Source organism: Nocardia ninae NBRC 108245 (assembly GCF_007990755.1).
GTDB classification, from domain to species: domain Bacteria; phylum Actinomycetota; class Actinomycetes; order Mycobacteriales; family Mycobacteriaceae; genus Nocardia; species Nocardia ninae.
Window position 1 is genome coordinate 1 of record NZ_BJXA01000069.1, and the last position, 50,857, is coordinate 50,857.

Sequence of the window (50,857 nt, forward strand, 5' to 3'; positions counted from 1 at the left end):
GGCGGCCAGCGGTCGGCGCTCGGCGCTCGGTGGCCGGCGCTCGGTGGCCGGCCTCGGCGCTCGGCCCTCGGCGGTCGGAGTTGGATGACCGCAGCCGGCGTCGGGAGTCGGGGCCACGACCAAGGCCGGGGATCGAAGGGGCAGGGCAAAGTTCGCGGGCGGAGGTCAGGGTGGGCCAGAGCCGAGGCATCGCCGAGTGCCGACTGGGAATCTCACGGCGGACGGGTTAGCGGCGTCTTCCTCATGTGAGCCTGCAACTCAGATTGTCCGGACATCACGCTTCGCGCTCGGCTGAGCTCCCCTGGCGGGTGGCCGAGGCGACGCGCGGCGACAGTCGTCCATCCCCGAGGTTGCGGAATCTGGCTCCACCCGATGGAGCTCCCCCACCGCACACCGATGCCGAGTTGGCGCGGCTGCTGGTGATGGTGCGGCAAGGCCTGCGCAACGGTACGACCGTCAGCATTGGGCACAGTCGCGACGCCAACTCGGCCGCTGCGGCGAATGCGTTCGCCGCAGCGTGGCGCGAGCGCGGCTGCCACGTGTCAGCCGTCGTCGACTGGCCGGAGGATGCCGCTTCCTGGCTGCGGCAGGCGCGACGGCTCACCGCGGGGACACCCGACGCTTGGGTGATCGCGGCGGAAGTCGCGGGTTTCGTTCAATTGAGCAGACGGCTCATGCACTCCACGGACTGGACCGCGCGACGCACGTTCGCGTTCGGGTCGCTGGCCGATCCGAGGTGTGGTGCGCTGGCGGGCGTCGGGGTCTTCGAGGGACTGCGCGGCGCTACCCGCGACGGGAAAAGCTGGGAGGTCTGCGGCGACGGGGTCGTGCTCGGTGCCGACTGACCTACTCGGTTTGGTCGTCGATTGTCGCGACGGAGGCGTTCTTCTTGACCGACTCGATGCCGTTCTTGGCTGCGGCCTTGCTCTCGTAGGCCTGGCTCGCGGCGATGACCTCACCATTGGGCGCTTTCAGGCGCCAGCGGGTCTTCGAGGCCTTGTCCGTGTACAACTCGAATTTGGCGGCCATGGTTGCTCTTCTTTCGCTCGACCGGATTAGTCCTGTCATTCGAAGGAGTAACCGTCCAGCTTTTTCTCAATCCTCGCAGCCAGCCGGTTCTGATAGCCGACAGTTTGCCAATGCCAGAGCAGGCCGGCTCACTCACGCGAGATCAGGTGGTCGCCACTTCCTTCCCGAGCGGTTCCGCCGCATGGGTCGCGCCGATCCAGTGCAGCAGGTCGTGGATGGTGTCGTCGGCGAGGCGGTAGCGAACGATGCGGCCGTGTTTGGCGGCGGCGACCCAACCCTGTTGGCGGAGAAGGCGTAATGCGTGCGAGACAGCAGTGCCGGACATGCCGACCGCGGCGGCCAGGTCGCTGACGCTGATGTCGGGGGCGTGGTGCAGGCACAGCAGCAGCCGGAGCCGGTTGGCGTCGGACAAGAGCTCGAAACGGTTCGCCCAGCGCTCGATGCCTGCGATAGCCAAACCCGATGCGGCGCGGTCGGCGTGATCGGGATCCAGCGGAATGCTCACTGCCACACGTCTACTCTGCCGTTCCTGGTCGAGTACGACCAGCGCTTGTGAACATCGGAACATCTGTTCAGCTGATCAGGTATCGCGGGTATCGTCTCGACAAGTGAGCAGCACAACCCAGGCCATGCACATGAGCGACGGCATCGTCGACGCGCCGACCTCGTTGATCTTCGCGGTGATCGCGGTCGCGGGCCTGGGCTTCGCGGCGTGGCGGGCTCGCGTCGAGCTGGACGAGCGGGCCGCACCGATGGCCGGTCTGGTGGCGGCGTTCATCTTCGCGGTGCAGATGGTGAACTTCCCGATCCTGCCGGGAGTGAGCGGGCATCTGCTCGGCGGCGCGCTCGCCGCAATTCTGGTCGGGCCCTACGTCGGGGCGCTGTGCGTGGCGATTGTTCTTGTCGTGCAGGCGCTTCTGTTCGCCGATGGCGGGCTGACCGCGCTGGGCACGAACATCACGAACATGGCGTTGATCGGGGTCGCTGTCGGTTACACGGTCGCCCGCCTCGTGCTGCCGGTGCTGGCTCGGCGGCGCGCTGACGCTGGGATCGGGATTGTCGGATTCGTCGCGGCGTTTGTCGGGACCGTCGGCGCGGCTTCGGGTTTCGTCGTCGAGTACCTGATCGGCGGTGCGGCGGGCTCGACCGTCGGTGCGGTCACCGGATACATGCTGATCACTCACGCGCTGATCGGCGTCGGGGAGGGCATCATCACCGCGATCACGCTCGTCGCCGTGGTCAACGCTCGACCCGATCTCGTTTACCTGTTGCGGGTCGGCGGCCAACGCCGCACCGCCGCAACACCATTGCGGCCTAAGCTCTCGATGACCGGGTTCCTGTTGGCGTTCGCCGCGGTGGCCGTGCTCGTCGCGGGTCTGCTGTCCTACGTGGCGAGTTCGCAGCCGGATGGGTTGGACGCGACCACGCAGCGCGGCTGCACCGTGGTCCAGGTGGACGGCACCGAAGAGCTGCAGGGCGACTGCATCGCCAAGAACGCGCAAGACCACCATTTCGCGAACTCACCACTGGCCGACTACACGATCGACGGCAACGACAAACTGACCGGTGTCGCAGGCATTCTCGGGGTGGCTGCGGCTTTCGCGGTGCTGTTCGCAGTGGTGAACCTGATCCGGGCGGGACGACGGAAAGACACGGCCGTGGCGACCGAGTCGGGGTCGACGTAGGTGACGGTCGCCAGTCACCGCCTGTATCTGCCGGGAAGTTCACCGGCGCACCGGGTACCGGCCGAAGTAAAGATCGTCTGCGCGGTGCTCGCCGTCTTCGCCGTCGTGGCGACCCCGCGAGAACTGTTCTGGCCCTTCGGCTGTTACGCGCTCGGCTTGGTCGCGCTCTGGCGCTGGGCGGATATCCCGTTGCGCTGGATCGCGCCGCGGCTGCTGATCGAACTGCCCTTCGTAGTGCTAGCGGTCCTGCTGCCGTTCGCGGCGGGTGCGCCGAGGACGACGTTTCTCGGGCTGTCACTGTCGACCACTGGGCTGTATGCCGCGTGGGGCCTTGTCGCGAAAGGGACCATCGGCGTGGGAGTTTCGCTCACCTTGGCCGCTACGACGAATGTGCGCGAATTGCCGGCCGGCCTGACCAGACTGCGCGTGCCCGGCATGATCGTCACCATCGTCGTGTTGATGCTCCGGTACGTCGACCTACTGCTCGAGGAAGCCGGTCGGATGCGTTTGGCGCGGATTTCGCGCGGCGACGACCCGCGAACCCTGCGCCAAGCAGGTGCGACCGCACGCGGTGCGGGCACCTTGTTCCTGCGTTCCTACGAACGTGGGGAACGCGTCCATCTGGCGATGCTGTCGCGCGGGTTCACCGGTGCCGTACCGGATTTCGGCACCAAGCCCGCTACGCCGAGGCAATGGGTGCTCGGCTGCCTGCCCGCCGCCGTGGCGGTCTGGATCTGCCTGACAGCCTGGGTTGTCCAGTGACCGACTCCACCACCGTGATGGCCTGCGCAAACCTGGCACCATGGGGTGTCCGATGACCGACATGACGATGTCCGCTGCCGCTGCGGCCTGCGCCTGCCCGACAGCGCGGGTTATCCGATTCGACTCGACTCCCGCGGTCGCGATGCTCTGCACCCATCAGACCGCCTGGGTGCTCCGATGACCGAATCGGCAACGCCCGCAGTACGTCTGGTCGACCTGACGTTCGCCTATCCCGACGGCACCGGCGCCCTGCACGGCGTGAACCTCGACATCGCCCCCGGCGAACGGGTCGCCGTCCTGGGCCCCAACGGTGCCGGGAAATCCACCCTGATGCTGCACCTGAACGGCGTGCTCACCCCGGCATCCGGCGAGGTGCGGATCGGCGGAATCCTATTGGACCGCAGCACCGTTCGCGCCATCCGCCAACGCGTCGGCCTGGTCTTCCAGGACCCCGATGACCAGCTGTTCATGCCGACCGTCGAACAAGATGTCGCCTTCGGACCCGCCAATTTCGGTATCCGCGGCGCGCAGCTCACCGAAAACGTTCGAGACGCCCTCGCCGCAGTGGGCATGTCGGATCGAGCCGAGCGCTCCCCTACCCAACTCTCGGTCGGCGAGCGCCGCCGCGCCGCCTTGGCCACCGTATTGGCCTGCCGGCCAGAAGTACTCGTCTTGGATGAACCCGCCGCCAACCTCGACCCCGTAGCGCGACGCGAGCTGGCGGACGTACTGACCACCCTGCCGACCACCATCCTGATGGTCACCCACGATCTCCCCTATGCCCAGCGCATCTGCGATCGCGTGGTGATCCTCGACGCAGGACGCATAGTCGCCGACGGTCCCACCGACGAAATCCTCGATGACGCAGCGCTTCTGACCGAACATCGCCTCAGCTGAGCCGCTCGAGCGGACCATGACCCGGACCGTTGGAGTCCTGCACCGGCACCTTGTCTGGACAGATCCTTGCGGTAATCTTTGGCCTGGCCGACGGGGCGGCCTCCGCACATAACGTCGGAAGATGGCTTCAGCTGATGACGAATCGGGACGCACTGGGCGGGAAATATCATTTCGCCGCCCTGGCCGAGGACACCGCGATCGACCTGGCGCTGGCGCTGCTCACATACGGCTTCGCATACGTGGGTGTGTCGCCCCGGCAGCGAGAGTGGATGGTCACCGTCTTCGATGAGGGACCCTACTCAGCCGACGAGCTGGGCGAGCGCACGATGACAGCGGTCCGCAAAGCCGCTGCCGCGATCGCGCGCGAGAACGGCGCTCGATCGGCCGGAGCGTTGATCGAGTACGTCGAGGACGTAGGCGAAGGTATCGCAGACGCCGACCTACTGTTCCGCAATCCCGGTGTGCGCCCGCCGATCCCGTTGCTCCAACCGCTTCCCGATCCTCCGCCGGACGCCCACTGGGAGCTGCCTGCCGACGTGGTCCCGTCGGCCGACGCGTTACTGCCCACCGACGAACTGGGCAGTCTCGGCGACATCGACTGGCCGATCGTGTCGCACGACGACCTGGACGACATCCCAGGCGACGTCCCTGCGCTCTTCGCCGCGCTGCGACGGGAAGACGCGGACTGGGAGTGGCTGCTCGCCGAGCTGTGCTACGTCCATCTACTGCCGCACGGAACCTGTTATCCGGCGACGCCGATCGGGATGCGGCACCTCGCCAGGCTCGCGGCGCCCGGCACACTGCCCGCCCGGCGCAGGGTGCAACTGTACGAACAGATCGTCCGCGGCGCGGGCACGATGATGCGACAGGTCATCGAGCAGGCTTTTCGCGCGCAAAATCCCGAGTTCCACCCCGCCGTAGCCGAACTCGGCCGGCGAATACACCTTGCGATCGATTGCGAAGCGCCGTGGCTATTGGCACGCTGGGATGCCGAACCCCCAGCCGCTCGATACCTGCTGGCAGTACTGGCGGCCCTCTACCCGCATCACGGACGCCACCTCCGCGACCACATCGGGACAATGGCGGCCGACTTCCCTGGGACAAGGCAAAGTGCTTACCTGCTCCTCGCCGAAGCGGTCCTGCGCGACGACGAGGAACGAACGGCAGCCCTGGTCGCCGAGATCTCGGCATGGGCCCGGCTCGAACTCGATGACATCGGCCTCACCCCGCAGCAGACAGCCGCCTTCATCCTCACCGACTGCCGCAGATAGATCCTCGACCGCTCCGAGCGGCGACCGGCGCCGACGAGCTCAGGCGCCGCGACCGGTGCGCTGCTGGAGCTCATCGATCAGCTCCGACGCCTGCGCTTTGGTCAACCCCTCCGGCACTTCCTCGCCCGCCTCCTGGGCCAGGGTCTGCAGGTAGGACTGCTGAGGTCCGGTCATCGGCTCGTCACCGGTGGTCCACTGCTCGGGATCCTTCTCCGGATTCGGCTGCACCATCATCGCTCCTCACACTCGACAGAACGCATGTTCGACCCCTACATACCCGGATCGTCGTCCCTCAACCACCGCAGCCGTCCGGCGGTCACCGTGGTGCAACCGAATGGAGATCTCCGGATCAGGACAGCTTCAGCGACCGTCCGATGATTTCCTTCATGATCTCGGTGGTGCCGCCGTAGATCGTCTGCACGCGAGCGTCCATGTACGCCTTGGCGATCGGGTATTCCTTCATGTAGCCGTAGCCGCCGTGCAACTGCAGGCAGCGGTCGATGAGCTCGACCTGCTCCTCGGTGCTCCACCACTTGGCCATGGCAGCGTCCTCGACCGAGAGCTTGCCGTTGTTGAGGTCCTCGATGAAACGGTCGACCAGCACGCGGACCGCGGTGGTCTTGGTGGCCAGTTCGGCGAGGACGAAGCGGGTGTTCTGGAAGGTGCCGATGGGCTTGCCGAACGCCTTGCGGTCGCGCACGTACTGGATGGTCATGTCCAGGCACGCTTCCATGGCGGCGGCGGCCATCACGGCGATGGAGAGGCGCTCCTGCGGGAGGTTCTGCATCAGGTGGATGAAGCCGGCACCTTCCTGACCGAGCAGGTTGGCGGCGGGCACCCGAACGTCGGTGAAGCTCAGTTCGGCGGTGTCCTGCGCCTTGAGGCCGAGCTTGTCCAGGTTGCGGCCGCGCTCGAAGCCGGGCATGTCGCGCTCGACGACGAGCAGACTGAAGCCCATCGCGCCCTTCTCGGGGTCGGTCTGCGCGACCACGATGACGATGTCTGCGTTGATGCCGTTGGTGATGAAGGTCTTGGCGCCGTTGAGCACCCAGTCGTCACCGTCGCGGACCGCGCGGGTCTTGATGCCCTGCAGGTCGGAGCCGGTGCCCGGCTCGGTCATCGCGATGGCGGTGATGATCTCGCCCGAACAGAAGCCGGGCAGCCAGCGCTGCTTCTGCTCCTCGTTGGCCAGTTCCAGCAGGTACGGCGCGATCACATCGTTGTGCAGGGCGAAGCCGAGACCGGAGTACTGGCCGCGGACCGACTCCTCGGCCACGATCGCGTTGTAGCGGAAGTCCTTGACCCCGCCGCCGCCGTACTCCTCAGGCATGGCCATGCCGAGGAAGCCCTGCTTGCCCGCCTCGAGCCAGACCGCGCGGTCGACGATCCCCTGCTCTTCCCACTCAGCGTGGTTCGGCGCGACATGCTGATCGAGAAACTTGCGGAACGACTCCCGGAACAAATCGTGCTCGGGTTCGAACAGTGTGCGCTCCACACCAACCTCCTAGGGACAACACCCGGCCGGTCCACACCGACCCGTCGTTGCCTAATACGGTACCCGGAACGAGAATCGCAGTTCACTTCTGGGGCAGAATCCTGAAGTGACCAGGCGTGAAGTCACGGCGCGCGGAAGAAGACCGAGATTCTCGACAAACCACGGCGGGCGCGGCAGTGTCCGCAACCACACAGTTCCGACGCGGTGTTCACCCGCTGTCCAACTCTTGGTGAACGTCACCATGCGACGGTGGGGCCATGGCGGCGACCCTCATCGCGACGGCTCCGACCGGTTCCGTTGCCTCATCCTCGAGTCCGACAGCCCTGCCCCCGGCCCGACCGGTGGAGCGTCTCGGGTTGGCGGTGCTGCTGCTCGGAACCGCGCTCGCGTACCTGTGGCACATCACCGTGAACGGTATGGGCAACAACTTCTACGCCGGTGCGACCTGGGCCGGCTCGCGGAACTGGAAGGCGCTGCTGTTCGGCTCGCTCGATCCGAGCAACTTCATCACCGTCGACAAGCCGCCGGTGTCGCAGTGGGTGATGGGGTTGTCCGGGCAGCTGTTCGGGTTCAGCAGTGCGAGCATGCTCGTTCCGCAGGCGTTGATGGCGGTTGCCGCGGTCTGGTTGTCGTATGCGGCGGTGGCGCGGGCGACCGGCAGCCGCGGCGCCGGGCTGCTCGCCGGAGTGGTGCTCGCGGCAACGCCGGTGGTGGCGTTGATGTTTCGGTTCAACAATCCGGATGCGGTGCTGGTCTTGCTGATGACGGCGGGCGGCTACTGCACGATCAGGGCACTGGAGCGGGCGAACGGGCGGTGGCTGATGCTGGCCGGTGTCGCGCTCGGGTTCGCGTTCTTGACGAAGTTGCTCGAAGGGTTGATGGTGCTGCCCGCGCTGGGGATCGCGTACCTCGTGGTCGCGCCTACTTCGCTGCGGAATCGATTGTGGCACTTGGTCGGTGCCAGTGCGGCGTTGATTGTTTCCGCCGGTTGGTATGTGCTGCTGACCATTCTGTGGCCTGCCTCGTCGCGGCCCTATCTTGCGGGGTCGACGGACAACACGTTCATGGATGCGGTGCTCGGCTACAACGGATTCGGGCGCTTCCTGGGTGACACTCCGGCGTCGGGTCAGATCGCGTTGCCGACCGGTTATCAAACACCGCCGGGGCTGTTGCAGAGCTTCAATGATTTCGGATCGCCCGGAGTCGGCCGACTGTTCCTGGGCGAGAGCGGTTTCGAGATCTCATGGCTGGTTCCTGCGGCTCTACTGGCGTTCGTGGTGGTGCTGGTTGCGCGGTGGAGCGCGCCGCGTACTGATCAGATACGTGGTGCCGCACTGGTTTTCGGGCTGTGGCTGATCACCATGGGTGGCGCCTTCAGTGCGATGAAGGCTATCGAGCACTCGTATTACACGTTGACGCTCGCGCCCGCCGTGGCCGGGTTGGTGGCGGTCGGGGTGCACGAGCTGTGGCGACGGCGCGATGAGCTTTTCGGCAGGCTCGGTGCCGCCGCGCTGGTGCTGACCATGGGATTGTGGTCTTTTGTTGTGCTGCAACGGAATTCGGATTGGCTGCCGTGGTTGCGCTGGACCGTCGCGGGGACGGCGGTGGTCGCGGCGCTCGGGCTGCTGGTGACGGCGATTCCGGCGACGGCCGGCCGGCGAACCGCTCGGGCCAGAGCGACCGCGCTGTTGGTTATCGTCGGCGTGTTCGCCGGGCTCGGTGGATCGACGGCCTATGCGGCGGCCACCCTGCCGCAGGCACATGTCGGTCGCAGTCCCGTCGTCGGACCGGCCAAACCCGTCGAGACCGGGATCGAGGCGCTCATCCATCGGCAGACGCAGAACTTCGCCGACGGAGGCGCGTTCACCAACCCGCAGCTCGTCACCATGCTGATGAGCACCACGACGAAATGGTCGGCCGCGGTCGATCGCGGTTCGATCGCCGCCGCGCTGGAATTGGCCAGCCGCACCCCGGTGATCGCTATCGGCGGGTTCGCGGCAGAGGACCCGGTACCAACGCTAGAGGAGTTCCAGCAGATCGTGGCCGACCATCAATTGACCTACTACCTGGTGCAGGAAATGCAGCTGCCCGCGTCCTGGAAAGTCGGCGGCCAGCCCGGCGCCGCCACACCGTCCGCGCCCGAAAAGCCTTGGCAGGTGACCGGAAAGCCGGAGATCGCAACCTGGGTGAGCCACCACTACACCGCCACGCACATCGGCAATATCGCGATCTACGACCTGACGCCGCATCCGAATTAGACGATCAGCGCTGGATCCAGTCCCGCATGCGGCCGAACAGGGTGCGGCCGGAGTCGCGTTCGCGTTCGGTGAAGAGGAATTTCAGCTCCTCCTCCAGGGACTTGCGGACTACGTCGCGCAATTCCTCTGCAGCCGTGCCGATGTCGTCGGCGTCGCGCCAGGGAGCCGGGTCTATCGGGGTGCCCGCGGAGAAGTAGAAGCGTTCGGGGCGTGGCAGGACGGTCGGGCCGAGGCCGCGCAGCAGCGGGGGTGTCAGTTCGGGGTTGATGCCGAGGGCTTCGACGGTCCAGCGCAGCGGGCGCAGCAGCGGGTGGTCGCCGTCGATCACGATGTCGTAGGCGTCGTCGACGCCGATCATCGCGATCGGCACGATCGGCGCGCCCGCTTCGATCGCCATCCGCGCGAAGCCGGTGCGGCCCTCCCATTTGAGGAGGTACTTCTCGTTCTTGCGGCGCACCGCTTCCCGTCCGCCACCGGGGAAGACGATGACGGCCTCGCCGCGCTTCAGCAGCACGAGGCAGTTGCCGCGGGTGCCGCGGACCGCGCCGTAGCGGTGCAGGAAGTGACGCACGCCCGGGACCGCGATCAGCACGTGTTCGGCGAGCCCGCGGATCAGGCGACCGCGGCGGCGCAGCACCTCGGGCAACAGCAGCGGTGCGTCGATGCCACCCATCAGGTTGTGATTGCCGACCGGCAGCACGGGCCCCTCGGTAGGGATGTTGTCGAGTCCGTAGAACCGCGGACTGGTCCACGCCCGCAACGGCGAGAGCAACGCCTCGATTACCCGCAGATCGCTGTCGCTCAGCGAAACCGCCAGTGGAGCCCCGTCACTGAGCGCAGGCTTCTCCAGCACCGACGCCCCGGACGCGCCCTCCACGGAACCAACCGAACCCGAACGGTCGTGCGACATACATCCCTCCTGATGTCGCCCCGAACGATACCGTAACGAATTCCACTGTGCCGCATCATATGTGAGAGCCAACACAGTCCACCCGGTCTGCTATGAGCTTCGGCGCACCCTCCCCCGGCGACAAAACCACCACCAGCCTGCCACGCAGCACCCATCCCCCAACCCAAGAGTTTGCTGTCAATTCGTGCGCAACCACACAACGGTGCCAGACGCGCATGGCTCGAATGCGCCAACCACCCTGTGTGCGCATGCCAGTCGTCCCGCCGACACTCACAGCGTCCCAGCCTCGACCAGCGCCCACCGTTTCTTCTGCCGCAAAAGAAACCGCCAGCAGCCCCCGCTCATCTCCGCTCCGACCGCCTTCGACGGCACGCGAGTGCTCCTGCAAGCCAGCCGTCAGCAGACCAAGGGTCACAGACAGGATCATGATGGCGCCAACCGCGAATGGGAACGCCATAAGGTCCCGCACAGTCATGGCCACCCCGTCGAACGGGACACGACGGCGACGAAACGCGAGTGAGCGTGCCATCACGTCCCGCGCGCCGATTAGCAACCCGCTCAACGGGACATGACGGCAGCAAAAGCGAGGAAGCACGCCAGAGTGTCCCGCTCGACGATCGGCTGCTCACCAAACGGCCCATGCCGGCGGCGGAACGCGAGTAGGCGCGCCATGACGTCCCGCTCACTGGTGGTCGGCCCGTCGAGCGGGACCCGGCGGCGCAAACGCGAGGAAGCACGCCAGAGTGTCCCGCTCGATGATCGGCAGCCCTCCGAACGGGACATGCCGGACGGCAGCCCTACTGAGGCGCTCAGCAGCGTCCCGTCTCGCTGCCCGAGTCTTTAGACGTGGAACAGACAGCCAGCACATGGCTACTCGCCCCTTGCTGGCTGTCGAGCCGCGGTCTCACCAACGGGACGTGACGCGGCAACCTCGAGTAGGCACGCCATGGCGTCCCGCTCGACGATCGGCAGCTCACCGAACGGCACATGACGGCGGCGAAACGCGAGTAGGCGCGCACTGATGTCCCGCTCGGTGGTCAGCAGCCCGCCGGATGGGACATGACGGCGGCGAAACACGGGTGGTCGCGGCCTGGTGTACCGGGCGGTGACGATCGTTGCAGCTGTCGCCTCAGTGCGGAGCGGACGTGGCCCTGCGGGCGCTACTCGTCTCGTCGGCTGGCACACCAGCTGTCCCACCGAGCGGGACATGGCAGCGGCGAAAGCGAGTGGGCACGCCAGGGTGGCCTGTCCGACGACGATCCCGATGCGGGCTGATCGCCGTGCGCGGAGCAATGATCTGCGCCGCACATGGCTGCTCGCCTCTTGCTGGCTGTCGCGCCGACGCGCGGTCCCGCGAACGGACATGATGGCACCAGAACACGAGTGGGCGCGCCGTGAGGTCCCCGTCGGGGATGGTCGGCCGCCGAACGGGACGTAAAGGCGGCGAACGCGAGTAAGCGCACCACCCATGTCCCGCTCGGTGATCAGCAGCCCGCCGAATGGGACGTGATGGCGGCCGTGAAAGCTACCGGGCTGATCGCCATGTGTGGAGCAACGGTCTGCGCCACACATGGCTGCTGCCTGCTGGCGGCCGCACCGTCCAGACCTGGGGACTACTCCCCGACGTGCCCGTTGGATTCCGGGTCGACCGCGCCACCGGCGTGGGCGAACTCGGACAGGGCCGCAGCCAGTGAGTGGGGGACGCGGGCGTGGACTCGGGTGCCACCTTCCTCGTGGGTGGAGTCGAGGATGCGGCCGTCGGCGTGGATGCGGGCGAGGAGGTCGCCGCGGCTGTAGGGGACGAGGACACTGACTTCGACGTCGAGGCCGCCGAGCACTTCGGCCAGGCGGTCGCGGAGGGTGTCGATACCGAGGCCGGTGTGTGCGGAGACGAAGGCGGCGTCGGGCAGCTGGCCGCGCAGGCGAGTGAGCGCCATCGGGTCCAGTGCGTCGATCTTGTTGACCACCAGCAACTCCGGCGGGGCGGGGGTGCCCTGCTCCTTGATCACCTCGGTGATCACCTCGCGGACCGCCTTGATCTGTTCGGCGGGCAGCGCGTCGGAACCGTCGACGACGTGCAGCAGCAGATCGGCGCCGGTCACCTCCTCCAGCGTCGACCGGAACGCCTCGACCAGCTGGGTCGGCAGGTGCCGGACGAAACCGACGGTGTCGGTGAACACGACTTCGCGGCCGTCGTCGAGATCGGCGCGACGGGTGGTCGGGTCCAAGGTCGCGAATAGCGCGTCCTGCACCAGCAGCCCGGCGCCGGTGAGCGCGTTCATCAGGCTGGACTTGCCCGCGTTGGTGTAGCCGACGATCGCCACCGACGGGATGCCGCTGGAATTGCGGCGAGCCCGCATGGTGTCGCGCGCGGTCTTCATCTCACGGATCTCGCGGCGCAGCTTGGCCATCCGCTCGCGGATGCGCCGACGATCGGTCTCGATCTTCGTCTCACCGGGACCACGCAGGCCCACACCGCCGCCGTTGCCGCCGGCCCGACCACCGGCCTGCCGGGACATGGACTCACCCCAGCCGCGCAGTCGCGGCAGCATGTATTCCATCTGCGCCAGCGCGACCTGCGCCTTGCCCTCGCGGGAGGTGGCGTGCTGGGCGAAAATGTCCAGGATCAGCGCGGTCCGGTCGATGACCTTGACCTTGACGACCTTCTCCAAAGCGGTCAGCTGCGCGGGCGTCAGTTCACCGTCACAGATCACGGTGTCGGCGCCGGTTTCCAGCACCACGGCGCGCAACTCTTCGGCCTTGCCGGAGCCGATGTAGGTGGCCGGGTCCGGCTTGTCCCTGCGCTGGATCAGCCCTTCGAGCACCTCGGACCCGGCGGTCTCGGCGAGCGCGGCCAGTTCGGTCATGCTCGCGTCGGCCTGCGCGGCGCTGCCCGCGGTCCACACACCGACCAGCACGACCCGTTCCAGGCGCAGCTGCCGGTACTCGACCTCGGTGATGTCGGTGAGTTCGGTGGACAGCCCGGCGACTCGGCGCAGCGAACTACGCTCATCGAGCTGCATCTCGCCCACGGTGGGGTCGGCGCTGGTCCATCCGCCGGACCGCTTCATCCGCGCGGCGTGCTCGGCGACCACATCGCCGGTCTCGGCCTCGTCGGCCGGTACGTCGGTCGCGGCATCGTCGAGCTGGATGTCGTCATCGGCCGTCTCGGTGAAGTCGTCGGCCGGAGTGAATTCATAAACTTTAGATTTCGTCATACAAGATCCATGATCCCACGATGCACCGACATGGCGCATTCGGATATTCGGCACAGCGTGTTGGACCGAGCTGACCGGGTCAGAGCTGCTGCCACCAACCCTCGGAGATCGTCCCCGACGCAACCAGCACCGACGGCCCACGCAGCGAAGCACTACCGCCCGCGAACCCGACGGTGACCTCGCCACCGGGGACCCGCACGCGAACCTCCCCCGTATCGGAGGCGATCCGGAATCCCTCGCGAACCAGCGCCGCCGCGGCAGCAGCGACGGTTCCGGTTCCACAGGAACGGGTTTCGCCGACCCCACGCTCATACACCCGCATATCGACCGAACGCTCGGCGTCCAGTGCGGTCAAAATCTCCACGTTGACGCCGTGCGGAAAAAGATCCGGGTCATAACCGGGCGGCACAGTGAGGTCGAGCTTGGCCAACCCATCCGCGGACAGCTCGGGATCAACACAAGCCAGGTGCGGATTCCCGACATCGATACCGACCCCGGGGTACGCCCAGCCCGCAACAGTCGCAGTGGATTCACCGAGTTCCCGAACGGGCCCCATGTCCACCGTGACCTCACCGTCCACCGCAGTGGCGGAATGCACGACAACCGGCCGCCCACCCGCGCGGCTGACGACAACGAATTCCTTGCTGTCCTCCAGCCCCGAAGCCACCAGATAGTGCGCGAACACCCGCACACCGTTCCCGCACATCTCGGCGATCGAACCATCGGCATTGCGGTAGTCCATGAACCAATCCGCCTCGCCCACCCCCGCGGGCAGTTCGTCGATCACACCCGCCGCACGCAACGCACCGGCTCGCGCCACCCGGAGCACACCGTCGGCACCCAACCCGCGCTGACGGTCGCACAGCGCGCTGACCCGCTCGGCGGTCAGCTCCAGGCGAACCTCGAGGTCCGGCAGCAGCACGAAATCGTTCTGGGTGCCGTGCCCCTTGGTGAACTCGATATCCGACACGTGCGTGTTCTCCCTACCTTGTCGTCATTTGGCAAACGTCCGGCGCTGCCGGGAAATTTCGTACAGTGCCACGGCCGCCGCCGAGGGCGCGCCGAGCGAGCTGGCGGTGCCGCCCATCGGAATGTGCACCATGTCGTCGCAGGCGTCCTGCCAGGCGGCGCTCATCCCGGTGGTCTCGTTGCCGACGACGAGGATGGTGGCCTCGGTGAAGTCGTAGTCGTAGGCCGCGCGCGGTCCGTGCTCGTCGGTGCCGACGATCCGGGTCGGGATGCCGCGACGCACCTGCCTGTCCCGGAATTCGAGCACCTGCGCGGCGCCGGCCGCGCGCAGCACCGGCATCGCGAACAGCGAACCGGTGGACGCGCGCACAGCCTGCGGGTCGTACTGGTCGGCGCCGTGCCCGGTGACGATGACCCCGCTGGCACCGAACGCGTCGGCGGACCGGATCAGCGTGCCGAGATTGCCCGGCGAGTTCGGCCGATCGAACACCACGACCACGGGCGCGTCCTCGCCGGGCTCCCCCGGTTCGAAGGTGTCCAGTTCCTGCTGCCGCGACACCGCGACGGCCACCAATTCCGGTATGCCACCGACTTTTTCGCCGAGCTCGGCCATCAACTCCGGCACCAGCCCGACCTGCGGAACGTCGCTGGTGTCCAGTAACTCCCTGGCCCAGCTGGACAGATCAGGGGTGCCGAGGCGGTAGAGCAGCGTCTCCAGCGGCCAGTCGTTGGCGACGGCCTGGGTGATCGGGCGCACGCCCTGCACCAGGAAGCGCCCGTCGCGGTGGCGTTTGGTCCGGTTGTTCAGGTAGGCCTGCCACACCTGGACCGAGGCATTGCGGGTGCTCACACGTCGGGTCACTGCGGAGTCCGTTCTTTCTCGTCGAGCAGGGCGAGCGCGGTCGCCACCAGATCGGGGGCGGCGCCGTCCACCCAGCGCACCCGTGGGTCCCGCCGGAACCACGAGCGCTGCCGTCGAACGTAGCGCCGGGTGCCGATCAGGGTGCGTTCTTGCGCGTGCTTCATGTCGTATTCGTTGTCGAGATACGCCAGGACTTGTGCGTACCCGATGGCGCGCCGGGCGGTGACGCCGTCGCGCAGGCCCTGGTCGATCAGGGCACGTACTTCGTCGACCAGCCCGGCGGCGAACATCAACTCGGTGCGGCGTTCGATCCGCTCGTCCAGCTCGGCGGTCTCCCGGTCCACACCGATGATCACCGTGCCCCAGCGCGGCCTGCCGATCTCCGGTGCGGAGGCGGCGAACGGCTGACCGGTCAGCTCGACGACCTCGAGTGCGCGCACCATGCGGCGGCCGTCGGTGGGCAGAATGGTGGCCGCCGCGGCCGGATCTGCCTGCCGCAACGCCGCGTGCACGGCGGCGACACCACCCTCGGCGAGCACCGCCTCCCAGCGCGCCCGCACGGCCGGGTCGGTGGCCGGGAACTCCCACTTGTCCAGCAGCGCTTGCACATACATCATCGACCCGCCGACGATGACCGGGACGCGACCGCGCGCCATGATCGCGGCCACGTCCGCGCTCGCTGCGGCCTGATAGGCGGCGACGGTCGCGGTTTCGGTCACGTCGAGCACATCGAGCTGGTGATGCGGGATGTCGCGCCGTTCGGCGACGGTGAGTTTCGCGGTGCCGACGTCCATGCCGCGGTAGAGCTGCATCGCGTCGATGTTGACGATCTCGCCGCCGAGCCGTTCGGCGAGGTCGAGGCCGAGGTTCGATTTACCGGTGGCGGTGGGGCCGACCACGGCGATCGGGGTGATGTCGGAGTCGCTCACGCGGACCTCGCCGGTCGCCACAGGCTCACGTGGTATCCGACCCCGAACGGCGCGTCGCTGTACAGCGTCTCGACCATGGGATCAGTCTCGAACAACCCGGCCAGCATCTGATAGGCGGCCCGCCCGGACATCACGAGTTCCGCGCATAATGCCGGATCCAGCGAGCGCAACGCAGCCCGGTCCCCCGCGGCCAACGCGCGATCGAGATCGTCCTGCACGCCGGCCGCCCGCTCGTCGAGATAGCCGGGCGCTTTCAGCGACAACGTCGCGGCACCGTCGGCCACCACGAGCACGCCGTGCTGCCCGGCCGAACCATTCAGTTCCGCCCGCAATTTCGCACCGAGTTCGACGCAGCGGTGCTCCGGGGTATCGGCGGCAACGATTCTCACTTCCGCGCTGACCGCGGGCGCCACCTGCTCCCGCAACCACCCAGCGATCAACACCGGCAGCGGAAGCTGAGCATCCGGTTCGGCCGTAGCGGTTGCGGAAAGCGCGACCGGGACATCCGCCCCGAAGCCGCGAAACGTACCGACTGTTTCCGGACCGAACACCTGGTCGGCGGCCCCGGTGCCGATTACTGTCCAGCGGTCTGACACTCGCGCGAGCGCCGTCGCGGCGTCGAGCACGGCAGCCCGCAGCACCGCCCGCGGATCGCCCGGATGACCGGGAACCGCGCCTGTCACACCGCCGCAGAGCTCGGGCACCAGGATCGGCGGCGACGGGACCAGGGCGGCAATCGGGAACACGGGCTAACCGTAACCGTTGTGCGGGACACCGATACGCACCGCGGGTACCGCCCAGCTTCGAGTGTCTCTGCCGCAAAGCTGGCCGAGATTGCTACTGTTCGAAGAGCTACAACCCAGGTCATCAGGGGTTGCAATCCCCGTGATTCCGCCGAGTGAGGGCATGGGTCGATGGTCACAAGAGCTCGGACCGGGTTCAATGGGATGAGCTAGGGCGTAACCAGGCAGCCGTGACGCGCGGCAGGGACGAGGAGCAATGACCGACAGCAACGGAACCGCGAAAGCCAGCCCCGGCGCGATGCCGCGCTCTTCCGGTGCCCCGAAACCCGGCGGCTCGATCCAACCTCCCAAGCCGCACGCGACGCCGGGCCAGACCCAGCACCCGCATCCCGTGGTGCCCACCGTCTCCGACCCCAGCGCCTGGGGCCGGGTCGACGAGGACGGCACCGCCTGGGTGAAGACCGCCGAGGGCGAACGCCAGGTCGGCTCCTGGCAGGCCGGTGACGCCGCGGAGGGGCTGGCCCACTTCGGCCGCCGCTTCGACGACCTGGCCACCGAGGTCGCCCTGCTGGAGGCGCGCCTGGCCGCGGGCGCGGATGCCCGCAAGACCAAGGCCGCCGCCGTCGCCCTCGCCGAATCGCTGCCGACCGCCGCCGTCATCGGCGATATCGACGGGCTGGCCAAGCGCCTCGCGGCGATCGCCGAACACTCCGAAGAGGCGGCCGCGCACGCCAAAGAGGAGAAGGACCGGGCACGCCACGAGCACACCGAGCGCAAGGAAGCGCTCTGCGCCGAGGCCGAGAAGATCGCCGCCGAATCCACCCAGTGGAAGGCCGCGGGCGACCGGCTGCGCGAGATCCTCGACGAGTGGAAGTCGATCCGCGGCGTGGACCGCAAGGTCGACGACGCGCTGTGGAAGCGATACTCCAAGGCCCGCGAGGCGTTCAACCGCAGGCGCGGTGCGCACTTCGCCGAGCTCGACCGGGAACGCGCGTCCTCGAAGACCCGCAAGGAAGAGCTGTGCGTGCGCGCCGAGGAGCTGTCCGGCTCGACCGACTGGGTCGGCACCGCGGGCATCTTCCGCGACCTGCTCGCCGAGTGGAAGGCCGCAGGCCGGGCCCCGCGCGAGGCCGACGAGGCACTGTGGCGGCGCTTCAAGAGCGCGCAGGACGTGTTCTTCGCCGCCCGCAACGCCGCCGTCACCGAGCGCGACGCCGAGTTCGACCAGAACGCGGCCGCCAAGGAAGAACTGCTGCAGGCCTACGAGCACATCGACCCGGCCAACGGCTTGGAAGCCGCCCGCGCCGCGCTGCGCGAATTGCAGGACAAGTGGGACGCCATCGGCAAGGTGCCGCGCGAACGCATTCAGGAACTGGAAGGCAAGCTGCGCGCCATCGAGAAGCGGGTCCGCGACGCCGTCGACGCGCAGTGGCGCCGCACCGACCCGGAGGCGATGGCCCGCGCGGCCCAATTCCGGGAGCGGGTAGCGCAATTCGAGGAGCAGGCCGCCAAGGCCCAGGCCGCGGGCAAGGCACGCGACGCGGAGAAGGCCCTCGAACAGGCCAAGCAGTGGCGTGAATGGGCCGAGGCCGCGGAAGGCGCGGTCACCAACCTCTAGTTCGACCTACGACAAAGGGTGGGCCGTCGGCATTGCGCTGACAGCCCACCCTTGTCGATGTCCGAACTCGGTTACTCCCCGGTGAGGCGGCGGCGGTCGCGTTCCTCGGCAGCGGCAGAAGCATTGCGGCGCTGCTCTTCAGCGGCCAGCTGCACCGCGGTACGACTCCAGACCACACGAATCCAGTGGAACGTCAACACGATCGCGGCGATGGTGCCGAGGATCAGTCCGATGGCGGGGCCCGCGCCGTGGTAGTTGCCGATGCCGGGCGTCTGCCGGTGCCAGATGGAGAAGACGCCGAACACGCTGGTGATGGCGGTACCCGCGACGGCGATCCAGGCGAGGAACCAGCGGCGGGTCATCAGCGCCAGCATCGAGAAGCCGATGCCGAAGACCACGAGGAACCAGACGAAGATCCGCGACGGCAGCCCGATGTGCTCCAGCTGGGCGGCGTTGGTGCCGAGCAGCACGTCGAAGCCGCGCGCCCCGCCGGCGTGTGGCAGCACCAGCGAAAGCAACAGCACGAACACCGCGCCCGCGACCACCATGGCGCGCACACCGGGGTCGATCTCCCCGGCGATGCGACGTTCCACCGCGTCCAGTTCGTCGCGGAACTGTTCGAAGTTGCTGCTCTCGACCGAGTTCACTGAACCCTCGTTTCGTTCGGCTTGTTCGTGGTTCGCTGCACTGCCCGCGTCCACTGTGCCAGCATCGGGTTCGCGCGCCGCAGCCGACCCACTACCGTCGGTAGTAGGTTTCGTGTTCTTCGACTGCGCGGCCGGGTCCGGGGTGAAGTTCGCGCCCGATCCGTCGTTGTTGTCGCTCGGCTTCTCGCTCACGCCGCCCCTTCGCTGACATTCGGTTCCGCCTCGCACGGTGCGCGACGGTGCCTGGCTCGCTCGCTGTTGTGCGCATCGTGTCCGGCGTGGCTATCGCCAAGCAATCCCACGGTGTCGGTGGGTGACCGGTTCACGACGCCGTGCTCTTTCAGCATGCGCGCCATACGGCCCGCTTGCCCACCGATCCGCCGCACCGGCGCTCGGTTTCGACGTCCGCGCCGCCACATACGTCGCGTTCTACGACCCGCAACCGGTCGAACAGCCCACGGCCGCAACCGGTTCCGGCGCGGGGGCGCCGATGCGGGGCAGTCCGAGGCCGACGCCGATGGGTTCGGTCTTCGGCGTGATGCCGCGTTCGTGCGCGTCACCGGCCGACGTGCGCCGATGCGACTTGATCGGCGCGTCGGCGATCAGGTGATGCGGTGCCGCCTCGGTGATGTCGACGGTCACGATGTCGCCGGGCCGGATCGACTCGGGAGTACCGCCGGGCCGGAAATGCACCAGCCTGCCGTCGCGGGCACGCCCGCTCATCCGTGCGGTGGCGGCGTTCTTCTTGCCCGCCCCGTCGGCCACGAGCAGTTCGACCTCCGTGCCGATCAGCGCCCGATTCGCGTCGAGCGAGACTTCCTCCTGCAACGCGATGAGCCGCTCATAGCGTTCCTGCACAACGGCTTTCGGCAACTGATCGGGCATGTCGGCCGCGGGGGTGCCCGGCCGCTTGGAGTACTGGAAGGTATACGCGCTGGTGAAGCGGGCCTGCCGGACCACGTCCAGGGTCTCCTGGAAGTCCTCCTCGGTCTCCCCCGGGAACCCGACGATGATGTCGGTGGTGATCGCCGCGTGCGGCATGGCGGCCCGCACCTTCTCGATGATGCCCAGGTAGCGCGCCTTGCGGTAGGAGCGGCGCATCGCCTTGAGCACCTTGTCCGAGCCGGACTGCAGCGGCATGTGCAGCTGCGGGCAGATGTTCGGGGTTTCGGCCATCGCCTCGATGACGTCGTCGGTGAACTCGGCCGGGTGCGGCGAGGTGAACCGCACCCGCTCCAAGCCGTCGATGGTGCCGCAGGCGCGCAACAGCTTGGCAAACGCACCACGGTCGCGTGCTTCGTCCGGGTCGGCGAACGAGGCGCCGTAGGCGTTCACGTTCTGCCCGAGCAGCGTCACCTCGAGCACGCCCTGGTCGACCAGCGCCTGCACCTCGGCGAGCACGTCACCGGGGCGGCGGTCGACCTCCTTGCCGCGCAGCGCGGGCACGATGCAGAAGGTGCAGGTGTTGTTGCACCCCACCGAGATCGACACCCAGCCCGAGTACGCGGACTCGCGCTTGGCGGGCAGGCTCGACGGGAACGCCTCCAGCGATTCCAGGATCTCCACCTGCGCCTCGGCGTTGTGCCTGGCCCGCTCCAGCAGCACCGGCAGCGAGCCGATGTTGTGCGTGCCGAACACCACGTCCACCCACGGCGCTTTGCGCACCACGGTGCCGCGGTCCTTCTGCGCCAGGCAGCCGCCGACGGCGATCTGCATGCCGGGCTGGTCGGCCTTGATCGAGGCCAGGTGGCCGAGGGTGCCGTAGAGCTTGTTGTCGGCGTTCTCGCGCACCGCGCAGGTGTTGAGCACGACGAGGTCGGCCGTCGCCCCCGGCGCGGCCTTCACGTACCCCGCGTCCTCCAGCAGCCCGGACAAGCGCTCGGAGTCGTGCACGTTCATCTGGCAGCCGAAGGTGCGGACCTCGTAGCTGCGCAGGCCCTCTATGGGCGGTTGGGCGGGTGCCAACACTGCCTGTCCGATCGAATCCACGCGTCCAGGGTACGGGCAGGCCCGAATCGGACGACGTTCGGGCGACCCAAATTTCGGGGGCATCGGCACATTTTTTAACGGCACGTTTTTTGCTGGCACGGTCGCTCGGGGCCTAACGGCGCTAACACCTTCTGATCAGGCACGCTGCGCCTCCGACCGACCCTCCGACGGACCCGCTGACGCCTACTCGGACGAACCGGGCACCCGGGTTAACACGGCGTGTCGCCCCGGCGTGGCGGAACGGTGTGTCGCCGAAACTCGGGCAAATCCGGATTTTGCCTTTAAGGTCTTGGACCATGACCGACGACGCCGCCGCGCCCGATACGACCGGGAACGCTTCAACCGGGGACGCCAGCGCCGCCAGCGTGCCGATGATCTCGATGCGCAACGTGCAAAAGCACTTCGGTGAACTGCACGTACTGCGCGATATCGACCTGGAAGTCCCCAAAGGACAGGTAGTCATTGTTCTCGGGCCTTCGGGTTCCGGGAAGTCGACGCTGTGCCGCACCATCAACCGCCTCGAACCCATCGACTCCGGTGACATCGCCATCGACGGTGTCCCGCTCCCTGCCGAAGGCCGCGGCCTCGCCGCACTACGCGCCGACGTCGGCATGGTTTTCCAATCGTTCAACCTGTTCGCGCACAAGACGATCGTCGAGAACGTGATGCTCGCGCCGATCAAGGTTCGCAAGATCAAGAAGGAAGCGGCGCGCAAGCACGCCATGGAACTGCTCGACCGGGTCGGCATCGCCAACCAGGCCGACAAGTACCCGGCCCAGCTGTCCGGTGGACAGCAGCAGCGCGTCGCCATCGCCCGCGCCCTGGCGATGAACCCGAAGGTAATGCTGTTCGACGAGCCGACCTCCGCGCTGGATCCCGAAATGGTCCAGGAGGTGCTCGACGTGATGGTCTCGCTGGCCAAGGACGGGATGACCATGCTGGTCGTCACCCACGAGATGGGCTTCGCCCGTCGCGCGGGCAACCGAGTCCTGTTCATGGCCGACGGCCAGGTGGTCGAGGACGCCGAACCCGAGGTGTTCTTCACCGCGCCGAAGTCCGACCGTGCCAAGGACTTCCTCGGCAAGATTCTGACCCACTGAAACGTAGAGATCGACCGCTGGCCCGTGCCGAACCGATGGACGGCCTAGTCCAAACGTCCACGGCCAGCAAACCCATGAGAGAAGGAAACTCGATGAGGATCAACCGTGCCCTGCGACTCGGTGTCGGTGCGATCGCACTGACACTCGCCGCCGCGACCGCCACCGCGTGTGGCGGCGGTGAGACCAAGTCCGCCCTGGATAACGCCAAGGACGGCAAGCTCACCATCGGCATCAAGTTCGACCAGCCGGGCCTGGGCCTGCGCAACAAGGACGGCTCCTACAGCGGCTTCGACGTCGAGATCGGCAAGCTGGTCGCGGAGAAGCTCGGCGTGAAGGCCGACGGCATCACCTGGAAGGAATCCCCGTCCGGCCAGCGCGAGACGCTGATCGAGAACGGGCAGGTCGACTACATCGTGGCCACCTACTCGATCAACGACGCGCGCAAGCAGAAGGTCGACTTCGGCGGCCCGTACTACATCGCGGGCCAGTCGCTGCTGGTGCGCGCCGACAACACCGACATCACCGGCCCGGACAGCCTCAAGGGCAAGAAGGTCTGCTCGGTGAAGGGCTCCACGCCCGCGCAGAACATCGAGAAGAACTTCAAGGACACCCAGCTGCAGACCAACGACACCTACTCGCTGTGCCTCGAGGGCCTGCGCGCCGGTTCGTGGGACGCGGTGACCACCGATGACATCATCCTGGCCGGTTACGCCGCCCAGAGCACCGGTGCGTTCAAGGTCGTCGGCAAGCCGTTCACCACGGAGAACTACGGCATCGGCCTGAAGAAGGGCGACAAGGAGCTCCGCGACAAGGTGAACGACGCGATCGAGGCGATCATCGCCGACGGTTCCTGGAAGAAGGCGTTCGACTCGACCGTCGGCATCTCCGGGTACCAGGCGCCGGAGCCGCCGAAGGTCAACCGGTACTGAGTTCTTCCCTCGCACGGGTGGCCTGACCGCGCCGGTTGGGCCACCCGCCGCACATCCCCTGACAATCGAGACCCGATGGGAGGGACACGTTCGCCGTGTTCGACCTGATCTCGAGGTATGACGATCAAATCCTCGACGCCTTCTGGGTGACCATCAAACTGACCGTTCTGTCCGCGGTCGGTGCGCTGATCCTGGGCACTTTCGTCGCCGCGCTGCGCGTGTCCCCAGTACCGATCGCCCGCGCGGTCGGCACCGCCTACGTCACCATTTTCCGTAACACTCCGCTCACGCTGATCATCATCTTCATGTCGCTCGGCCTGTACACCACGATGGGCTGGAACCTCGCGGGTGAGGGACCGAATTCCGTGGCGGACAACAACTTCCGCTACGCCATTCTCGGATTCAGCATCTACACCGGCGCTTTCGTCTGTGAGTCGCTGCGCTCCGGCATCAATACTGTGGCGATGGGACAGTCGGAGGCGGGCCGTTCCCTCGGCCTGACCTTCGCCCAGAACCTGCGATTGATCGTGCTGCCGCAGGCCTTCCGGGCGGTCATCGCCCCGATGGGCAGCGTGCTGATCGCACTGACCAAGAACACCACCATCGCCTCCGCCATCGGCGTGGTCGAAGCCGCCACCCTCATGGCGAACATCAACGAGAACGAGGCAGCGGTGGTTGCCGTGGGTGCCATCTTCGCGCTCGGCTTCGTCATCCTGACCCTGCCGACCGGGCTGCTCTTCGGCTGGCTCGCCAAACGATTCGAGGTGGCCCGATGACCACTGCGCCTTCGGTTCTCTTCGATGCGCCCGGCCCCAAGGGCCGGATCCGGCACCACATCTACTCGGTTGTCGTCATCGTCGCCGTCGCGGCCTTCCTCTGGGTGCTGTACAGCGGCTTCGCCGACAAGGGACAGTTCACGGCGGAGAAGTGGAAGCCGTTCGTCGACCTCGAGGTCTGGGAGACCTACCTGCTCCCCGGCTTGAAGGGCACGGTCGTCGCCGCGCTGCTGTCGATCGTGTTCGCTCTGCTGATCGGCATGATCTTCGGCATCCTGCGGCTGTCCGAGCACCGGGTGATCCGCTGGGTGGCCGGCGCGGTGGTCGAGGTCTCGCGGGCCATCCCCGTGCTGATCCTGATGATCTTCCTGTTCGCCCTGTTCTCCCAGAACAAGGTGTTCAAGGTCGATGATCTGGCGCTGGCCGCCGTGGTGATCGCACTGACCGTGTACAACGGCTCGGTCATCGCCGAGATCGTCCGCGCGGGCATCCTCTCGCTGCCCAAGGGACAGACCGAGGCGGCGGTCGCGCTCGGCATGCGCAAGAACCAGCTGATGCGGTTGATCCTGCTGCCGCAGGCGATTACCGCCATGCTGCCCGCGCTGGTCTCGCAGATGGTTGTCGCGCTGAAGGACTCGGCGCTCGGCTACCAGATCACCTACACCGAGATCGTGCGCTCCGGCCAGCAACTCGGTGCGGCGGAACAGAACACGGTGCCCTCGCTCATCGTGATCGCCATCGTCATGATCATCCTGAACAGCGCGTTGACCATCTTCGCGACCAAGCTGGAGAAGAAGTTGCGCTCCCGCAAGAAGGGCAAGGCGGTCCTCACGGCCGACTCGATCATCACCGATGCCGCACCCGGGATGGATCTCACCAAGAAGTAACTGTTCGACTTTCGAACGCAACGCGATACGGCGGTGCGCTGGATGCGGTAATCCGCTCCGGTGCACCGCCGTTCGCGTGCCGGCGGCAGCGGGTGTTGCGCCCGAAGTTCGCCGACGCACGCCGGCGGGCGGCATCGGTGTTGCGTCCGAGAGCACCGACGCGCAGGCCGGGCCTCTTCGGGGTTGCGTGCGCAACGAGGACGTCCGGCGCAGCGAATTAGTCGGAGGGGCCGACTACGATCGCGTTCGTGCGAGTAGGGCGACGGATCTCCGGTTTTCTGGCGTTTGCTGTCCTGCTGGCCATGGTGGTGCTGACGGCGTGGGAGCAGCAGCCGCGCGGGCATCGGCCGGAGTCGGCGCCCGCGGATGTTTTCAGTGCTGAGCGCGCGTTTCGGGTGGTCGCGGAGATCGCGCGACAGCCGCATCCGATCGGCACGGCCGAGCACGCTCGGGTGCGCGACCATCTCGTGGCGGAGCTGCGGAATCTCGGGCTGGAAACCGAGCTCCAAGAGGGGATCGGTAAGTATCCGACCACGTTCCAGCGGGACGTGCTCGGGATGGGGCGGATCGCCAATATCGTTGCCAGGCTGCCCGGCACGAATTCGACCGGAACTGTTTTCCTGACCGCGCACTACGATTCCGTGGCCTCCGGACCTGGCGCGAACGACGACGGGGTCGGCGTGGCCGCGGTGCTGGAGGATGTTCGCGCGTTGCGTGCGAGTGGCGCCGCATTACGCAACGACGTGGTCGTGCTGCTGACCGACGCCGAGGAGACCGGTCTGCTGGGCGCGGAAGCGTTCGTCACCGCAGGCAAGGACGGCCGCGACACGGGTGTGGTGATCAATCACGAGGCGCGCGGTGCGGGCGGCCCGGTGTTGTTGTGGCGGACCACCCACCCCGATGGCGCGCTGATCCGCGCTGTCCAGCGGGTCGCGCCGTATCCGAACACCGACTCGCTGTCCACCACGCTGGCCGGTGCGCAGACCTCGAGCAACACCGACTTCGCCGCCTTCGAGCCCGGCGGATTGCGGGTGCTGGACTGGGCCTTCGCCGGTCACAGCGCCTACTACCACAGCCCTGTCGACGATCCGGCGCACGTGGATCTGGCCACGGTGCAGCAGATGGGCGACAACAGCCTCGCGCTGGCCCGGGAGTTCGGCGACAAGGACCTCACCGTCACCGACGACACCGATCGCTCGTTCTTCCAGTTGCCGTTCGGGGTGCTGGTGGTACTGCCGTTCTGGGTGATGATCACGCTCGCCGTGGCCACCGTCCTTGCCGTGGCCTGGCTCAGCAGGCAACTCCGGCGGGCCGGGGAGACCAGTCTGCGGCGGATATTCGGTGCCGCCGCAACGGCTTTCGTCGCGGCACCGCTCGCGACGGGTGCGGTATACGGGCTGTGGGAAGTGCTGAAGGTTATCCGGCCCGAGTACCGCCCGCTGTTCGTCGACCCGTACCGACCCGAGTTCTACTACGTGGCGATTCTCGCGCTGTCCGTCGCGGTGCTCGCCGCCTGGTTCGTGATCGCACGGCGACTGTTCGGTGCCATGGCCGCCGCGGCCGGGCTGCTGTGCTGCCTGGCCATCCTCGGTCTGGCGCTCGCGATCCTCGCTCCCGCGACCGCGCACGTGCTGGTCGTGCCCACCTGCGCCGCAGCCGTGGGAGTGGCGGCTACCTTCGTGGTGCCGGAGCGGTGGCGGTTGCCGGTCTTGACCGTCCTGCTCGTGCCCACGGCGATATTTCTCGGCAGCGCAACGTGGCCCGTGCTGCAAACCGGTATCACTACGGCCCCGTTCCTGGTCGCGCCCGCAGTGGTGCTGCTCGGTGGCCTGCTCATGCTGACGCTCACCCAGGCGTGGCCTGCCCGGCACGGCTGGGCCATCCCGTCGACCGCGGTCGTGCTCGCCATCGCCCTCGCCGCCGCGGGTCTGGCGGTCGACCGCTTCGATGACAACCATCCGATGTCGTCCCAGCTCATCTACGCGCTCGACGCCGACCGGAACGAGGCGCGGTGGCTCTCCCGCGAAGCCCCCGATCGCTGGACCCGCGACCTCGTCGACACCACCGCACCCACCGAGCGGTTCGCCGAGCTCTGGCCCACCGCCGTAGCGAGCGGCCCGGCACCGGCAGAGGCACTCTCCCCGCCGACCGCCGAAACCCTCTCCGACACCACCGAATCGGGGCAGCGCACGGTCCATCTGCGCCTGCGCTCCACCCGCGATGCCACCAGCATCGCCCTGCGTTATGACACCCCGCCCATCTCGATGCGGGTCGCAGGCCGTGAAGTGACTCCACTGCCCGAAACGGGCTTCCTGTTTCACGCGCCCGGACCCGACGGTATCGACGTGCAGCTGGTCGTCCCCGCCGGTCCCTTCCCACTCCAACTGGTCGACTACACATGGCTTCCCGACTCCCGCCTGCAGTCCTATCGAAATCCCCCGAAAGACATCTACTTCCGGCAGGACAGCGCGGGCGCCGTCTTCACCACCGTCCCCGGGCTATGAGTCCAACTCGCTGAGCACCTGCAAGATGAGGCCGCGCGCGTCGCGGCCGTACACGGCCGCACCTTTGAGGACCTCGAACATGCGGGCATACATGGCGCACTCGGCGGGCTGGGTGACCTGAATGCCCGCGGTCGGTGTCTCGAGCGCGACCATGGCGTCGTCGAAAATCCAGAACCCGGTGGAAGCGACGGCCTCCCGTTCGGTCATCAGCGGGATGATGCCGAGCGAGATGTTGGGCATCGACATCAGCTCCAGCAGCCGGCCCAGTTGTCCCGCTTGCACCTCCGCCGTGCCGAACCAGGTGCGCAGCGCCTGCTCCTCGAGTACGGCCACGAATCGCTTTCCGCCACGGTGCAGGACGCGCTGGCGTTCCATGCGTACGGCCACCGCTTCGTCGAGGTCGTTGGGGGTGTCGAGAAAGCGGATCCAGAACGACAGCATGGCGGCGGTGTACTCCGCGGTTTGGAACAGGCCGGGGATGACGTTGTGCTCGTAGATCCGGAACACCTTCGTCGCCTGGTAGCGCTCGGGGGTGTGGGCACCGAGGACCCGCTTCATGCCCGCCCGGCTCTGCCGCCGGAACTCCAGATAGGCCGAGTCGACCGCGCGCAGCGTCGCGACCAAGTCGAGCTCCTGATCGACGGCGGCGCACACTCGGCACCAGGCCCGGATGTCCCGATCGGTCGGGAATTGAACGCCGTTCTCTATCTTGGACACCCGGGTGAAGTGCTGGCCGGTCTCCGCCCCCAGCTGCCGGATGGTGATCCCCGCGGCTTTGCGGATCTCTCGCAGCCGATTGCCGAGCGCCCGTCGGGCCTCCTGCGCGGAATTAGCTGGGCCGGTAGTCACGGTGCGGTATGGACAGCCGCCACACGGCCTCGAAGGCGTTGCGGCAGAGCTGAATATCGTGCGGATCGCGGGAGGTGACCTGGTCGGTGGCCACGCCGCTGCCCGCGTAGTGGAGGAAGATCACGAGTCGGTTGTCGAGGAGATAGAAGTCGTTGCCCGGGATGGCCACCGAGGACATCAGTCGCCGAGGCACCCAGCGGATATCCTCGCCGGCCTCGACCATCGGGCCTGCGATGCTGTTGGACCAGCGCTGGTACTCGCTCAGCGGTTCCGACACGATTCTGGCCCGGCGGACCGAGCGGCCTGCGGCCACATGGTCGCGGACCGTTTCGCACCAGCCTTGTAGCCAGGCCAGATCATCGAGTTCCCCGGCTGTCCACTGTGCGAGGTGCGGTAGCTCGGCCGCCGTTCGATAAGTATCCCGTGTCTCCAAATGCACTGATTCAACAACGAACTCGCCTAGTAGCCGCTCGAACTCTTCATAGGCTATCGATGCCACGGTCTCCCTTCCTGAAGAACTGAATCATTCTGTCGGGGATCTCCACACAGGTTTCACCCTGCGGGATGTTCATGTGGGCAAGAGCCTCGGGGTCGGTGACTACCCATCCCTGCACAATCCACGAATCTCGGTCGGTGCGATACACCGTGGGCGAACCGTTCGGATTCGAGCCCGGATCTTCGCCGATAAAAGTCAGACGCATCGTTGACCCCTTGTCATGGGATGTTGCGAACTGTTGCCCCGAGCCCGTCGATTGTCCCGCTCTGCGGGACCGGCGGTCAAGGGCTGGTCAGCAGGCGAATACGCAAGTGGTGCAGGGAAATCCGACCGGAGGTTCGGTTCTCCCACCAGCACCGACCGCAAAGCCCGCAACTTTTCGCAACATGCTATCCCTGTGGCACCGGCCACTTCTAACCTCGGATGTTGCACGCATGATCAGCATCGACGAGAGGGCAACTGGGGATGTGGGGACGGCCTACCGCGATCGGCTATCTGCGCCGCGATGTGTCGGGAGTGTCGCAGGTCTGGGACGAGACGCAGATTCGCAGCGTGGCAAAGAGACTCGGGTACGAGCTGGCCAAGATCGTGGTGTTCGGCCCGCAGACCGGCCACCCGGTGTCCCAGTTGCTGGACACGATCGAACGAGTCGGCGCGGACGCCGTGGTGATGCCGACCCTGCAACATCTGGCCGACGAATTGGACCTGGTCGTGCGGGTGTGCGACGTGATCACGGTGAACCCGGAGAACACCTACGCCCGCTGGGTGCTGCCGGAGAACAGCTGGCAGACACCGAGAGCGGATGGCATTGCGGCAAGGGGGGTACTGATGGCAAGGGGCAAGGGCTGCCGCGGGAAGAGGGTTTCGAGCGTCCGGAATGAGGTCAGCGAGAGTTACGGCCGCGCCGCCACCTTCCGGTCGGTGCACCCGCTTCGGTGCGCCACCTGAGCTGGACGCCACAGGCTGAGCTGAGCGCCGAATTCGGACCACCTGTCTCAGGTGGGCTGGACGGCCGGGATACTTCCCGTCCCGGGGCTGTGCCCGCAGTGTCGAACTCGACTCGTGCCAGCCCGGCTTCGAATGCGGGCCGAACCCAACGCGGCCCAGGACTAGTCCTGGTCGGCGTCGATGTCGTCGGTGTCGAACTCTGCTTGGGCCAGCTCGGCTTTCACGACGGTGAAGGCGGTGGATTGGTTGTAACCGCGGCGGGCGAGCATGCCGACGAGGCGGCGGATCGTTTTCTCACGGTCGAGGCCCGCGGGGATGCTGCGGAGTTTGCGGCGGACGAGTTCGCGGGCACGGGATTCTTCGTCGTCGGAGCTGATGGCGTCCAGGGCGGGGGCGGCGTCCTCCTGGGCCACGCCTTTGCGCCGAAGTTCCAGCGCCAGTGCTTGTTTGCCCTTGCCGGAGAAGGTGTGCCGGGCATGCACCCATTGTTCGGCGAAGGCGGCGTCGTCGATGAGGCCGACCTCGGTGAGCCGGTCGAGGGCGCGGTCGGTGATTTCCGCTGCGTAGCCCTTGGTCGCCAGGCGCTGCGCGAGTTCGGCACGGCTGCGGGCGCGGACGGCGAGCAGGCGAAGACACGCCTCTTTCGCCTGCTCGACCGTCCCGCCTGGCGGGTCCAGCTCCGAAGAGCGGGTCCCCCGCTCGGATCCGGCCGCCACCGGATCCGCCCATCGGCCATCGGCATGTTCGGAATCAGCCGAGTGGGAGTCTGTGCGCCGGGACGGCTTTCGCCGTCCGCGGCCGGACCCAGCCGAACGCGCCCGCTGCGGATCGGACGCGCTCGGCCGAGTTCCCATAGTGTCCGATTCGGCCGAACCACCTTCGGCCGACCGGACTCGTCCGGGGTCCTGTTCGCCGGGCCGAGATCCAACAGGATCGGTGGCAGCACCGGAGGCGGACAGGAGTTCGTGAAGTCGGCGCCGCATCTCCTGCACCGGCTCGGACCGCGACTCATCGGGCGCGGTCCGGCGCGGTGGGGGCGTGCGTCGACCGTTCATCGGATCAGAAATCGGCGGGGACCTCGGTGCCCGCGTCCGCGGTCACGTCGGCGCCGATGCCGAGCTTCTCCTTGATCTTCTTCTCGATCTCGTCGCGGATGTCGGTGTTCTCCAGCAGGAACTTGCGGGCGTTCTCCTTGCCCTGGCCGAGCTGATCGCCCTCGTAGGTGTACCAGGAGCCGGACTTGCGCACGAAGCCGTGCTCGACACCCATGTCGATGAGCGAGCCCTCCTTGGAGATGCCGTGACCGTAGAGAATGTCGAACTCGGCCTGCTTGAACGGCGGGCTGACCTTGTTCTTCACGACCTTCACCCGGGTACGGTTGCCGACCGCGTCGGTGCCGTCCTTGAGCGTCTCGATGCGGCGCACGTCGAGGCGGACCGAGGCGTAGAACTTCAACGCCTTACCGCCCGTGGTGGTCTCGGGCGAACCGAACATCACGCCGATCTTCTCGCGCAACTGGTTGATGAAGATGGCGGTGGTGTTGGAGTTGCTCAGCGCACCGGTCATCTTGCGCAGCGCCTGGCTCATCAGCCGGGCCTGCAGGCCGACGTGGCTGTCGCCCATCTCGCCCTCGATCTCGGCGCGCGGCACCAGCGCGGCCACCGAGTCGATGACGATGATGTCGATGGCGCCGGAGCGCACCAGCATGTCCGCGATCTCCAGCGCCTGCTCACCGGTGTCCGGCTGCGAGACGAGCAGCGCGTCGGTGTCGACGCCCAGCTTCTTGGCGTAATCCGGGTCGAGCGCGTGCTCAGCGTCGATGAACGCGGCGACACCGCCCGCGGCCTGCGCATTGGCCACCGCGTGCAGCGCGACGGTGGTCTTACCCGAGGATTCCGGGCCGTAGACCTCGACGATGCGGCCACGCGGCAGGCCGCCGATGCCGAGCGCGACATCCAGCGCGATGGACCCGGTCGGGATCACCGCGAGGGGCTGACGTACCTCGTCACCGAGACGCATGACCGCGCCCTTACCGAAGTTCTTCTCGACCTGGGCCAGCGCGAGTTCGAGAGCCTTGTCGCGGTCGTACGCCTGTGGTGCCATGTCCTGATCCCCTTTTCGACGGGTAAGTCTCGTTCTGTGGTTGGCGCCAACATTAGAGGGCGGCACCGACAGGTTCTGGCGCCAAGATTAGACGAACAGATGTTCGAGTCAAGCGACGCGCCCGGCAACACGCGATCGGACTTCTATCCGCTTCGCTGCGCCGCCGCTAGCGAGTATTCATGCCAGGTCGACGTGGTGGCGCGGCGCTGTTCGCAGTCGGCGGTGAGTTGCCGAGTCAGGTTAGCCGGTCCTCGGCCGGCTACCCGCGTAGTGGCGAAATCAGGGCGCGACCTGGGTCAACGCACCAGAGACACCCGGTCGCTGCTGAGCAGGGTTTGCGCCTGCTTGAGCACGCGGAGAGCTGGGGTTACCTCGAGGTCGTTGATGCCGTCCAGCGCGCCGAGGCGTTCGGTGATGTAGCGGTAGAGGTGGGGCGTGTCGCGGCAGATCACCGACGCCATCATGTTGGTCGGGCCGGTGGTCGCCGCGACGAACACGATCTCCGGATGGGTTGCCATCGCGCGGCCCACCGCGTCCAGATCGGCCGGGCGGACCCGTAGCCACAGGGCCGCCCGCGCGGTGTAGCCCATCCGCTCGACGGCGAAGTCGAGGTCGAAATACAGCACCCCGGATTGGGCGAGCTCGCTCATGCGGCGCGCGACTCGTGGTGCGGTCCAACCGGTTTCGGCCGCGATCTGCGCGTACGGCGCGCGGCCGTCGCGGCCGAGCAGCGCGAGCATCGCCTCGTCCTCGGGGGTCAGATCCGGCGGAGTGTCCGGGCCGGTGCGCTCCGCGTTCGCGCGGCGCAGGCCCACCGCGCAGCCGGCGCGTTGCACGCCCAGCTCGCGCAGTTGCTGGTCGGTGAAGAGGTGGCTGTCGCGCGGCCACTCCTCGTCGGCCGGGAACCGGTGCATCACCTCGTGCGCGGTCACGTCGCGCACCTGACTCGCCCGCGGCAGCGTGTGCAGCAGCAGTGCGTCGCGTCGCTCGACGGAGCGTGGCCTGCTCACGCAGGTCACCTCGGAGCCGGTGGACAGCAGCGTGACCCAGCTCAAATCCGGGAATCTGGCCAATGATTCGGCCAGCCGCAGTGCCTTGTCGGGTGTCGACCTGATCCGCAGCACCCAGCGCGCGTGGCCCAGCGGGACGGCGTTCACCTGACCGGATACGTGCATGATGCCGCGCTCGCGCAACGCGCGGTAGCGCCGCGCCACGGTCTGCTCGGAGACGTCGAGGACGGCGCCGAGCTTGGCGAAGGGGATCCGGGCGTCGTGCACCAGCGCGTGCAGGATCTGCCGATCGAGAACGTCCAGTGCGGAGGATTCCGTAGACCCATCGTGCTGCATAGGAGGAATCTAACGCAGGACATCATCCGGCTAGGGGGATGCGTTCGATTGCCGCACTCTTGGCGTCGATATCGTTCGAATCCGCCACGGAGGCCCCTGTGAAGAAATGGCTCCCCCTGTCCGCCGCGTGTCTCGGCACGCTGATGCTGCTCATCGATGTCACCATCGTGAATGTCGCGTTGCCCGACATCGCGGCCGATCTGCACGCCGGGCTGTCCAGCCTGCAATGGGTGGTGGACGGCTACGCACTGGCTTTGGCCGCACTGCTGCTCGTCCTCGGTTCGCTCGCCGACCGGATCGGCGCGAAACGCGCCTACCTCGCCGGGCTCGTCCTGTTCGCCTTCGCCTCGCTCGGCTGCGGAATCGCCGACACCTCCTCGAATCTCATTGCCGCACGGGTACTTCAGGGCATCGGCGGCGCGGCCATGTTCGCCACCACCCTGTCGCTGCTGCACTCGACCTACTTCGGCCGGGAACGCGGCATCGCCTTCGGCGTCTGGGGTGCGGTGACCGGTGCGGCGGCGGGCATCGGGGTGGTGCTCGGCGGTGTGCTCACCGAGGCCCTGTCCTGGCGGTGGATCTTCCTCGTCAACCTGCCGATCGCGGTGCTGGCAATCGCGTTGACCGCCATGGTGTTTCCGGCGTCGGTGCATCGCACGGACCGCAGGGTGGACGTTCTGGGCATGCTGTCCTTCGCCACCGCGGCGACCGCACTCACCTACGGGGTCATTCGCGGCGGTGAGCACGGCTGGTCGGACGGTCGCGCGGTGACCACCCTGCTACTCGGCGTGGTCGCGATCGCAGTGTTCGCCGTAGTCGAATCACGCAGTGCCGCACCGATGTTCCCGCTGTCGCTGCTGCGCAACCGCAACTTCGGCGCGACGCTACTCGGAGCCAGCGGGCAAACGTTCGCGGCGTTCGCCAGCACTCCCCTGGTCTCGCTCTGGCTCCAGCAGCAGTTGCGGATGTCGCCGCTGCACGCGGGCCTGGCATTGCTCCCGATGGCCGCGACCGCATTCCTGGTCGCCGCAGTGTTCGGGCGGTTCATGCACGACGTCGCCCCGAAGTGGACCATCGGCGCGGGTCTCGTCGTCGTCGGAATCGGCACCGGACTGCTCACCGTGATCGATGCCGGATCATCCTGGGCAGCACTGGTTCCCGGATTCGTAGTGCTCGGCGCGGGCATCGGCATCAACGCGCCCGCACTCGTATCGGTGGGCATGGCCGCGGTACCCCCGCAGCAGGCAGGCACCGCGGCCGGCGCCGTGAACACCGCCCGGCAACTCGGTCTCGCACTCGGAGTCGCAGTACTGGGCACAGTCTTCCGCACAGCCTCCGGCCCGGACCAACCGATAACCTTGCCGCACTTCGTATCCGGTCTGGACACAGCCTTCACCGTTGCCGCAACCGTGGGCATCGTCTTCGGGCTACTCGCCTTCACCCTGTTCCACCGCCAACGCCCCGCTACCGAATCCGCCAGGGCTGAACACAAAGTCGCCGCCTAGCCCCTTCACGATCCGCACCCCCTCTCGGACCTGCACCTCAGTGGCGGCCAGAGTGGGGGTGCGGATCCCGAGAACGCCTACCGGAACCGGCGGACCACAACCCCGCCATGGCCAACGGGCACGACGGCAGACCCACTCGCGACCGATACCGCCCCATGCCCCGTCGACCATGCCCAACGCCACCCAACGGGACATGACGACGCCCCCACTCACACTCCCCCGCCCTAATGTCCCCTCGGCCATCCCCAACACCAGCCAGCGGGACATGACGACGGACCTGCACATCAGTGGGCAGCCAGAGTGGGGGTGCGAATCCCGTTTACGCCCACCGGAACGGCCGACCACACCCCCATGTCCAACGGGGCACGACGGCACCCCCTCGCGGCCGATACCGCCCACATGTCCCATCGACCACGCCCCAGCGCCACCCACTCCTGACCAGCGGGACATGACGGCGGCCCCACTCGCACTTCCCCGCCCCCTATGTCCCCTCAGTCACACCCAGCACCACCCAGTGGGACATAACGGCAGCCCCACTCGCACTTCCCCGCCCTCATGTCCCCTCAGCCATGCCCAGCACCATCCAGCGGGACATGAGAGGGCGGCCCCACTCGCACTTCGGCGCCCCTCATGTCCCGTCGATCATGATCCCGACACCCACACCGCAACACGACCCCCAACAGACTCACTCGCACCGACATCCGCACCCGATTCCCACAGCCGCACCCACTCTCGGGAGCCGCACCCACTACGGGCCCCGGAGCCAGTGCAGATCCCGAGAGTGGGTGCTGCTGTTGCCGTCAGCAGTCCGGTGTGCGACACAAACGCTTCGGACAAGAGGCTTGGGGCGGTGGGTTACTGCTGCGGCAGGATCGACTCGTCCCCCGGATCGCGTGGGCCGAGAATGCGGCGGTCCGATTCGGCGATGCGGACGTCGTTGATGCTGGCTTCGCGGCGGGACATCAAACCGTCGGGGGCGAACTCCCACTGCTCGTTGCCGTAGCTGCGCCACCATTGGCCGGTTTCGTCGTGCCATTCGTATTGGAAGCGCACCGCGATGCGGTTGCCTTCGAAGGCCCAGAGGTCTTTGCGCAGTGCGTAGCCGTTTTCCGAGGCCCATTTGCGGGTGAGGAATTCGACGATCGCGGGGTGACCGGTGAAGAACTCGTCGCGGTTTCGCCACACCGAGTCCTCGGTGTAGGCGGCGGCGACTCGTTCGGGATCGCGGGTGTTCCAGGCATTTTCAGCGGCGAGCACTTTGACCTTGGCGGATTCCAGATCGAACGGCGGCACTGGGGGTCGCATGAACGTCTCCTCTCGGTGAACGGGTGGTGTCAGGGGTTGACGGGGGACAGCTCGGGCGGGCCCCAGCGCAGTGGGCCCGCGCCGGAGCGTTCGATGACTTCGGTGAGGGTGAAGTCGATCGAGCACTGCGCGCCGGCGGCGAAAGTCTCCGGCGCCCAGATCAACTCGGCGGTGCCGGTGAGTTGCAGGGTGCCGCCGGTGGTCCAGTCCGGGATGAGGATGCCGCAGCGCGGGTTCACCTGGATGTTCCCGAGGGTCATGAACATCGAGTTGCCGCGGTAGTCGGGCCAGCGCAGCCGCGTCGGCGAAAGCACCTCGAGGAAACCGGGATTGCCGCCGCGGTGCGAGGCGTCGGCGTTCCCCTCGGTGTCGGCGGTGGCGACGAAGAAGGTGTCGGCCGCTGTGACCATCGCCTGTTGACGTGCGTCGAGTTCGGTGCCGTGCCGCGACGCCGGCGGCTCGGCATCCGGCTGATAGGACTCGAGTTGTCGGCGGGTGATGTACTTCGGGCAGTTCGAATAGACCTGGTCGGTGACGATCCGCAAGCCGTCGCCCACGGCGGTCGCGGTGCCGTTGACCCGCATCCGCCGGCGTCGCTGGGGTTGCAGGGCGATCATGCCGATGGGTACCGACCCAGTCAGCGCCTCCCCCAATGGATCTCCCACCGCGGGCCGTGCGTCGACGGCGATGGTGCTCGCGTCGACCGCGTGTACGAACCCCGGCGGACCGGCCAGTTCACTGGCCCACAACCGCCCGGTGTCGTCGGCGGCACCGACCACCACCATGGGCTGCTCGGCCAGGAAAGACGCGGCGACGGCAGGGATGTCGGCCCGGATCATCCGGCCGACCCGATCGGCGACCGCCGCCTGGCCCATGCGCTGCTGCACGGCGAGTTCGCCGGAATGGAAGGACGCCATGGCATTTACTCCTGTCGCGGGCGCTGCTCCGGCGGATCTGCGCCGCCGGAGCGTTCAACAAGGCTGCGGCTCAGAAGAATCCACAGGTCGGGGCCGCGCCGCTGGGTGCGGGGGCGGACTCGGCGCCGGTCGGCGCGTAGACCTCGAGCCGGATGCCGTCGGGATCGGCGAAGAAGATGCCGCCGGACGCCACGCCTTCACCGTGCGCGACGACGCCGTCGTGCACGATCGGCACCGACTGCTCGCGCAGCGCCGCCTCGACCGCCCGTACCTGGTCGATGGTGTCCACCTGGAACGAAAGATGGTGCAGGCCCGGGGTTTCGACAGAGAACGTGCCCGCGCTCTGCTGCCACAGCGTCAACGTGAGCTTGCCCGCCGCGCCGAGAAACGCCCATTTCCGTTCGCCGTCGGTGCTGGCGGCGAGCTGCTCGAAACCCAGTGCGCGGCGGTAGAACTCGACCGAACGATCCAGATCGGACACGTTCAGCCCGATGTGCCCGGTAACGAGCTGGGGTGCGGCAACCGTGGTCATGTAATCCTCCTCAATCGGTTAAACCGTCTATACCGGCTTAACTGGTTAGAAGATAGCCAGAGCCGAGCCGCTCCGTCAACCTGTAAACTGTTTTTAACCGGTTAGAGCAGTGCCGGATGCCTCGGTCACCGGAAGGAGCTCGATACCCTCAGTCATGCACGATCCACGCCCCCACCTCGGTGAACCGCTGGCACTCGACCTGCTGGACACGCGGTGGAACGAGAACGGACACCCACAGGACCTGCTCACCGATGTGGCAGGTCTGGGTATCTGGCTGGCCTCGGCCGGACTGAGCGATCGTGCGACCGCCGACCAGCCGACACTCGAGGCGCTCTTGTCAGCGCGCACCGCCATCTACGACGTGGTGCAGAGCGCCGCCCACACCGCGCTGAACGAGGTGCTCGAGCACGGCCGGATCCGGCGCACGCTCACCGACACCGGCCCCGCCGATGTAGTCGACGTCCCCGATCCGACCTGGCTACCCGCCTGGCTGGCGGCCGACAACCTGCTCCAGCTGCTCGCCGAAGCCCCGGACCGCATCCGCCAGTGCGCCCACCCCGACTGCGTGCTGTTCTTCTACGACACCTCGAAGAACGGCACCCGCCGCTGGCATTCGATGGCGACGTGCGGCAACCGCACCAAAGCAGCCCGCCACTACGCGAAAAAGGCTTGAGCCTCAGAACAATTCGTCGAGCAGACGGTAATACTCCAGGCGACTCTGATCCGGTTCCCCGAGACCGTACGCGGCGAAGAAGGCGGTCACTTCGGGGTCGCCGAAGTCGTCACGCAGATCGCGCACGGCCAGCGCCAGGTCGCGATAGCGATCCGCCACTCCGAGCGCACCGACGTCCAGCAGGATCGCACCCTCGAGCACGTTGGGTGGCGTGAAGTCGCCGTGCGCCACGACCAGGTCCTCCTGCTCGGGACGTTCGTCGAGCAGACGCGCGAGGATGTCGTCGGCGGCGAGTCCCGCGTTCTCGTCATCGAAGTTGTCGAGATCGACCAGGCCCTCGATGACGTGCCGGCGCGCCTGCGCCAGCACCGCGTCGAGCCGTCCGTCGAAGGGACACTCGTCGATCGAAATGTCGTGCAACCGGCGCAGCAAGGTCCCCATGACCGCGCCCACCGACGACTCACCCGCGCCCCCGTCGTCCCGCGCGGCCAGGCTCGCGGCACCCGCGTCGGCCAGCACCAGCACGTCACCGTCGAACACCACGGTCTTCGGCAGCCGAATCCCCCGGTCGTGCAGCCAGTTCAGTCGCTCGTGTTCCGCGACGGCCTTCGGTCCCCGCTTGACCCAGTAGGTGTCGTTGACGAAAGCGACACCGCCGCTCTGCCCTTCGTGCTCGACCGACCAGGTCGCATCCGCACCGAGCAGCGCGGCGACCTTCGGCGGCAACGGAATCGGCAGCGCGGGTAGCCTTTCCAACGCGACCCGGGTGGATTCGATCAGTTCGGGATCGCCTTCGGCGGTCCGCAGGTCGAACGCCTCGCGTAGCAGCGCGTGCGCCTCGGTCAGCTGACCTTGTTCGGCCAGCGCCTTACCGAGATGCTGCACGGCGAACGACAGCACCTCCGGCGCGGCCACTCGCGCGTGGTCGACAGCCCGGCGATACAGCGTCTCGGCGGTACCGGCATCCCCGTGATAGCGGTAGACATCGCCGAGATTGATCCACACCGTGATCCGGCGCTCCTCGGTGTCCACCAGCTCCAGCGCCCGATCCAGCAGATCGAGGGCCTGGTCGTAGCGGCCGAGTAGCATCGCTTCGATCCCGGTCTGCCGGAAGCCGGTGAAGTCGGTGGGCTGCGCCTTCGCCAGCCGCGCCGCCAGCCGTTCCGGGTCCACCGGGATCATCCGCTCGCGCTCGTCGAACCGGTAGAGCGGTTCCTCCTGCTCCACGGCTCGCCCCGGCGTGCTCACCAGCGTCCCCGGGGCACGTCGAACTCCGAGCAGAGCGCTCGCCACACATCGCGCGGATCGACCCCCGCTTCGATGGCATCGGCTCCCGTCCGGCCCAGCGACGGGATCACATGATCGGCCAGCAGGGCATCGCCCCGCGCCGACCCGAATTGGGTATGCAACAGCTCCTGGAACTCCGTCAATCGCACCGTGCCCAAGATACTCGCGCGACCCCGGGAGCCCCACCTGCCCTGTTGCTCACCGACCGTGGCCGGCCCGGAGCAGCGGCGGTTACCCGAACGTTCGGCGACGACGCCACTATCCCGTGCGCACCGAATCGAGTACTCGGTGACACAGCGCGATCGGATCGGCGACATCCTGAGCGCCGGCCGCGGCTTGTTTCGCGGCGGCGGCGAAGCGAGGAGTAGTCAGGATCTCCAGCACCGCGGCGCGGACAGCGGTCGCGGTCAGCGGCCGGACCAGGAGTGAACTTCCTTGGCGGACAGCTCGATTGGCGAGTTCCCATTGGTCGCCGCCGCCGGGAACGGTAACGACCGGAACGGCAGCGGACAAAGACTTCGCAAGCAAGCCGTGCCCGCCACCGCCCACGACTACCGACGCGTGCGTGAGGAGTTCATCCTGGCGCCCCAAACCGGCTGTGGCCCAGGGCGGTAGGTCGGCGGGCGGGGTGTCGAGCATCGAGATCGCCACGCGGACATCGGCACCCGCGAGGGCTTCGAGCACCGTCTCCACCATGCCTGCGACGCCGGTGTGCGCGGTGGACGGGGCGACCATCACCAGCGGAGCATCCCCGGGCGGCGGCGACAGGATCGCCTCGGTCGGTTCCCAGAAGAGGGGGCCGATGACGTGGGTGTTGTCCGGCCAGTCGGGACGCGGTACCTCGAGCGCGGGCAGGGTGGCGATCAGGCGGGCGGCCGGACCCGGGTCGGTGGCGGGCAGGCCGACACTTTCGCGGGCTTGTTCGCGCTGACGCAGACCGTTGCGGATGTCGCGAGCGGTCATGGTGCGCAACACACCGTCGCGCATGCGGCCACGCAGCCCTTCGCCGGGAGCCAAGCCACTCCCGATGGGCGGCAAGGCTTTCGACGGCAGGTAGAGCGGGTGCGGGGACAGCTCGACCCAGGGCACGCCGAGCCGTTCCGCGGCCATCCCGCCGCCCGCCGTGAGCACGTCGGAGACGACCAGTTCGGGCAGCATGGCGCCGAGGTCGGGCAGGATCTCGGTGGAGATGTGCGCGGCGCGCTCATGGATGCGCTGGCCGGCGTCGGTGTCGTCGTCGGCTGGGCGCGGGGCGAGCCCCTTCAACCGGCGCACGCCGATACCGGCATCGCGGGCGGCGTCGAACCAGCGCGGGCCGGTGAACAGCACCGGCTCGTCACCCGCGGCCAGGAAACGCAAGCACAACGCGATGGCGGGAAAGGCATGCCCCGGATCGGGTCCCGCAACTACGGCTACTCGCATCCGCATAGCCTGCCACACGCGGTTACGGCTCGACAGCAGCTACGTGCCGCGTCTTCACCTGCTCGACAGCAGAACTTCACGTGACCTCCGACCCGAGCGGCGTTATGGTCTAGACCAATAGGCGTCGGAGAGTGGGAGCGATCGTGCGGGTGTCCACGGTGGACGAATTGATGGTGCTGCTGGCGAACGGCGCGGACGTCTGGGACATGCCGGACCGCAGCGGCGATCCGGTCGACATCCTCGACCACGACCGGCAATGCGCGGAACTGCTGCGGCAGCGGTACCCGCTGGATGAGGAGTTACAGGTCGCCGGGCTGGTGCACGACATCGGCCACCAGCTGGTGCCCGGCGACGACGCGGGCCACGGCAGACACGGCGCGGACGCGATCCGTGCACTGCTCGGTGATCGCGTCGCGCGACTGGTCGAGTTGCACGTTGTCGCGAAACGCTATCTTGCGGCGACAGATTCAGCGCACACCGCGCGCCTGTCCCCCTCCAGTCAACGCACCTTGCTGGCGCAGGGCGGCCCGATGAACGCCGCGGAGATCGCCGCGTTCCGGGCCGACCCGGATTTCGATGCCGCCCTCGCGCTGCGGCGCGCCGATGACGCGGGCAAGGTGGTCGGCCTCACCGTCGCGCCCCTCGACTCGTGGCTTCCCGTCATCGAACGCGTTGCCGCTGAACAACATCCGTTCGACCAAGATCAAGCTCAATTGCCGTAGCCCAGCGGCCGCCATCACCAGTTCCCCCGCACCATTGGCGCTGAGTCAGCCGCCGAAGTGGTAGAGCTCGAAGCCGACAGCGCGGTCGGCGGGGAAGCCTTCGATCGGGCCGGTTGCCCTGTCGACGATGGCGCGAACCTGGTCCGCCACCGGTTCCGAACTGAGCACCTCCAGATAGCGGCGATGCTCTGCCAGTGAGGCCTCGGCCTGATCAAGGTGTGCGGTGACGTCGACAGCGTGAGTTACCTTGGGGCCCATTACCGCTGCCCAGCGCGCCGACCACGGCGCATCGGTCAGCTCCGGGAAGATCCACTCGTTACCGGCGTCGGATATGGCGTCCAAGGCCGCGCGGCCGACGGCACGATGATCGGCACTGTTGGCGAATCCGGGAGCCCAGGTGTCGCCGAAGTTGAAGAGCACCAACAGTTCCGGCTGGTGACGTCGGATCGCGGCAGCCAAGTCGCGACGTAGTTGCAGGGTCTCCTCGACCCGCCCGTCCGGGTAGCCGAGGAACTCCACCTGATGCACGCCAACGGCTTTCGCGGCGGCGATCTCCTCGGCCTCGCGCAGCGGCCCGGATTCCGCGGGTGGCAGTCCGGCGATCCCGGCCTCGCCACTGGTGACCAGGACATAGCGAATGTCCTTGCCCTGCCCCGTCCAGCGCGCCACGGCCGCAGCGGCACCGTATTCGATGTCATCGGGATGCGCGACGATGACAAGTCCGCGGTGCCAATCCTCGTCGAGCTCCTGCACTAGCTATCCCTTCTCGCTGTTTTGCGTGTTCAGGCCAGACTAGTGGGCAGTGATCGATCGGGTTCGCAAGCTGCGCAGCGAAAAGGGGCCGCGCGCTGTCCCCTCATCGGGGAGCGCACGGCCCCTGGCCGGACGGGTTCGCGACTTCGCTCGCGCCTCCTGGTGGCATCCCGGCCACACCTGGATCCGTCCGACTACCGCCCACCCGGCTTCGCAGCGCTTCCCGGCGCGCAGAAGCCGTCAGCGGACGGGAGCTACAACTTGCTGACCGAGGAGTTGTCCGAGCCCGACACCGCCTTGTACAGCAGGTACAGCCCGAACACGATGGCGCTGATCACCAGGATCGGGAACAGCCCCTTGATCAACGCACCGATGATGGCCAGCGCGATCCAGACGACCGCGACGATACCGATGATCTTCCACAACATGTGCCAGCCTCCGAGGGTCTCTGCGAACCGCTCTCCGACGATCCGACATGTTCCACTCTGGCAGCTGGGTGACGATAAATCACCAGGTCAACGCCGATATCCGGGTGAAGATCAGGGTTCACCCTGACTACCGGCCCGCCGCAGGTAGCACTCGGCGATCAGGGGGTTTCGATCGTCGCGCCCTCGGCGACCAGCTCGGCGGCCACCTTCCGCGCGATCCGGACGAACGCCGTCACCAGCGGCCGATCCTCGCCCGCGCGACAAGCGACGGCCAGCACCGCGGGCGCCACATCGAGCAGTGGCCGGGCGACGACACCCGACCACGGGAAGAACCGGGATACCGAGGCGACCGAGACCGCGACCGCCTGTCCACTGCCCACCGCGGCCAGCAGATCCTCCAGCGTGGTCACCTCGGCGCCGATGAGCAGCGGACCGTCGCGGTACTCAGCCAGCGTCATGAAGTCGCGCGACGCGAGATCCCGGTTGTCGATCCACCATGCGAACGGCTGGACGGCCAGGTCCGCGGGCAAGACCGCGGTGCCTGCGGCGAGCGGATGGTCGGCGGGCAGCAGGGCGATCCGCTCCTCCGCCAGCAGCGGTGTTACGTCCAGGCCGTCCGGCGCGGGCAGCCAGATCAGCCCGACATCCGAGGTCCCGGCCAGCACGCCGGCACTCGGATCGTCGAATTCGACCTTGCCGACGGTCAGCGCGACATGCGGATAATCCGCCGCGAAGGCGCGCAGCACCCGCGGCGTGATGTCCAGGCCGGTCGCCACCCGGATGCCGACGATCAACTCGGTGCGCTGCCCGGACTCGGTGTCGCGGGTATCGGCGATCGCCGCGCCGAGGGTGTCCAGGATGTCGGGCACCCTGGCCAGCAGCGTCCGACCGGCGTCGGTGAGCGTCACCTGACGACTGTTGCGTTGGAAAAGCGTTGCGCCGATGCGTGTTTCGAGCTGCTTGATCTGATTGCTCAGCGCCTGCTGGCTCAGGTGCAGGCGAGCCGCCGCCCTGGTGAAGTTCAGCTCGGTGGCCAGTACGTGGAACGCACGTAGGTGCCGGAATTCCACATCCACAAGCCTGGATTGTAGATCCGACAGCGGATCCGTGTTTCCGTTCTCGGTCCGGCGGATCGACCATGGAAGACAGCGGGGGTCACCAATCGAGGAGCCGCACCTTGCCGGAACAACACCGTCACGAGCTCGGGCAGCACCAGCCGATCGCGGAATGGGCGTTCGGGTGTCTGGTGATCTGGCATCAACTCGCCGAGACCACGGGCGGGGTGCTGTCGCTGGCGGAGGTCGTGGTGGCGAAAGGTGACGAGCCGCCGGTCCATCTGCATTCCCGCGAGGACGAACTGTGCTTCGTGCTGGAAGGGGAGCTCACCGTGCACCGCGGCTTGGCGCGCATCCACGCCGAACCCGGCACTTCCGTGTGGTTGCCACGCGGCATCCCCCATGGTTTCGCGGTGCACACAGCAACGGCGCGGGTGCTGCACCACTACACACCCGCCGGTGTCGAAAAGGCGCATCGAGCGTTCAGCACAGCGGCCACGGAACTCGCACTACCGCCCAACAACTTTCGCCGCCCCTCGAGCACGGAAGTCGAAGCCGAATTCGCGCACTACGGGATCACCCTCATGGGTCCGGTTCTCGCGCAGCGGAGGGGAGCGCGAGAATGACTGCGGCACAGGACATCACCCGCCCCGCCCGTATCCCTGAAACAGGGCAGGCGCAGGTGCGTGTGCTCGGACCGGTGTGGGTCACCGACGGTGTGCGGACGATCGGGGTGGACCGTCCGCTGGAGCGGGCGGTGCTGGTCCGGCTGGCGCTCGCGGGTGGGATTCCGGTGCCCGATCGGCGACTTGCCGCGGACCTGTGGGGTGACGGGGAGATCTCGCGACCGGTCGAACGGTTGCGGGTTGTCGTGTCGCGGTTGCGAACTGCACTAGGAGAGCACGGTGCGACGGTGTTGCGCACCCCGGCAGGTTATCGCACGACGATGGTCGCCGGTGACCTGCTGGCCGCCGAATCCATCGCGGATCGGCTGCATGCCGCGCGGCGGGCCGGTCGGTACGCCGAGGTCGGTGCGGCCGCCGACGAGGCTTTGCGGCTGTGGCGCGGGCCTGCGCTGGCCGACCTGCTGTGGGCACCGTACGCGGCGGTGGAGGCGAGCAGGCTGGACGAGTGGCGGCTGGAATTGACCGTTGCCGGGCTGGATGCCGCGCTGCGGCTCGGCTCCGGGCTCGAATGCCTCAGGGAGATGGGCATTTTGGCGGGCGAGCATCCGCTGCACGAGCCGCTGGCCCGGCTGCACGCGCTGGCTCTCTACCGCGCGGGCCGCCAGGTCGACGCACTCGATCGCCTGCGCTGCCTACGGCTGAACCTCGCCGAGCAGTTCGGCGCCGCGCTCGCGCCGGAAACCGTCGAGCTCGAGGTTCGCATTCTCCGGCACGATCCGGCGCTGCATCCGGCTACGTTCGCCGGAAAGGCAAGCACACCAACATATTCGACTCAGCGGATAATCCGGTACCGCGACGTCGTGACCGCCGCGCACCGTTTCCGGCACTTGAAGCCAGGTTGCTGAATACCGTTGCCGCCCTCGCCGGTCGGCCAACAGGCGGCAGATATCTGGGTGAGGATCAGGTTTACCCCGATCCTCACCCAGCGATATCTATCGGCGAACTGACGCTCACCTACGACCCGGGTTACGGCGATCGTTCTTCTCCACACCCTCGGTCTCGATCCGCTCCTTGCGCACCGTGTCGGAGATGGTCTGCTCGTCCTGCACCTCGTCGACGGCGAGGCGGACCCGCTCGACCGGCACGGCTTCCTTCTGCACCGTCACCCGCTCCTCGTGCAGTGTGACCTCGGCTTCCTGCTCACCGATGTCGGCGCGGCCCATCTGCCCGCGGTCGGTGATCGGCTCGCGCTCGATCCGGACCTCTTCGTGCGTGGTCGGCACGGTGACGGACTGCTCCTCGGTCACCACGTACTTGTGCAGACGTGCATGGCCGACCTCTTCGTTCTGCTTGTTGACCGCCAGGCGCTCCTCGGAGCGCACCATCCCCTTGTCGTCGGGGCGGCGACCGCCGCGCATCTGCTGCTTGCCGCCCAGATCCATGCCGGCCCGATTCGGGTCGATGTGGTAGTGGTCGAACAGCTCGCGCTCGGCTTCGGGGCTGATCAGACCGTCGTGCTCGAGATGCGGCGCGGTCTTCACCTCCTCCTTCTCGACGCGCACCTGCAGTGCTTCCGGGTCGTGCCGCAGCTCGGCGCCCGCCAGCGGGACCAGTGAATCGCCGCTGAACATCCCGGTGGTCACCGAGACCCAGGTTGGTGCGCCGGAGGTGTTGTCGACGTAGATCCGCTTGACCTTGCCGATCTTGTCGCCTTCCGGGTCGTACACAGCGCTTCCGATGAGTTCTTCCAGCATTCCGGTCATGATGTGATTCCTCCGCGTACATTTCGATGGAATTGGTTCAGGCACTTGCCTTTTGATCGGACTGGTCGAGATCCTCGGCGATTCGCTGCGATTGCCGCGAGCGTCGGACCGGATCATCGACGTTGCCCCAGGCCAGATATCTGCTGACATCCAGCCGTTGCGTGTCCTGGTCGATCGCGGATTTTCGGTAGGCAATATCAAGCATCAGTCTGCTCCTGCCCTTGTAGTGAATGTTCCCGATTCCTGAGAGGGAATCCGGCCGATCAGCTACATGAAGGCAACTACCCGGCATGCTTCGCACCAAACACCTCGTCGGCAAAATCGGCCCGCTACCGGGGGATATGTCGCGGACGAGCAGTGGCGGTCCGGTCCCGGTCGGTGACTTCCAGGGCTGCGTGGCTGCCACTGACGCGGGCCATCTCATGAGCCAAATCTGTCGACGCTTGCGGCGAGGGGGTTGCAGAAGGGGCGACCGTAGGGTGGTCAGCGGCCGGGCATGCGGCGGCTACCTCCGCACAACACCTGATTCCGGGTCCCCGCTCACCGCGGGCGGTCCCCCACGGGTGGCACTGATCGCCCGCGTGCGTGCGCCGTCGATTGCCGCGGGCCCCGGGTATTGGCAACGAGGACGACCGAGGAGGAGCAACCTTGCCCACCGATGTGGCTTGTACCGCAGTGCTTTTCGATTGTGATGGCGTGCTTGTCGACTCGATCGACAGCGGCGCGCGCGCCTGGACGCGCTGGGCGCGGGAGTACGGTCTCGATCCCGCCGTGGTGCTGCCCGGAATTCACGGTCGCCGCTCGATGGAAACGGTGCGCCTGTTCCTGCCCGAGGACGCGCGAGTGGCCGGGCTGGGCAGGATCGAGGACATCGAGATCTCCGAGGCCACCGATACCGAGGCGCTGCCCGGGGCGCGCGAACTGCTGGAAGCGATGACCTCGGACTCGGCCATCGTCACGTCGGCATCGGCGGCGCTGCTCGCGGCGCGGTTGGGCGCGGCCGGGCTACCCCTGCCGTCCATCGCGATCACCGCGGCGGATGTTCAAGCGGGCAAGCCTGCCCCCGATGGATATCTGCTGGCCGCGCAGCAGCTCGGTCGGCCGATCGAACACTGCGTGATCTTCGAGGACAGCGTCACCGGGGTGGCGGCGGGGCTCGCGGCCGGACCGCATTGCGTCGTCGGCGTCGGTGAGCGGGCGCTGGATACCCCCGCGGACATCGTCGTGCGCGACCTCTCGGGTACCAGCCGGACCGAGCACGGTTTACGCTTCGCGGAGGCTTCGATTTTGCGCTCTCCCGGCCGTGACCTCGGTCAGTGTACGGTTGTACTCTGATCTTGCGCGGAGCGTTCCGGATAGCGGCAGTCAGGAAGGGATGGTCGATCTATGCACATCTGTTGTTCGGCACGCACTTATTCACTCGGTCTCACGTGACGGTCGGTGCCTGATGGAAAACGAACTCGCCCAAGAACTCGCGGCCGCCGCACGCCGCCACGGTGGCGCGATCGCCGGCATCGTCGGCGGTGCCGCCCGCAAAGCCTCCTGGGAGGTGCTCGACCTGGTGGCCGAGGGCCGTGAACTGGTGAACGCCGCGCTGCGCGCCAGGGCTGAAGAATTGCGCCGCCGAGACCAACTGCGCTGAATCCGGGCTGGTAGCGCACCATTCGCCGACGGCGGGTGTCGGACGCGCCGCGGGTGCCGCGGCGGATATCGGCTGTCACGGCGGAAAGGGACGCCTACCTCCCAGGTAAGCATCCCGCGACCGTCCAGGGCCGCGGGGTGCGCTGCCCTGTCAGCTATTCGGTGGATACCCGGATGCCCGCCGAGAAGCGACGATGACGGGATGATCGATCCGTCGCCCGCGCGCCCACCGGAGTACTCGGGCGCGCGGCGTCCGGCCCTGCTACTGCGGGACGGCCCCCCTGCCTATTTGGCGGCCCAGTACCTCGGCCCCCCGTACCCCGCACCGCGGGCCACGGCCACGCCGCTGAACGGAACCGCCAAGACCGCAGCGGTTTTCGCGCTGCTCGGCACAGTCCCCCACCTCATCGGCGGATCCAGCAATCTGATTTCCGTGGCCGCGCTCGACGCCGATAGCGGCGGACCGAAAACCCTGAGCTACACCGGTTGGTACAGCGAATACCTCGTCGGCTCCGGCATCGCGCAAGTAGTCGCCGCCGCCCTGCTCGGTGTAGGAGCCGTCTTTCTGCTGCGCCGCCGCTTCGCCGGCCGCGCACTGATCACCCTCGGCTGCCTGACGGTAATTGCCCTCGGCGTCCTGTCGTTCTTCGCAATCCGCGCCCGCAACGCCGTGCTGTACCGCGATATGGCCGCCGACAACGTCGACTCCTTAGCCGCAATCGCAGGAGGAATATCCCTGGGACTCCTCGTCTTCCCAGTCCTCACCCTCCTACTGGCCTGCGCAACATCGACCACCCAGTGGCTCCAGCACCGGACGTAACCAGCAGCGTTCAGAGTTGTCCGGGGCGGGAGATCGGTACCTGTTGGTCGGCGACTTCGGTGAGGGCTTGGGCCCAGCCGTCCAGGCGGTCGGCGGCGTGGCGTAGGTCGGCGACGATGGTGTCGAAATTGTGGCGCATGACCGCGCTTTCGGGGACTGCGAGGATGCGGCCTGCGGCGGCGACTACCTGTTCGTATTCGGTGACGCCGGTATCGAGGCGGTCGAGGGCGAATTGCAGGTTGCCGGTGAGGGCTACCGAGGCGGGGGAATCGGCGCGGCCCATGGCGCCGAGGGCTTGTTCCATGGCGGTCACGTCGGCGGCGAGGGCGTGCAGGGCGGCGGAGCCGGAGGCTGCGGTTTCGAGCATGTCGGTGAGTTCGTCGTCGGGCAACCGGTTGCCGCGGGCGATCTGGGTGCCGAGTCCGTGCAGAGCGCGTTCGGCGCGGACCAGTTTGGCGATGGGTCCGCGCGCCCGCGACCACAGCGGTGGCTGCTTGCGCGGGACGAAGGTGGGCTGCGGCAGGGGTGATTTGCGCAGTCGCAGGTAGCGGCGGGCGCTCAGTGCGGTGCCGGTGACCAGCGCGACCGCACCGCCGCCGAGCACGACGACGATCCAGGCGGGTGCGGAGATGACCACCAGCCCAACAGCTCCCGCGGTGGTGAGACCGGAGGCGGTGCCGAGCTGGAAACTGCGGCGGCGGGCGCGGCGGCGACGGCGCAGTTCACGTTCGCGCGGATCGGCCCAGCGACGCACCGCGACCAGGGCGCTCTCGCCGACCTCGCGCAGACTGTCGGGCAGACTTCCCGGTTGCGGAGCGAGCGCGGCCTGCGCCCGGATGATCGCCGCGTCGCGCTTGCGGCCCGGAAGCGCCTTGTCCCGAGTCATGCCATCTCTCCCACTGGTAGCGCGGATCGGACCAGCACGGTCCCGGCGCGGCCGACGGCCGGCCCGCCGGGTGCCCGTGCTGTGTTCGCCAGTGTTCCAGTGACCACCGACAAAGTCCTCGCCGAGCGTTGAACCGTTACTGCTGTGCGGCCTGGCCCTTGTTCATCTGCGGCTGAGCCGGGTTCGCCTGCGCCGGTGCGGGATTGACGGCAGGCTGGGCCGCGCCACCCGCGGGCAGCTGATCGCCGCGCATCGACGCACGGATCTGCTCGAGCTTGCTGTGCCCGGCCATCTGGATGCTGGCCTGCTGTACCTCCAGCATGCGGCCCTGCACCGTGTTCTGCGCGAGCTCGGCGGAGCCGAGGGCGTTGGCGTAGCGGCGCTCGATCTTCTCGCGCACCGCGTCCAGGCTCGGCGTGCTGCCGGGCGCCGACAGCGTCGAATCCATCTGCTGCAGCGACGCGGAGACCTGCTCCTGCATCTTGGCCTGCTCCAGCTGGCTGAGCAGCTTGGTGCGCTCGGCGACCTTCTGCTGCAACAGCATCGCGTTCTGCTCGACGGCCTTCTTGGCCTGGGTGGCCGCCTGCAGCGACTGGTCGTGCAGCACCTTCAGGTCCTCCACCGACTGCTCGGCGGTGACCAGCTGGGCGGCGAACGCCTCGGCGGCGTTGGTGTACTGGATCGCCTTCTCGGTGTCGCCCGCGGCGCTGGCCTGGTCGGCGAGCGTGACCGCCTGGCGCGCGTTGGCGTTGAGCTTCTCGACCTCGTCGAGCTGCCGGTTCAGTTTCATTTCCAGCTGACGCTGGTTGCCGATGACCGACGCGGCCTGCTGCGAGAGGGCCTGATGCTGGCGCTGAGCTTCCTCGATAGCCTGCTGAATCTGGACCTTCGGATCCGCGTGCTCCTCGATCTTCGAATCGAAGAGGGCCATCAGGTATTTCCAGGCCTTGACGAACGGATTAGCCATCGATTGATCCCGCCTCCATCTGACGTGCCGCGCCCTCGACGCGGCTCCGGTGCGCGACCGTCACGCACTCGATATATGCCTATCCTCCACCATGCGGCCGTTGCGCCGGGTATACCCGGCCCAACCGACGCCTAGTGAGAATCTATCCGCTTTCGGCGCCGGTCCGCAGCGTTGCCGCGGCCGCCACCTGTCGCTGGGTGTCACATGCCCTTCACCAGGACCAGCATGTCGGCCTTGGGTGCGGGAATGACGATTCTGGTGTCCATGGCCAGCGGCAGCGGACGCACGCCCGAGCCGGCCACCGACAGGCTTGCGCTCGCGGGCGCCAGCGCGGG

The 50,857-nt window shown here is 67.5% G+C and carries 52 protein-coding genes and 1 pseudogene; 22 read left to right on the plus strand and 31 right to left on the minus strand.

The features are described 5' to 3' along the window. Nucleotides 1–350 precede the first annotated feature (350 nt). Nucleotides 351–845 (plus strand): hypothetical protein, encoded by a 495-nt coding sequence (locus tag NN4_RS34215; protein ID WP_147139971.1) that lies wholly within the window; start codon nt 351–353, stop codon nt 843–845. Between the two features lies 1 nt (nt 846). On the opposite strand, the gene NN4_RS34220 is transcribed toward NN4_RS34215, so the two are convergent. Next, a complete protein-coding gene (locus NN4_RS34220; protein ID WP_147139973.1) occupies nt 847–1,029 on the minus strand; it encodes a YegP family protein in 183 nt (60 codons plus the stop codon). Between the two features lie 142 nt (nt 1,030–1,171). Beyond that, the gene (locus NN4_RS34225) at nt 1,172–1,522 is read right to left on the minus strand and encodes an ArsR/SmtB family transcription factor (protein ID WP_246181233.1); all 351 of its coding nucleotides are present in this window, start codon (nt 1,520–1,522) and stop codon (nt 1,172–1,174) included. 115 nt (nt 1,523–1,637) lie between these two features. Here NN4_RS34225 and NN4_RS45345 point away from each other — a divergent pair. The 5 genes and pseudogenes from NN4_RS45345 to NN4_RS34245 all read left to right on the plus strand — a co-directional run. Next, a pseudogene (locus tag NN4_RS45345) lies at nt 1,638–2,330 on the plus strand (energy-coupling factor ABC transporter permease); the annotation flags it as partial. A gap of 24 nt (nt 2,331–2,354) precedes the next feature. Further along, the gene (locus NN4_RS45855) at nt 2,355–2,714 is read left to right on the plus strand and encodes a PDGLE domain-containing protein (RefSeq protein WP_222595220.1); all 360 of its coding nucleotides are present in this window, start codon (nt 2,355–2,357) and stop codon (nt 2,712–2,714) included. After that, complete coding sequence (gene cbiQ, locus NN4_RS34235; RefSeq protein WP_147139978.1) at nt 2,715–3,476, plus strand: cobalt ECF transporter T component CbiQ; 762 nt, start codon at nt 2,715–2,717, stop codon at nt 3,474–3,476. Between the two features lie 177 nt (nt 3,477–3,653). Next, nucleotides 3,654–4,373 (plus strand): energy-coupling factor ABC transporter ATP-binding protein, encoded by a 720-nt coding sequence (locus NN4_RS34240; RefSeq protein WP_147139980.1) that lies wholly within the window; start codon nt 3,654–3,656, stop codon nt 4,371–4,373. 134 nt (nt 4,374–4,507) lie between these two features. Beyond that, on the plus strand, nt 4,508–5,644 hold the full coding sequence (locus NN4_RS34245; protein ID WP_147139982.1) for a hypothetical protein: 1,137 nt from the start codon (nt 4,508–4,510) through the stop codon (nt 5,642–5,644). Nucleotides 5,645–5,683: 39 nt separating this feature from the next. Here the strand turns inward: NN4_RS34245 and NN4_RS34250 are convergent, their stop codons facing one another. Further along, entirely contained in the window at nt 5,684–5,875 is a 192-nt protein-coding gene (locus NN4_RS34250; protein ID WP_186818769.1) for a DUF3072 domain-containing protein, read from the minus strand. Nucleotides 5,876–5,993: 118 nt separating this feature from the next. After that, nucleotides 5,994–7,139 carry an acyl-CoA dehydrogenase family protein gene (locus tag NN4_RS34255; protein ID WP_147139984.1) on the minus strand — a complete coding sequence of 382 codons (1,146 nt, stop codon included), beginning with the start codon at nt 7,137–7,139 and terminating at the stop codon, nt 5,994–5,996. A gap of 257 nt (nt 7,140–7,396) precedes the next feature. On the opposite strand from NN4_RS34255, the gene NN4_RS34260 reads away from it, so the two are divergent. Next, nucleotides 7,397–9,397, plus strand: a complete 2,001-nt coding sequence (locus tag NN4_RS34260; protein ID WP_147139986.1) for a glycosyltransferase family 39 protein — start codon at nt 7,397–7,399, stop codon at nt 9,395–9,397. A gap of 4 nt (nt 9,398–9,401) precedes the next feature. Here NN4_RS34260 and NN4_RS34265 read toward each other — a convergent pair whose 3' ends face one another. The 6 genes from NN4_RS34265 to NN4_RS34290 form a co-directional block, all read right to left on the minus strand. Beyond that, nucleotides 9,402–10,307: a lysophospholipid acyltransferase family protein gene (locus tag NN4_RS34265; protein ID WP_147139988.1), complete on the minus strand. Its 906-nt coding sequence runs from the start codon at nt 10,305–10,307 to the stop codon at nt 9,402–9,404. 1,613 nt (nt 10,308–11,920) lie between these two features. After that, nucleotides 11,921–13,378 (minus strand): GTPase HflX, encoded by a 1,458-nt coding sequence (gene hflX, locus NN4_RS34270; protein WP_147140040.1) that lies wholly within the window; start codon nt 13,376–13,378, stop codon nt 11,921–11,923. 226 nt (nt 13,379–13,604) lie between these two features. Continuing rightward, nucleotides 13,605–14,486 carry a diaminopimelate epimerase gene (dapF, locus tag NN4_RS34275; RefSeq protein WP_147140042.1) on the minus strand — a complete coding sequence of 294 codons (882 nt, stop codon included), beginning with the start codon at nt 14,484–14,486 and terminating at the stop codon, nt 13,605–13,607. A 33-nt stretch (nt 14,487–14,519) separates the two neighbouring features. Next, the gene (locus NN4_RS34280; protein WP_107658180.1) at nt 14,520–15,356 is read right to left on the minus strand and encodes a TrmH family RNA methyltransferase; all 837 of its coding nucleotides are present in this window, start codon (nt 15,354–15,356) and stop codon (nt 14,520–14,522) included. Next, the gene (gene miaA / locus NN4_RS34285; protein WP_147139990.1) at nt 15,353–16,285 is read right to left on the minus strand and encodes a tRNA (adenosine(37)-N6)-dimethylallyltransferase MiaA; all 933 of its coding nucleotides are present in this window, start codon (nt 16,283–16,285) and stop codon (nt 15,353–15,355) included. Before miaA ends, NN4_RS34280 begins: the two co-directional genes overlap by 4 nt. Then, nucleotides 16,282–17,031 carry a class III extradiol ring-cleavage dioxygenase family protein gene (locus NN4_RS34290; protein WP_147139992.1) on the minus strand — a complete coding sequence of 250 codons (750 nt, stop codon included), beginning with the start codon at nt 17,029–17,031 and terminating at the stop codon, nt 16,282–16,284. Before NN4_RS34290 ends, miaA begins: the two co-directional genes overlap by 4 nt. A gap of 253 nt (nt 17,032–17,284) precedes the next feature. Here NN4_RS34290 and NN4_RS34295 point away from each other — a divergent pair, with 253 nt between their 5' ends. After that, a complete protein-coding gene (locus NN4_RS34295; RefSeq protein WP_147139994.1) occupies nt 17,285–18,646 on the plus strand; it encodes a DUF349 domain-containing protein in 1,362 nt (453 codons plus the stop codon). A gap of 71 nt (nt 18,647–18,717) precedes the next feature. Here the strand turns inward: NN4_RS34295 and NN4_RS34300 are convergent, their stop codons facing one another. Both NN4_RS34300 and miaB read right to left on the minus strand, forming a co-directional pair. Continuing rightward, nucleotides 18,718–19,293 (minus strand): Rv2732c family membrane protein, encoded by a 576-nt coding sequence (locus tag NN4_RS34300; protein ID WP_246181234.1) that lies wholly within the window; start codon nt 19,291–19,293, stop codon nt 18,718–18,720. Nucleotides 19,294–19,722: 429 nt separating this feature from the next. Then, the gene (gene miaB / locus NN4_RS34305; protein ID WP_371865792.1) at nt 19,723–21,282 is read right to left on the minus strand and encodes a tRNA (N6-isopentenyl adenosine(37)-C2)-methylthiotransferase MiaB; all 1,560 of its coding nucleotides are present in this window, start codon (nt 21,280–21,282) and stop codon (nt 19,723–19,725) included. A gap of 371 nt (nt 21,283–21,653) precedes the next feature. Between miaB and NN4_RS34310 the strand changes: the two genes are divergently transcribed. The 5 genes from NN4_RS34310 to NN4_RS34330 all read left to right on the plus strand — a co-directional run bounded on the left by NN4_RS34310 (nt 21,654) and on the right by NN4_RS34330 (nt 27,478). Then, the gene (locus NN4_RS34310; protein ID WP_107660733.1) at nt 21,654–22,382 is read left to right on the plus strand and encodes an amino acid ABC transporter ATP-binding protein; all 729 of its coding nucleotides are present in this window, start codon (nt 21,654–21,656) and stop codon (nt 22,380–22,382) included. 92 nt (nt 22,383–22,474) lie between these two features. Continuing rightward, nucleotides 22,475–23,311 carry a glutamate ABC transporter substrate-binding protein gene (locus NN4_RS34315; RefSeq protein WP_135232266.1) on the plus strand — a complete coding sequence of 279 codons (837 nt, stop codon included), beginning with the start codon at nt 22,475–22,477 and terminating at the stop codon, nt 23,309–23,311. A 95-nt stretch (nt 23,312–23,406) separates the two neighbouring features. Then, nucleotides 23,407–24,087: an amino acid ABC transporter permease gene (locus NN4_RS34320; RefSeq protein ID WP_107658185.1), complete on the plus strand. Its 681-nt coding sequence runs from the start codon at nt 23,407–23,409 to the stop codon at nt 24,085–24,087. After that, the gene (locus NN4_RS34325) at nt 24,084–24,974 is read left to right on the plus strand and encodes an amino acid ABC transporter permease (RefSeq protein ID WP_147139996.1); all 891 of its coding nucleotides are present in this window, start codon (nt 24,084–24,086) and stop codon (nt 24,972–24,974) included. Before NN4_RS34320 ends, NN4_RS34325 begins: the two co-directional genes overlap by 4 nt. 248 nt (nt 24,975–25,222) lie before the next feature. Continuing rightward, the gene (locus NN4_RS34330; RefSeq protein ID WP_147139998.1) at nt 25,223–27,478 is read left to right on the plus strand and encodes a M20/M25/M40 family metallo-hydrolase; all 2,256 of its coding nucleotides are present in this window, start codon (nt 25,223–25,225) and stop codon (nt 27,476–27,478) included. Here NN4_RS34330 and NN4_RS34335 read toward each other — a convergent pair. From NN4_RS34335 to NN4_RS34345, 3 genes are read right to left on the minus strand one after another with little or no spacing between them, the layout of a single operon-like run. After that, nucleotides 27,473–28,327, minus strand: a complete 855-nt coding sequence (locus NN4_RS34335; protein ID WP_147140000.1) for a helix-turn-helix domain-containing protein — start codon at nt 28,325–28,327, stop codon at nt 27,473–27,475. The genes NN4_RS34330 and NN4_RS34335 overlap by 6 nt on opposite strands. Further along, nucleotides 28,308–28,826 (minus strand): DUF6879 family protein, encoded by a 519-nt coding sequence (locus tag NN4_RS34340; protein WP_147140002.1) that lies wholly within the window; start codon nt 28,824–28,826, stop codon nt 28,308–28,310. Before NN4_RS34340 ends, NN4_RS34335 begins: the two co-directional genes overlap by 20 nt. Next, nucleotides 28,807–29,028, minus strand: coding sequence for a hypothetical protein (locus NN4_RS34345; RefSeq protein WP_135232271.1), 222 nt, complete (start codon nt 29,026–29,028; stop codon nt 28,807–28,809). Before NN4_RS34345 ends, NN4_RS34340 begins: the two co-directional genes overlap by 20 nt. 347 nt (nt 29,029–29,375) lie before the next feature. Here NN4_RS34345 and NN4_RS45350 point away from each other — a divergent pair, with 347 nt between their 5' ends. Next, a complete protein-coding gene (locus NN4_RS45350; RefSeq protein ID WP_186818770.1) occupies nt 29,376–29,771 on the plus strand; it encodes a hypothetical protein in 396 nt (131 codons plus the stop codon). 161 nt (nt 29,772–29,932) lie between these two features. Here NN4_RS45350 and recX read toward each other — a convergent pair whose 3' ends face one another. The 3 genes from recX to NN4_RS34365 form a co-directional block, all read right to left on the minus strand. Beyond that, nucleotides 29,933–30,487, minus strand: coding sequence for a recombination regulator RecX (recX, locus tag NN4_RS34355; protein ID WP_147140004.1), 555 nt, complete (start codon nt 30,485–30,487; stop codon nt 29,933–29,935). Nucleotides 30,488–30,830: 343 nt separating this feature from the next. After that, on the minus strand, nt 30,831–31,874 hold the full coding sequence (recA, locus tag NN4_RS34360) for a recombinase RecA (RefSeq protein ID WP_107658191.1): 1,044 nt from the start codon (nt 31,872–31,874) through the stop codon (nt 30,831–30,833). Nucleotides 31,875–32,170: 296 nt separating this feature from the next. Next, nucleotides 32,171–33,220: an Lrp/AsnC family transcriptional regulator gene (locus NN4_RS34365; protein WP_147140006.1), complete on the minus strand. Its 1,050-nt coding sequence runs from the start codon at nt 33,218–33,220 to the stop codon at nt 32,171–32,173. Nucleotides 33,221–33,318: 98 nt separating this feature from the next. Here NN4_RS34365 and NN4_RS34370 point away from each other — a divergent pair, with 98 nt between their 5' ends. Then, nucleotides 33,319–34,725, plus strand: coding sequence for an MFS transporter (locus tag NN4_RS34370; protein ID WP_246181231.1), 1,407 nt, complete (start codon nt 33,319–33,321; stop codon nt 34,723–34,725). Between the two features lie 855 nt (nt 34,726–35,580). Here the strand turns inward: NN4_RS34370 and NN4_RS34375 are convergent. From NN4_RS34375 to NN4_RS34385, 3 genes are all read right to left on the minus strand, one after another. Continuing rightward, complete coding sequence (locus NN4_RS34375) at nt 35,581–36,030, minus strand: nuclear transport factor 2 family protein (protein ID WP_147140008.1); 450 nt, start codon at nt 36,028–36,030, stop codon at nt 35,581–35,583. A gap of 29 nt (nt 36,031–36,059) precedes the next feature. Next, entirely contained in the window at nt 36,060–36,947 is an 888-nt protein-coding gene (locus NN4_RS34380; RefSeq protein WP_147140011.1) for a pyridoxamine 5'-phosphate oxidase family protein, read from the minus strand. A gap of 70 nt (nt 36,948–37,017) precedes the next feature. Then, nucleotides 37,018–37,479, minus strand: a complete 462-nt coding sequence (locus tag NN4_RS34385) for a VOC family protein (RefSeq protein WP_147140013.1) — start codon at nt 37,477–37,479, stop codon at nt 37,018–37,020. A gap of 154 nt (nt 37,480–37,633) precedes the next feature. Here NN4_RS34385 and NN4_RS34390 point away from each other — a divergent pair, with 154 nt between their 5' ends. Then, on the plus strand, nt 37,634–38,152 hold the full coding sequence (locus NN4_RS34390) for a CGNR zinc finger domain-containing protein (RefSeq protein ID WP_147140015.1): 519 nt from the start codon (nt 37,634–37,636) through the stop codon (nt 38,150–38,152). A gap of 3 nt (nt 38,153–38,155) precedes the next feature. Here NN4_RS34390 and NN4_RS34395 read toward each other — a convergent pair whose 3' ends face one another. The 3 genes from NN4_RS34395 to NN4_RS34405 form a co-directional block, all read right to left on the minus strand. Next, nucleotides 38,156–39,400 (minus strand): phosphotransferase, encoded by a 1,245-nt coding sequence (locus NN4_RS34395; protein ID WP_246181232.1) that lies wholly within the window; start codon nt 39,398–39,400, stop codon nt 38,156–38,158. Further along, nucleotides 39,397–39,588: a DUF3046 domain-containing protein gene (locus NN4_RS34400; RefSeq protein ID WP_147140017.1), complete on the minus strand. Its 192-nt coding sequence runs from the start codon at nt 39,586–39,588 to the stop codon at nt 39,397–39,399. The genes NN4_RS34395 and NN4_RS34400 overlap by 4 nt, the downstream gene beginning before the upstream one ends. Before the next feature lie 109 nt (nt 39,589–39,697). Next, a complete protein-coding gene (locus tag NN4_RS34405; RefSeq protein ID WP_147140019.1) occupies nt 39,698–40,861 on the minus strand; it encodes a glycosyltransferase in 1,164 nt (387 codons plus the stop codon). A 131-nt stretch (nt 40,862–40,992) separates the two neighbouring features. On the opposite strand from NN4_RS34405, the gene NN4_RS34410 reads away from it, so the two are divergent. Continuing rightward, a complete protein-coding gene (locus tag NN4_RS34410; RefSeq protein ID WP_186818771.1) occupies nt 40,993–41,583 on the plus strand; it encodes an HD domain-containing protein in 591 nt (196 codons plus the stop codon). Nucleotides 41,584–41,628: 45 nt separating this feature from the next. Here NN4_RS34410 and NN4_RS34415 read toward each other — a convergent pair whose 3' ends face one another. From NN4_RS34415 to NN4_RS34420, 3 genes are all read right to left on the minus strand, one after another. Beyond that, nucleotides 41,629–42,336 carry a PIG-L deacetylase family protein gene (locus NN4_RS34415; protein ID WP_147140021.1) on the minus strand — a complete coding sequence of 236 codons (708 nt, stop codon included), beginning with the start codon at nt 42,334–42,336 and terminating at the stop codon, nt 41,629–41,631. 254 nt (nt 42,337–42,590) lie between these two features. After that, nucleotides 42,591–42,764 carry a hypothetical protein gene (locus tag NN4_RS45355; RefSeq protein WP_167768782.1) on the minus strand — a complete coding sequence of 58 codons (174 nt, stop codon included), beginning with the start codon at nt 42,762–42,764 and terminating at the stop codon, nt 42,591–42,593. A gap of 158 nt (nt 42,765–42,922) precedes the next feature. Then, entirely contained in the window at nt 42,923–43,840 is a 918-nt protein-coding gene (locus tag NN4_RS34420; protein WP_147140023.1) for a LysR family transcriptional regulator, read from the minus strand. A gap of 101 nt (nt 43,841–43,941) precedes the next feature. Between NN4_RS34420 and NN4_RS34425 the strand changes: the two genes are divergently transcribed. After that, nucleotides 43,942–44,445, plus strand: a complete 504-nt coding sequence (locus NN4_RS34425; protein ID WP_186818772.1) for a cupin domain-containing protein — start codon at nt 43,942–43,944, stop codon at nt 44,443–44,445. Continuing rightward, complete coding sequence (locus NN4_RS34430) at nt 44,442–45,350, plus strand: AfsR/SARP family transcriptional regulator (protein WP_147140027.1); 909 nt, start codon at nt 44,442–44,444, stop codon at nt 45,348–45,350. The genes NN4_RS34425 and NN4_RS34430 overlap by 4 nt, the downstream gene beginning before the upstream one ends. Nucleotides 45,351–45,455: 105 nt before the next feature. On the opposite strand, the gene NN4_RS34435 is transcribed toward NN4_RS34430, so the two are convergent. Both NN4_RS34435 and NN4_RS45360 read right to left on the minus strand, forming a co-directional pair. Continuing rightward, nucleotides 45,456–46,208: a DUF2382 domain-containing protein gene (locus tag NN4_RS34435; protein ID WP_147140029.1), complete on the minus strand. Its 753-nt coding sequence runs from the start codon at nt 46,206–46,208 to the stop codon at nt 45,456–45,458. A 37-nt stretch (nt 46,209–46,245) separates the two neighbouring features. Beyond that, the gene (locus NN4_RS45360) at nt 46,246–46,413 is read right to left on the minus strand and encodes a hypothetical protein (RefSeq protein WP_159080611.1); all 168 of its coding nucleotides are present in this window, start codon (nt 46,411–46,413) and stop codon (nt 46,246–46,248) included. A 470-nt stretch (nt 46,414–46,883) separates the two neighbouring features. On the opposite strand from NN4_RS45360, the gene NN4_RS34440 reads away from it, so the two are divergent. The 3 genes from NN4_RS34440 (at nt 46,884) to NN4_RS34450 (ending at nt 48,669) form a co-directional block, all read left to right on the plus strand. Beyond that, nucleotides 46,884–47,543, plus strand: a complete 660-nt coding sequence (locus NN4_RS34440) for an HAD-IA family hydrolase (protein WP_281289441.1) — start codon at nt 46,884–46,886, stop codon at nt 47,541–47,543. Between the two features lie 112 nt (nt 47,544–47,655). Continuing rightward, a complete protein-coding gene (locus tag NN4_RS34445; RefSeq protein ID WP_107658206.1) occupies nt 47,656–47,850 on the plus strand; it encodes a hypothetical protein in 195 nt (64 codons plus the stop codon). A 201-nt stretch (nt 47,851–48,051) separates the two neighbouring features. After that, nucleotides 48,052–48,669: a hypothetical protein gene (locus tag NN4_RS34450; protein WP_147140034.1), complete on the plus strand. Its 618-nt coding sequence runs from the start codon at nt 48,052–48,054 to the stop codon at nt 48,667–48,669. A 10-nt stretch (nt 48,670–48,679) separates the two neighbouring features. Here NN4_RS34450 and pspM read toward each other — a convergent pair whose 3' ends face one another. After that, nucleotides 48,680–49,555, minus strand: coding sequence for a phage shock envelope stress response protein PspM (gene pspM, locus NN4_RS34455; RefSeq protein ID WP_147140036.1), 876 nt, complete (start codon nt 49,553–49,555; stop codon nt 48,680–48,682). A 136-nt stretch (nt 49,556–49,691) separates the two neighbouring features. Next, nucleotides 49,692–50,522, minus strand: a complete 831-nt coding sequence (gene pspA, locus NN4_RS34460; RefSeq protein ID WP_147140038.1) for a phage shock protein PspA — start codon at nt 50,520–50,522, stop codon at nt 49,692–49,694. Nucleotides 50,523–50,857: the final 335 nt, after the last annotated feature.

Bases quoted from the DNA above. Each gene is read 5' to 3' on its own strand.
- NN4_RS34245 (WP_147139982.1), top strand. From the start codon at position 4,508: ATGACGAATCGGGACGCACTGGGCGGGAAATATCATTTCGCCGCCCTG.
- NN4_RS34405 (WP_147140019.1), bottom strand. From the start codon at position 40,861: ATGCGAGTAGCCGTAGTTGCGGGACCCGATCCGGGGCATGCCTTTCCC.
- NN4_RS34345 (WP_135232271.1), bottom strand. From the start codon at position 29,028: ATGCGTCTGACTTTTATCGGCGAAGATCCGGGCTCGAATCCGAACGGT.
- pspA (WP_147140038.1), bottom strand. From the start codon at position 50,522: ATGGCTAATCCGTTCGTCAAGGCCTGGAAATACCTGATGGCCCTCTTC.
- NN4_RS34430 (WP_147140027.1), top strand. From the start codon at position 44,442: ATGACTGCGGCACAGGACATCACCCGCCCCGCCCGTATCCCTGAAACA.
- NN4_RS34310 (WP_107660733.1), top strand. From the start codon at position 21,654: ATGATCTCGATGCGCAACGTGCAAAAGCACTTCGGTGAACTGCACGTA.
- NN4_RS34250 (WP_186818769.1), bottom strand. From the start codon at position 5,875: ATGGTGCAGCCGAATCCGGAGAAGGATCCCGAGCAGTGGACCACCGGT.
- NN4_RS34325 (WP_147139996.1), top strand. From the start codon at position 24,084: ATGACCACTGCGCCTTCGGTTCTCTTCGATGCGCCCGGCCCCAAGGGC.
- NN4_RS34265 (WP_147139988.1), bottom strand. From the start codon at position 10,307: ATGTCGCACGACCGTTCGGGTTCGGTTGGTTCCGTGGAGGGCGCGTCC.
- NN4_RS34450 (WP_147140034.1), top strand. From the start codon at position 48,052: ATGATCGATCCGTCGCCCGCGCGCCCACCGGAGTACTCGGGCGCGCGG.
- NN4_RS34240 (WP_147139980.1), top strand. From the start codon at position 3,654: ATGACCGAATCGGCAACGCCCGCAGTACGTCTGGTCGACCTGACGTTC.
- NN4_RS34445 (WP_107658206.1), top strand. From the start codon at position 47,656: ATGGAAAACGAACTCGCCCAAGAACTCGCGGCCGCCGCACGCCGCCAC.
- NN4_RS45855 (WP_222595220.1), top strand. From the start codon at position 2,355: ATGACCGGGTTCCTGTTGGCGTTCGCCGCGGTGGCCGTGCTCGTCGCG.
- recA (WP_107658191.1), bottom strand. From the start codon at position 31,874: ATGGCACCACAGGCGTACGACCGCGACAAGGCTCTCGAACTCGCGCTG.
- NN4_RS34390 (WP_147140015.1), top strand. From the start codon at position 37,634: ATGCACGATCCACGCCCCCACCTCGGTGAACCGCTGGCACTCGACCTG.
- NN4_RS34365 (WP_147140006.1), bottom strand. From the start codon at position 33,220: ATGCAGCACGATGGGTCTACGGAATCCTCCGCACTGGACGTTCTCGAT.
- hflX (WP_147140040.1), bottom strand. From the start codon at position 13,378: ATGAAGCGGTCCGGCGGATGGACCAGCGCCGACCCCACCGTGGGCGAG.
- NN4_RS45360 (WP_159080611.1), bottom strand. From the start codon at position 46,413: ATGCTTGATATTGCCTACCGAAAATCCGCGATCGACCAGGACACGCAA.
- NN4_RS34380 (WP_147140011.1), bottom strand. From the start codon at position 36,947: ATGGCGTCCTTCCATTCCGGCGAACTCGCCGTGCAGCAGCGCATGGGC.
- NN4_RS34260 (WP_147139986.1), top strand. From the start codon at position 7,397: ATGGCGGCGACCCTCATCGCGACGGCTCCGACCGGTTCCGTTGCCTCA.
- NN4_RS34315 (WP_135232266.1), top strand. From the start codon at position 22,475: ATGAGGATCAACCGTGCCCTGCGACTCGGTGTCGGTGCGATCGCACTG.
- NN4_RS34385 (WP_147140013.1), bottom strand. From the start codon at position 37,479: ATGACCACGGTTGCCGCACCCCAGCTCGTTACCGGGCACATCGGGCTG.
- NN4_RS34435 (WP_147140029.1), bottom strand. From the start codon at position 46,208: ATGACCGGAATGCTGGAAGAACTCATCGGAAGCGCTGTGTACGACCCG.
- pspM (WP_147140036.1), bottom strand. From the start codon at position 49,555: ATGACTCGGGACAAGGCGCTTCCGGGCCGCAAGCGCGACGCGGCGATC.
- NN4_RS34375 (WP_147140008.1), bottom strand. From the start codon at position 36,030: ATGCGACCCCCAGTGCCGCCGTTCGATCTGGAATCCGCCAAGGTCAAA.
- NN4_RS34220 (WP_147139973.1), bottom strand. From the start codon at position 1,029: ATGGCCGCCAAATTCGAGTTGTACACGGACAAGGCCTCGAAGACCCGC.
- NN4_RS45355 (WP_167768782.1), bottom strand. From the start codon at position 42,764: ATGTTGTGGAAGATCATCGGTATCGTCGCGGTCGTCTGGATCGCGCTG.
- NN4_RS34295 (WP_147139994.1), top strand. From the start codon at position 17,285: ATGACCGACAGCAACGGAACCGCGAAAGCCAGCCCCGGCGCGATGCCG.